General features: G+C 58.3%; 44 protein-coding genes, 12 pseudogenes and 1 riboswitch (1 of these 57 running past the window's edge). Of the genes and pseudogenes, 20 read left to right on the plus strand and 36 right to left on the minus strand.

The genetic code is table 11. The features are described from left to right. Nucleotides 1-552: pseudogene (locus tag EN745_RS00005) on the minus strand (glycine cleavage system aminomethyltransferase T); the annotation flags it as partial. Nucleotides 553-701: 149 nt separating this feature from the next. Then, a riboswitch (glycine riboswitch) is annotated at nt 702-788 on the minus strand. A 189-nt stretch (nt 789-977) separates the two neighbouring features. On the opposite strand from EN745_RS00005, the gene EN745_RS00010 reads away from it, so the two are divergent. Further along, nucleotides 978-1,979, plus strand: a complete 1,002-nt coding sequence (locus EN745_RS00010; protein ID WP_127420211.1) for a hypothetical protein — start codon at nt 978-980, stop codon at nt 1,977-1,979. Nucleotides 1,980-2,171: 192 nt separating this feature from the next. Here the strand turns inward: EN745_RS00010 and EN745_RS00015 are convergent, their stop codons facing one another. From EN745_RS00015 to EN745_RS00090, 16 genes and pseudogenes are all read right to left on the minus strand, one after another. Then, nucleotides 2,172-2,963 (minus strand): molybdopterin-binding protein, encoded by a 792-nt coding sequence (locus EN745_RS00015; protein WP_126054281.1) that lies wholly within the window; start codon nt 2,961-2,963, stop codon nt 2,172-2,174. 1 nt (nt 2,964) lies between these two features. Then, a complete protein-coding gene (locus tag EN745_RS00020; protein WP_245487572.1) occupies nt 2,965-3,786 on the minus strand; it encodes a cytochrome b/b6 domain-containing protein in 822 nt (273 codons plus the stop codon). A 144-nt stretch (nt 3,787-3,930) separates the two neighbouring features. Continuing rightward, on the minus strand, nt 3,931-4,608 hold the full coding sequence (locus tag EN745_RS00025) for a DUF1345 domain-containing protein (RefSeq protein ID WP_126054283.1): 678 nt from the start codon (nt 4,606-4,608) through the stop codon (nt 3,931-3,933). Nucleotides 4,609-4,633: 25 nt separating this feature from the next. Continuing rightward, complete coding sequence (locus tag EN745_RS00030; protein WP_126054284.1) at nt 4,634-5,101, minus strand: YaiI/YqxD family protein; 468 nt, start codon at nt 5,099-5,101, stop codon at nt 4,634-4,636. A 64-nt stretch (nt 5,102-5,165) separates the two neighbouring features. Then, the gene (gfa, locus tag EN745_RS00035; RefSeq protein ID WP_126054285.1) at nt 5,166-5,735 is read right to left on the minus strand and encodes an S-(hydroxymethyl)glutathione synthase; all 570 of its coding nucleotides are present in this window, start codon (nt 5,733-5,735) and stop codon (nt 5,166-5,168) included. Nucleotides 5,736-5,798: 63 nt separating this feature from the next. Further along, complete coding sequence (locus EN745_RS00040; RefSeq protein ID WP_127420213.1) at nt 5,799-6,926, minus strand: S-(hydroxymethyl)glutathione dehydrogenase/class III alcohol dehydrogenase; 1,128 nt, start codon at nt 6,924-6,926, stop codon at nt 5,799-5,801. 70 nt (nt 6,927-6,996) lie between these two features. Beyond that, entirely contained in the window at nt 6,997-8,421 is a 1,425-nt protein-coding gene (locus tag EN745_RS00045) for an aspartate ammonia-lyase (protein ID WP_245487560.1), read from the minus strand. Nucleotides 8,422-8,476: 55 nt separating this feature from the next. After that, nucleotides 8,477-8,857 (minus strand): annotated as a pseudogene (gene glnQ, locus EN745_RS00050) (glutamine ABC transporter ATP-binding protein GlnQ); the annotation flags it as partial. 39 nt (nt 8,858-8,896) lie between these two features. Next, a complete protein-coding gene (locus EN745_RS00055; RefSeq protein ID WP_127420216.1) occupies nt 8,897-10,063 on the minus strand; it encodes an aminotransferase class V-fold PLP-dependent enzyme in 1,167 nt (388 codons plus the stop codon). Nucleotides 10,064-10,636: 573 nt separating this feature from the next. Further along, on the minus strand, nt 10,637-11,239 hold the full coding sequence (locus tag EN745_RS00060) for a HupE/UreJ family protein (RefSeq protein WP_127420217.1): 603 nt from the start codon (nt 11,237-11,239) through the stop codon (nt 10,637-10,639). Nucleotides 11,240-11,371: 132 nt separating this feature from the next. Next, nucleotides 11,372-13,966, minus strand: coding sequence for a CehA/McbA family metallohydrolase (locus EN745_RS00065; RefSeq protein ID WP_127420218.1), 2,595 nt, complete (start codon nt 13,964-13,966; stop codon nt 11,372-11,374). Between the two features lie 837 nt (nt 13,967-14,803). Then, complete coding sequence (locus tag EN745_RS00070; protein ID WP_245487561.1) at nt 14,804-15,862, minus strand: dipeptide ABC transporter ATP-binding protein; 1,059 nt, start codon at nt 15,860-15,862, stop codon at nt 14,804-14,806. Next, the gene (locus tag EN745_RS00075; RefSeq protein WP_127420219.1) at nt 15,859-16,863 is read right to left on the minus strand and encodes an ABC transporter ATP-binding protein; all 1,005 of its coding nucleotides are present in this window, start codon (nt 16,861-16,863) and stop codon (nt 15,859-15,861) included. Before EN745_RS00075 ends, EN745_RS00070 begins: the two co-directional genes overlap by 4 nt. A gap of 1 nt (nt 16,864) precedes the next feature. Continuing rightward, the gene (locus EN745_RS00080; protein WP_127420220.1) at nt 16,865-17,746 is read right to left on the minus strand and encodes an ABC transporter permease; all 882 of its coding nucleotides are present in this window, start codon (nt 17,744-17,746) and stop codon (nt 16,865-16,867) included. Between the two features lies 1 nt (nt 17,747). Further along, nucleotides 17,748-18,689: an ABC transporter permease gene (locus EN745_RS00085; RefSeq protein ID WP_127420221.1), complete on the minus strand. Its 942-nt coding sequence runs from the start codon at nt 18,687-18,689 to the stop codon at nt 17,748-17,750. Then, nucleotides 18,689-20,293, minus strand: coding sequence for an ABC transporter substrate-binding protein (locus EN745_RS00090; RefSeq protein ID WP_127420222.1), 1,605 nt, complete (start codon nt 20,291-20,293; stop codon nt 18,689-18,691). The genes EN745_RS00085 and EN745_RS00090 overlap by 1 nt, the downstream gene beginning before the upstream one ends. An 832-nt stretch (nt 20,294-21,125) precedes the next feature. On the opposite strand from EN745_RS00090, the pseudogene EN745_RS36650 reads away from it, so the two are divergent. Further along, a pseudogene (locus EN745_RS36650) lies at nt 21,126-21,393 on the plus strand (IS21 family transposase); the annotation flags it as partial. Here EN745_RS36650 and EN745_RS35850 read toward each other — a convergent pair. The 6 genes from EN745_RS35850 to EN745_RS00125 all read right to left on the minus strand — a co-directional run bounded on the left by EN745_RS35850 (nt 21,327) and on the right by EN745_RS00125 (nt 27,328). Next, nucleotides 21,327-21,587 carry a hypothetical protein gene (locus tag EN745_RS35850; RefSeq protein WP_189362906.1) on the minus strand — a complete coding sequence of 87 codons (261 nt, stop codon included), beginning with the start codon at nt 21,585-21,587 and terminating at the stop codon, nt 21,327-21,329. The pseudogene EN745_RS36650 and the gene EN745_RS35850 overlap by 67 nt on opposite strands. Nucleotides 21,588-21,605: 18 nt before the next feature. Next, nucleotides 21,606-22,634 carry an extracellular solute-binding protein gene (locus EN745_RS00105; protein ID WP_189362907.1) on the minus strand — a complete coding sequence of 343 codons (1,029 nt, stop codon included), beginning with the start codon at nt 22,632-22,634 and terminating at the stop codon, nt 21,606-21,608. A 42-nt stretch (nt 22,635-22,676) separates the two neighbouring features. After that, nucleotides 22,677-23,489 carry an ABC transporter permease gene (locus tag EN745_RS00110; RefSeq protein ID WP_127420223.1) on the minus strand — a complete coding sequence of 271 codons (813 nt, stop codon included), beginning with the start codon at nt 23,487-23,489 and terminating at the stop codon, nt 22,677-22,679. After that, nucleotides 23,482-24,429 (minus strand): ABC transporter permease, encoded by a 948-nt coding sequence (locus EN745_RS00115; RefSeq protein WP_127420224.1) that lies wholly within the window; start codon nt 24,427-24,429, stop codon nt 23,482-23,484. The genes EN745_RS00110 and EN745_RS00115 overlap by 8 nt, the downstream gene beginning before the upstream one ends. Beyond that, on the minus strand, nt 24,429-25,532 hold the full coding sequence (locus tag EN745_RS00120) for an ABC transporter ATP-binding protein (RefSeq protein WP_127420225.1): 1,104 nt from the start codon (nt 25,530-25,532) through the stop codon (nt 24,429-24,431). The genes EN745_RS00115 and EN745_RS00120 overlap by 1 nt, the downstream gene beginning before the upstream one ends. Nucleotides 25,533-25,660: 128 nt before the next feature. After that, nucleotides 25,661-27,328: an amidohydrolase gene (locus EN745_RS00125; RefSeq protein WP_127420226.1), complete on the minus strand. Its 1,668-nt coding sequence runs from the start codon at nt 27,326-27,328 to the stop codon at nt 25,661-25,663. A gap of 703 nt (nt 27,329-28,031) precedes the next feature. On the opposite strand from EN745_RS00125, the gene ltrA reads away from it, so the two are divergent. Together ltrA and EN745_RS36655 are read left to right on the plus strand one after the other, a co-directional pair. Further along, entirely contained in the window at nt 28,032-29,294 is a 1,263-nt protein-coding gene (gene ltrA, locus EN745_RS00130; RefSeq protein WP_127420266.1) for a group II intron reverse transcriptase/maturase, read from the plus strand. Nucleotides 29,295-29,975: 681 nt separating this feature from the next. Beyond that, nucleotides 29,976-30,335 (plus strand): IS66 family transposase, encoded by a 360-nt coding sequence (locus tag EN745_RS36655; protein WP_245487562.1) that lies wholly within the window; start codon nt 29,976-29,978, stop codon nt 30,333-30,335. A gap of 95 nt (nt 30,336-30,430) precedes the next feature. Here the strand turns inward: EN745_RS36655 and EN745_RS00140 are convergent. The 3 pseudogenes from EN745_RS00140 to EN745_RS00150 form a co-directional block, all read right to left on the minus strand. Beyond that, nucleotides 30,431-31,187 (minus strand): annotated as a pseudogene (locus tag EN745_RS00140) (transposase); the annotation flags it as partial. Between the two features lie 193 nt (nt 31,188-31,380). Next, a pseudogene (locus tag EN745_RS00145) lies at nt 31,381-32,624 on the minus strand (IS66 family transposase). Then, a pseudogene (locus EN745_RS00150) lies at nt 32,593-32,752 on the minus strand (IS630 family transposase); the annotation flags it as partial. The pseudogenes EN745_RS00150 and EN745_RS00145, both read right to left, overlap by 32 nt. Nucleotides 32,753-33,422: 670 nt before the next feature. On the opposite strand from EN745_RS00150, the gene speB reads away from it, so the two are divergent. The 7 genes from speB to EN745_RS00195 all read left to right on the plus strand — a co-directional run bounded on the left by speB (nt 33,423) and on the right by EN745_RS00195 (nt 40,890). Beyond that, nucleotides 33,423-34,484 carry an agmatinase gene (speB, locus tag EN745_RS00160; protein WP_127420227.1) on the plus strand — a complete coding sequence of 354 codons (1,062 nt, stop codon included), beginning with the start codon at nt 33,423-33,425 and terminating at the stop codon, nt 34,482-34,484. Nucleotides 34,485-35,488: 1,004 nt separating this feature from the next. After that, the gene (locus EN745_RS00170) at nt 35,489-35,902 is read left to right on the plus strand and encodes a ParB N-terminal domain-containing protein (RefSeq protein WP_189362908.1); all 414 of its coding nucleotides are present in this window, start codon (nt 35,489-35,491) and stop codon (nt 35,900-35,902) included. Between the two features lie 10 nt (nt 35,903-35,912). Then, nucleotides 35,913-37,283 (plus strand): hypothetical protein, encoded by a 1,371-nt coding sequence (locus EN745_RS00175; RefSeq protein ID WP_127420230.1) that lies wholly within the window; start codon nt 35,913-35,915, stop codon nt 37,281-37,283. Then, a complete protein-coding gene (locus tag EN745_RS00180; RefSeq protein WP_127420231.1) occupies nt 37,270-38,325 on the plus strand; it encodes a cysteine synthase family protein in 1,056 nt (351 codons plus the stop codon). Before EN745_RS00175 ends, EN745_RS00180 begins: the two co-directional genes overlap by 14 nt. 62 nt (nt 38,326-38,387) lie before the next feature. After that, on the plus strand, nt 38,388-39,617 hold the full coding sequence (locus tag EN745_RS00185; protein WP_127420232.1) for an acetyl-CoA carboxylase biotin carboxylase subunit family protein: 1,230 nt from the start codon (nt 38,388-38,390) through the stop codon (nt 39,615-39,617). A gap of 269 nt (nt 39,618-39,886) precedes the next feature. Then, complete coding sequence (locus EN745_RS00190) at nt 39,887-40,537, plus strand: FAD-dependent oxidoreductase (RefSeq protein WP_127420233.1); 651 nt, start codon at nt 39,887-39,889, stop codon at nt 40,535-40,537. After that, nucleotides 40,534-40,890: a (2Fe-2S)-binding protein gene (locus tag EN745_RS00195; RefSeq protein WP_127420234.1), complete on the plus strand. Its 357-nt coding sequence runs from the start codon at nt 40,534-40,536 to the stop codon at nt 40,888-40,890. Before EN745_RS00190 ends, EN745_RS00195 begins: the two co-directional genes overlap by 4 nt. On the opposite strand, the gene glyA is transcribed toward EN745_RS00195, so the two are convergent. From glyA to EN745_RS00215, 4 genes and pseudogenes are all read right to left on the minus strand, one after another. Next, nucleotides 40,887-42,182 (minus strand): serine hydroxymethyltransferase, encoded by a 1,296-nt coding sequence (gene glyA / locus EN745_RS00200; protein ID WP_245487564.1) that lies wholly within the window; start codon nt 42,180-42,182, stop codon nt 40,887-40,889. The genes EN745_RS00195 and glyA overlap by 4 nt on opposite strands. Further along, the gene (locus tag EN745_RS00205; RefSeq protein ID WP_127420235.1) at nt 42,157-43,518 is read right to left on the minus strand and encodes a hypothetical protein; all 1,362 of its coding nucleotides are present in this window, start codon (nt 43,516-43,518) and stop codon (nt 42,157-42,159) included. The genes glyA and EN745_RS00205 overlap by 26 nt, the downstream gene beginning before the upstream one ends. A 6-nt stretch (nt 43,519-43,524) precedes the next feature. Continuing rightward, on the minus strand, nt 43,525-44,319 hold the full coding sequence (locus EN745_RS00210; protein WP_127420236.1) for an amino acid racemase: 795 nt from the start codon (nt 44,317-44,319) through the stop codon (nt 43,525-43,527). Nucleotides 44,320-44,782: 463 nt separating this feature from the next. Beyond that, nucleotides 44,783-45,248, minus strand: a pseudogene (locus tag EN745_RS00215) (IS630 family transposase); the annotation flags it as partial. A gap of 61 nt (nt 45,249-45,309) precedes the next feature. Here EN745_RS00215 and EN745_RS00220 point away from each other — a divergent pair. The 5 genes and pseudogenes from EN745_RS00220 to EN745_RS00235 all read left to right on the plus strand — a co-directional run bounded on the left by EN745_RS00220 (nt 45,310) and on the right by EN745_RS00235 (nt 49,207). Beyond that, nucleotides 45,310-45,967, plus strand: a pseudogene (locus EN745_RS00220) (IS6 family transposase). 520 nt (nt 45,968-46,487) lie between these two features. Continuing rightward, entirely contained in the window at nt 46,488-46,922 is a 435-nt protein-coding gene (locus EN745_RS00225) for a GNAT family N-acetyltransferase (RefSeq protein ID WP_127420237.1), read from the plus strand. 61 nt (nt 46,923-46,983) lie between these two features. Next, a pseudogene (locus tag EN745_RS35855) lies at nt 46,984-47,148 on the plus strand (L-asparaginase 2); the annotation flags it as partial. Between the two features lie 222 nt (nt 47,149-47,370). Further along, on the plus strand, nt 47,371-48,819 hold the full coding sequence (locus EN745_RS00230) for a M20/M25/M40 family metallo-hydrolase (RefSeq protein ID WP_127420238.1): 1,449 nt from the start codon (nt 47,371-47,373) through the stop codon (nt 48,817-48,819). 145 nt (nt 48,820-48,964) lie between these two features. Further along, entirely contained in the window at nt 48,965-49,207 is a 243-nt protein-coding gene (locus EN745_RS00235; RefSeq protein ID WP_245487565.1) for a hypothetical protein, read from the plus strand. Nucleotides 49,208-49,367: 160 nt separating this feature from the next. On the opposite strand, the gene EN745_RS00240 is transcribed toward EN745_RS00235, so the two are convergent. Together EN745_RS00240 and EN745_RS00245 are read right to left on the minus strand one after the other, a co-directional pair. Next, complete coding sequence (locus EN745_RS00240) at nt 49,368-50,165, minus strand: IclR family transcriptional regulator (RefSeq protein WP_127420239.1); 798 nt, start codon at nt 50,163-50,165, stop codon at nt 49,368-49,370. Between the two features lie 168 nt (nt 50,166-50,333). Beyond that, nucleotides 50,334-51,317: an ATP-grasp domain-containing protein gene (locus EN745_RS00245; protein WP_127420240.1), complete on the minus strand. Its 984-nt coding sequence runs from the start codon at nt 51,315-51,317 to the stop codon at nt 50,334-50,336. A 278-nt stretch (nt 51,318-51,595) separates the two neighbouring features. On the opposite strand from EN745_RS00245, the pseudogene EN745_RS00250 reads away from it, so the two are divergent. Beyond that, nucleotides 51,596-52,482 (plus strand): annotated as a pseudogene (locus EN745_RS00250) (ISNCY family transposase); the annotation flags it as partial. Between the two features lie 436 nt (nt 52,483-52,918). Here EN745_RS00250 and EN745_RS00255 read toward each other — a convergent pair. Then, entirely contained in the window at nt 52,919-54,487 is a 1,569-nt protein-coding gene (locus tag EN745_RS00255; protein ID WP_127420241.1) for a carbamoyltransferase C-terminal domain-containing protein, read from the minus strand. A 185-nt stretch (nt 54,488-54,672) separates the two neighbouring features. Next, a complete protein-coding gene (locus EN745_RS00260) occupies nt 54,673-54,960 on the minus strand; it encodes a hypothetical protein (RefSeq protein ID WP_127420242.1) in 288 nt (95 codons plus the stop codon). Between the two features lie 276 nt (nt 54,961-55,236). Here EN745_RS00260 and EN745_RS00265 point away from each other — a divergent pair, with 276 nt between their 5' ends. The 3 genes and pseudogenes from EN745_RS00265 (at nt 55,237) to EN745_RS37570 (ending at nt 56,157) form a co-directional block, all read left to right on the plus strand. After that, on the plus strand, nt 55,237-55,575 hold the full coding sequence (locus tag EN745_RS00265; protein WP_189362909.1) for a nucleotidyl transferase AbiEii/AbiGii toxin family protein: 339 nt from the start codon (nt 55,237-55,239) through the stop codon (nt 55,573-55,575). Nucleotides 55,576-55,732: 157 nt separating this feature from the next. Beyond that, nucleotides 55,733-55,924, plus strand: a pseudogene (locus tag EN745_RS00270) (hypothetical protein); the annotation flags it as partial. A gap of 11 nt (nt 55,925-55,935) precedes the next feature. Then, nucleotides 55,936-56,157: an RES domain-containing protein gene (locus EN745_RS37570; RefSeq protein WP_348630931.1), complete on the plus strand. Its 222-nt coding sequence runs from the start codon at nt 55,936-55,938 to the stop codon at nt 56,155-56,157. 237 nt (nt 56,158-56,394) lie between these two features. On the opposite strand, the pseudogene EN745_RS00285 reads toward EN745_RS37570, so the two are convergent. Together EN745_RS00285 and EN745_RS00290 are read right to left on the minus strand one after the other, a co-directional pair. Next, nucleotides 56,395-57,105, minus strand: a pseudogene (locus EN745_RS00285) (TniB family NTP-binding protein); the annotation flags it as partial. Between the two features lie 20 nt (nt 57,106-57,125). Next, on the minus strand, nt 57,126-57,671 hold the 3' portion of the coding sequence (locus tag EN745_RS00290) for an SMC-Scp complex subunit ScpB (RefSeq protein ID WP_127420246.1). The gene runs 183 nt beyond the window's last position; 546 of the gene's 729 nt are visible here — the last part of the coding sequence; the start codon falls outside the window, past its right edge; its stop codon occupies nt 57,126-57,128.

The following is a 57,671-nucleotide window of genomic DNA, read 5'->3' on the forward strand; positions in this document are numbered from 1 at the left end:
GCTCATGCACCCGTTTTCGCCCGGCTCGATGCCGTGCATGAACAGCAGCGCACCGGTCTCGATGCCGGCGCGGGCAAGGGCGGCCCAGGCCTCGGGACCCTGGACGGCGAGGAAGACGCGGTCGAGCGCATCCACCTTTGCCTCGAAATCCCCGTCCAGCGCCCGCAGGTGCTTCTCGTCGACGGCTGCGTTGCCGGCGTTGGCGACGACCATGAAGCGGTCGTCGCCAAGCCTGGTGATGATGAGGTCGTCGATGATGCCGGCGGCCTCGTTGAGGAAGAAGGTGTATTTCGACTGGGAAATATCGAGCGCGCCGGCATCGAGCGGGCAGGCGCGGTCGAGCAGCGCAATCGCGCCCGGGCCGCTGACCAGGAATAGCTTCATGTGCGAAATGTCGAACAGCCCGGCATGCTCGCGCGTGTGAAGGTGCTCCTTCATCACGCCGGCCGGATAGGTGAGCGGCATCGACCAGCCGGCGAACGCGCCAAAGCGCGCGCCAGCAGCCCTATGCAGATCTTCGAGGGGTAGGTGTTTGGTTTCGTCGCCCGTCATGTCATCTCCAGAGTCGCACGCAATCGGCCGCTGATGGCGACCAGTCCGTGCCCCTCTGTCTGAAGCCTGAGAGACTCGCGCCCCGTAACTCTGTCGGCAGCGCTTACACCTTCGGCGCGGGGCGTGAGCCCCGACTTTCCAGAGTGTCTTTCCCGTCTACGGTTCTTTTGCCTGAGAGATTTCGGGCGATTTCCCCTTCGGCGGCAGCGCTCGCTGCTCTCTCCCGCAAACAGGTAGGACTCAAGTGTGAGCCCTCGACTCGTCATCCATAGCTTGTGAACGACACCTTGTCACCTGCCAGCGACATCTTGCTGACAAGTCTTCGCTAACCACGCGGTTTGCCGGTTTTTCAAGACACTACCGATATGTTGCTCCGAAACGACCTTTTTGGGCCCGGCTACAGCCGGCGGCGGACGGGGACGACAATGGGCGAACTGATCATGAGCGCTCCGGTGGCGGGGCTGACCTCCAAGAACCGCATCACGGCCGAGGACGTGGTGATGCCGCGCCGCGAAGTGTTCGGCGACGGCATGGTGAGCCGTGGCGAGGCCGAGGCGCTGTTCGCGCTCGACCAGACGACGCGCGACAAATGCCAGGAATGGCCGGCGTTCTTCGTCGAGGCGGTCACCGATTACATCGTCCACCAGGAAAAGCCGACGGGTTACATCTCCGAGGACAATGCCGACTGGCTGATCCGGACAATCTCGCGCGACGGCATGGTCGACAGCCTGACAGAGCTCGAGCTCCTGGTGCATGTGCTGGAGAAGGCCAAATCGTCGCCCAGCCGGCTTTCCGCCTATGCGCTGGAGCAGGTCACGCATGCGGTGGTCGACGGCAAGGGACCTTTGATGCTGGGCGGCCAACTGGTTCCGGGACTGGTGGCCAAGGCCGAGGTCGATCTGTTGCGCCGCATTCTCTACGCCTATGGCGGCGACGGCAACATCGCGATCACCCGCGCCGAGGCGGACGTGCTGTTCAGGATCAATGAGAGCACCGCGGCGGCCAGCAACGACCCGTCCTGGAACGAGTTGTTCGTCAAGGCGATCGCCAATTTCGTCATGTGTTCGGCCGGCTACGAGGCGCCGACGCGCGAGGTGGCGCTGCGCCAGGAGAATTTCCTCGATGATGCCGAGCCCGGAATTGGTGGCTTTTTCGGCCGCATGGTATCGGGCGGCCTCGCCGGCATCATGGAAGCCTACCGCTCGCCTGACGACATCGAGGCCGATTGGGAAGCCAGGAACCGGGCAGCCGAAGCAATGGCCCGCCGCGCCGAGACGGTCGATGCCGGCGAGGCGAGGTGGCTGGCTGAGCGAATCGGCCCGAACCGGCCGCTCAGCGAGAACGAGCGCGCGCTGCTGACGCTGATCAAGCATGCGTCGCCGGAAATCCACCCGGCGCTCAAGCCGCTGCTCGACAAGGTTGCTTAGGGCCCATTGATATTCAGGTGATGCCGGCCTGCAAATGGCGGTTTCCCGCGCTTCCGGCCTTCGCCGACCGAAGCGATCGTGAGACGCCGCACAGCCAAGGCTACGGCCGGCGTAGGCGTGCTCGCGTACTTTGAGTACGTTCCGCTCCAGCTTCTCGGAGACCACTATTCTCGGCTCGACCCTGTACGGTCTTCAAATGCCGCCATACCAGTCGTAGCCGTTGTCCTCCCAATAGCCGCCGCGGCCGCCGCCGATCGCGGCGAAACTGTCGATCAGCTCTATTTTGTAGATGTATTTCGGCATCTTGTAGCCGAGCTGGCGCTCGACGCGCACGCGCAGCGGCGCGCCGTTCTCGACCGGCAGCGGCTTGCCGTTGAGGCCGTAGGCGAGGATCGTCTGCGGGTGGCGGGCGTCGATCAGGTCGATGGTGCCGTAATATTTGATGTCGCCGGAGAGAGACCGGTCGATCGTGTCGAGGCAGTGGAACATGACATAGCTGGCCTGGGGTTTCACGACCGCCTGGTCGAGAACCAGAGACAGCGGCGTGCCCGTCCATTTGGCGATGCAGCTCCAGCCCTCGACACAGTCGTGGCGGGTGATCTGGGTGCGGCTCGGCATGTTCTGAAGCTGCTCGCGGGTCAGCGCCAGCGGCTTCTCAACGAGGCCGGAGACTTCAAGGCGCCAGTCGGCGAAGTTGTTGGCAAGCAGCCCCTTGTAGGTGTCGTCGTCCGGCGCGGTGACGCCGTTCGGCCGCTGCGGCTGGCGGATGTCGGCCTCAGTGAATTCCTGGGCGAGCGCGTCACGGCCGGCCAGCAGGCGCTGGGCCCGGTATGTCAGGCCATTGGCGTTTTCGAGGAAGCTGCGCAGGCCACCGCCGACACCGAGACCGCTGTCGAAAGCATCGCAGCCGGACAGCGCGATGCCCGACAGGCCGAGACTGGCGGAAGTCAGGAATTTCCTGCGGTTGATCTGAAACTTCGCCATCTCAGGCGCTCCTCTCGGGCGAGTTGTCATCATGCGCCGGCGGGTCGGTGCGGTACCAGCCGGTGATGATCGAACGCAATTCGTTGACCGGGCCGGCGGCAAGGATCATCAGCATGTGGATGATGAAGAAGCCGACGAGCAGCACCATGACGGTGAAATGGATGGTGCGCGCCGTCTGCCTTCCACCGAGCAGGTCGTTGAGGAACGGCAGCACCGCGTTCATGCTGGGCGACATGGCAAGGCCGGTGATGATCATCAGCGGCAAGAGCACGAACAGCACGCCGCCATAGGCCATCTTCTGCAGCGTGTTGTATTCGCGTGTGTGATGGAACTTCAGCTTCGCGTGGTCGACGATATCCCGCGGCAGGCGCCGGAGATCGTCGAGGCGCGGAGCGAGATCGCGGCGGACATGGCCATTGATCAGGCCGGCGACCAGCCAGACGAGCAGGGTGGCGGAGAGCACCCAGGCGAAGAAGAAATGCACGACGCGGGCCGTGCCGAGATCATAGTAGGAGGGGATCGTGGCCCAGGAGGGGAAGGCGCGGGATGTCTCCTGACCGGGCGGTCCCGACCAGCCGAGCACGCCCGTCGTGTCGAAACGCCTGCCGAAGACCTCGGTGTAGCCGCGCGGACCCTGATCGGTGTTCTCGGCGCCGATGGCGAAGACGGTGTTGTTGTAGCCGAAGCCCGATTCCTTGCCGATGTAGAGCTGGGGGCGGGCATTGAAGATCTGCAGGCCGGAAAGCAGCATGAAGAACAACGCGATCGCCCAGAGCCAGTGGGTCAGCCGCGTCCAGCGCGACTGGCGGTAAATCAGCGTCATGTCGTTCGATGCGGCTGGCGCATCGGCGGCGGGGTCGCTCCTGGCAACGGTTTCCATCGGCTTTCGTTCTCCCGCAGTTCAGATCTTCGTTCTCCTTCCAATACGTCGCCGGCCCAAGCGATGTTTCATCCGATCACGGATTTATTACGGTGCGCCGAGGCTGACCGCCAGGTTGACCGCCGCCGCGACGATCACCGTGTTGAAGAAGAACGACAGGATAGAATGGATCAGTACCACCTGGCGCATGTGCGAAGTCGTGACGGCAGTGTCGGCGGTCTGCGCGGTCATGCCGATGACGGTGGCAAAATAGAGGAAATCCCAGCCCTCGGGCCGCTTGTCGCCGGGGAAGTCGAGACCGCCGACAGGCATCTTCCGCTTGCTGCTGGTGTCGATCTCGTCGCCGTTCATCCAGTAGACATGCGCGTAGTGGAGCGCCGCCATGGCGTGGATGGTGAACCAGCCGAGCGGTATCGACAGTATGGCGAAGCTGAGCTCGAATGGATGCGCGGCCTCCTTCTGGTTGATCAGATGGAACAGTGAAACGGTGGCGACACCGACGATGAAGAGCGTAACTGCAAAGATACCCAGTACAGGGAGGTCGGTAGCGCGCGCGTTCTTGCTGAGATAGTTGCCGGTAAGCCTCGGCATCAAGGCGAGGACCAGAACGATATAGGCGGCAAAGAAGACATTGGCGCCGATCGAGTAGGCAAGCGGCACGCGCAGGAGCAACGCTAGCAGCAAAGCGACGATGCCAATGGCCGCTGACAACGCGAACTGCATGTGCGGATGCATTGGCGTTTTGACGGATGTGTCGGCACCCATGGCCCGGCCTCTAAAGGCGTTCGGATCAGTCCGGTGTGACGGATTTCAACGCCCACCGCAAGATGCGGTCGAGCTCGCCAAGAAAGCGCGAGCGATCCTGCGGCGCGAAGGCGGCATTGTAGCCCTTGCTTTCGCCAGTCTCGCGCAGATGCTGCTTCAGGTCGCGCATCGCCACCGCCATGCCGATGGTCTCGGGCGTGAAGGGACGACCGGTCGGGCCCAGCACATGCGCGCCGAGCGCCACGGTGCGCGCGGCAAGCGGGATATCGGCCGTCACCACGATGTCGTTGGACACGGCATTCTCCACGATCCAGTCATCCGCCGCGTCGGCGCCCTTGGACACCACGACGTTGCGGATCATCGGATCGCGCGAGGGGCGCAGGCCGCCATTGGAGACATAGGTGACCACAATGCCGTGGCGCGCCGCGACCTTCTCGACCTCGGCCTTGACCGGGCAGGCGTCGGCGTCGACATAGATGACGGGTGCGGGCATCGTCCCTCCAAAACGAACATGGGGCCGGCTTTGACCGGCCCCATGGCAGAAATTCTCGAACTTGTCAGGCCGGCAGGGCGCCGGACTTCTTCGCGGTCCAGGTAGCGATGTAGTCCATCAGGCCGGGGTTGAGGCAGTCATAGGGCTCAAGCCCGATCGACTTCAACTGTGCCCGGATGCCATCCATACGGCTTGGATCGACACCGGATTCGATGATCGAGGACACGAAGGCGGTGAAGCCCGGCGGCGACCAGCCGTCTTCCTCGAAACGCTCGGGATGAATGAAGCTCAGGCCCTTGAACGGATGGTCGCGCTCGACCGGTCCATGCATGTGGACGCCGCAGCCGGTGCAGGCATGGCGCTGGATCAGCGCGCTTGGGTCGACCACCTTCAGCTTGTCGCCATTCTCCACGACGGTGACGTCGCCGGTGCCTGCCACGGCCACGACGGAGAATAAAGCGCCCTCAGGCTTCCAGCATTTGGTGCAGCCGCAAGCATGGTTGTGGGCGATCTGGCCCTTGACCTTCACCTTCACCGGCTTGCTGGTGCAGGCGCAGACCAGCGTGCCGCCGGCAAAGCTCGCGCTCTCCTTAGGCAGGCCATTGTCGATTTTCGGATGCAGTTTTTCCGCCATTCCATTCCTCCCATGTTTCACCACAGAGGTCGCCGGCCGGCTGGCCGGCGGCGTGCGGCTTCCTCAGTAAACCACGACACTCCGGATCGACTTGCCCTCGTGCATCAGGTCAAAACCCTTGTTGATGTCCTGAAGCTTCAGCGTATGGGTGATCATCGGGTCGATCTGGATCTTGCCCTCCATGTACCAGTCGACGATCTTCGGCACGTCGGTGCGGCCGCGCGCGCCGCCGAAGGCGGTGCCCATCCAGGTGCGGCCGGTGACCAGCTGGAACGGCCGCGTCGAAATCTCCTGGCCGGCGCCAGCAACGCCGATGATCACCGACTTGCCCCAGCCGCGATGCGAGGCTTCCAGCGCCTGGCGCATCACCTTGGTGTTGCCGGTGCAGTCGAAAGTGTAGTCGGCGCCGCCGATCTGGTCGGCGCCGCGCTTGGTCATGTTGACCAGGTGAGGGACGATATCGCCGTCGATCTCCTTCGGATTGACGAAATGCGTCATGCCGAATTTTTCGCCCCAGGCCTTCTTGTCGTTGTTCAAGTCAACGCCGATGATCATGTCGGCGCCGGCGAGCTTCAGGCCCTGGATGACATTGAGGCCGATGCCGCCGAGGCCGAAGACGACGGCGGTCGCGCCTTGCTCGACCTTGGCCGTGTTGATGACCGCACCGATGCCGGTGGTGACGCCGCAGCCGATGTAGCAGATCTTGTCGAAGGGAGCGTCGGGATTGACCTTGGCCAGCGCGATCTCGGGCAGCACGGTGAAGTTGGAGAAGGTCGAACAGCCCATATAGTGAAAGATCTTGTCCTTGCCGATCGAGAACCGCGACGAGCCGTCGGGCATCAGACCCTGGCCCTGTGTGGCGCGGATCGCTGTGCACAGATTGGTCTTGCGCGACAGGCAGGACGGGCACTGCCGGCATTCCGGCGTGTAGAGCGGGATGACGCGGTCGCCCTTCTTGAGCGAGGTGACGCCCTTGCCGACATCGACGACGATGCCGGCGCCCTCATGGCCGAGAATGGCAGGAAACAGGCCTTCGGGATCCGCGCCCGACAGCGTGAATTCGTCGGTGTGGCAAATGCCGGTCGCCTTGATCTCGACCAGCACCTCGCCCTCGCGCGGTCCCTCGAGTTGCACGGTCATGATTTCGAGAGGCTTGCCGGCCTCCGTAGCCACTGCTGCGCGAACGTCCATCACGTTTTTCCTTGCAATTTGATTGGGCGGATTTGCCGCCTCGCAACAATCTATCGATCTCAGCCTGCTGTTACGATGCCAATCGTGATCGCGTTGGCCGGGTCAAAAGGTGCGGATCGGCGGTTTGCGCGATTAGATCCTCCGAAAGGTCGGGCTGCTCGGCCAGGACTTCGCGAATAGTTTTGCCGGAGGCCAAGACCTCCTTCGCAAGCTCCGCTGCCCGCTCGTAGCCGATCGCTGGCGTCAGTGCTGTTGCAACGGCGGTACTGGCTTCGAGATGTTTGCGGCAAGTCTCTGCATTGGCAGTAATGCCCACGACGCATTTCGTGCGCAGAACGTCGACGGCATTGGTCAGAAGCTCCAGCGAGTGCAGTATGTTGTAGGCGATGACCGGCTCCATCACGTTCAACTGCAGCTGCCCCGCTTCGGAAGCGAGAGTAATTGTGAGATCGTAACCGATGATCTGGAAGGCGACCTGGTTGACCACCTCCGGCACCACAGGATTGACCTTTCCGGGCATGATCGAGGAGCCGGGCTGAAGCGCTGGCAAATTGATTTCGTTCAGGCCGCCACGAGGGCCGCTGGACAGCAGCCGCAGATCGTTGCAGATCTTGGAGAGTTTCGTGGCCGTCCGCTTCAGCATTCCAGAGAAGAGCACGAAGGCGCCGGTATCCCAGCAGGCTTCAATCAGATTTCCGGCCGAGACGACGGGCACGCCGGATATCGCGTACAACTCCGCGACAGCTGCCGCCTGATAGTCGGGGTTCGCATTGATGCCCGTGCCAATCGCCGTGCCACCGAGGTTGATTTCATGGAAGAAGGCGGCAATCTCACCGAGACGGGCCACATCTTCGCGTAGTGTCGTCGCGAAAGCCTGAAACTCCTGGCCCAGCGTCATGGGAACAGCGTCCTGCAACTGCGTCCGGCCAAGCTTGATCACGTCCGAAAAGCTCTCGGCTTTGGCCTCGAACTCGCCCGCGAGCTTCTCCAAAGCTTGCTGCAACGGCCCGCGTGAAAGAAGGATCGCAAGGCGGATCGCCGTTGGATAAACATCGTTTGTCGACTGAGCGAAGTTCACGTCGTTGTTAGGATGCAACTGATCGTATTTTCCCCGTGGCAGCCCCATGATTTCCAAGCCGCGGTTGGCGATGACCTCGTTGATGTTCATGTTGGTCGAGGTCCCGGCACCGCCCTGAAACACATCGAGCGGGAATTCGCCAAGGTGCCTGCCCGCCGCGATTTCTTCGCAAACTTGGCAGATGACATCGGCCTTTCGTTTATCGAGATCGCCGAGCGCGGCGTTGGCGCGTGCCGCTGCCGTTTTCACGTAGGCAAGCGCCTTGATGAAGTTCGGAAAATGGCTGATCCGGATACCCGAGATCGGAAAGTTGGCGATGCCCCGCGCCGTCTGAGGACCGTAGTAAGCATCGACCGGGATGCTTACAGGGCCAAGCGGGTCTTTCTCAATGCGTTCGATTTGTGGAGCGTCCGTCACGGTATACCCTCGCATGATTTGCGGAAACCGGCACTGTTGCAAGCGCTGGGGTTCGGTGGATGATCTGTTTAAGAAATTCGCGGTCGCGGTCGCTCTTCGGGACGGAAAGAAAGGTATCCGGCGGGTCCTGTTCGACAATCGTTCCCATGTCCATGAAGACGCGATCGGCGACCTCTCTGGCAAAGCCCATCTCATGGGTGACGTAGATCATCGTCATGCCTTCGGCGGCGAGACCAACCATCGTGTGGACCTTCACCATTTCCGGATCAAGGGCTGAAGTCAGTTCATCGAAAAGCATGATCTGCGGCTTCATGCAAAGCGCGCACGATTGCCAAAACTGCTGGCCGCCCGAAAGCTGGCTGGGATACTTGTTCCCGCCTGATCGGGGATGCGAAACCTTCGAGAGAAAGCGCATTGCCGCTTCCCTGGCATCCTTCATGCCGACACCACGCGCCCGGACTGGACCGAGAATGCATCAGGCGGCCTTTGAGGAGCGGCCGGCTGTGTTGCCGCGTTCCTTGATGACGTCCAGGACGCGATCGATGTCGGAAGCGGTGTTGAACATGGCAAGTGAGATGCGGATGCCATCGCGCTCGGGCGAGACGCGCACATCCTTAGAGGCGAAGTAGTCAATCCATTCATCGGCTGGCAGCGCGGCGACGTAGATATGCGGTGCACGGTTGGAGCGGTCTCGGGGGCCAACAAGCGTGATGTTGAGCGCATCAAGCCCCGCTATCAGCCTGTCGCCCAAATCGAAACAATGAGCCTGAATCTTCTCGATACCGATGTCGTTGATCAGATCGAGAGCCGCGCCGAGCCCCTGAATTGCCGGCAGGTTGAAGTTGCCGATTTCGAAGCGGCCTGCAGTGCGAGCCAATCCCATGTCGCTAGGGCGGGCGATGAAGTCCGCTGGCGGATTTTCGAGGCTGATTGCCGCAAGATACGCAGGCTCCAATTCCGTGCGGATCCGATCCCAATAGAGCAGGCCCAACCCTTGGGGAACTAGGAGTCCCTTGTGTGTACCGGAGCCGATGAAGGTGGCGCCGACTTTCTTTGCATCGATCGGCACGACGCCAACCGCCTGCATAACATCGATGACGAAGTAGAGGTTCTTTTCCTTGCAGAGCGCACCTACGCTTTCGATATCGAAGCGATGGCCTGCATGGAAAGCCACATACGATATCGAGATTGCTTTGGTATTAGCGTCGAGGTGTGGGCGGAAGCTGTCGGCGTTGACGATTTCCGTCATGGGAATGAAGCGGACCTCGACGCCCTTCTTCGTCAGGTTCAGGAATGCGTAGGTGTTGTTGGGATGGTCGCCATGGATCATCAGAACATTGTCCCCCGCCTTCAGCGGAAGAGCGTTCGCGGCAATGTTCATCGCTTCGGACGTGTTTTTCGTGAATGCAATTTCTTCGGTGGCCGCGTTCAGCAAAGCCGCGACCTTGGCCCGAGTTTCTTCCATGCGGTCAATCCACACGGATTTCGGACCAGCTGTCTCATAACTTTCCTTTATAAAAGCTTCAAAGGCTTGCTTGACCGGCGTTGACATCGGCGTCTGGAAGCCGGAGTCGAGGTAGGTCATTTTCTCGACGACAGGAAATAGCTTCCTCACCGCTTCAACGTCATAATACTGCGTCATTTATCTCTCCGATTCGGCTAGCCTCGGCTGCTCCGCTGCGGGGTGAGCCACGTTTTTCTCGTCCCGACATTTAGGCGAAGCTATTGGCACGCACCCTCTGCGCCGCAATTTTCCACCTGCGAGCAGCAGTGGCTAAAGCATAGGTAAAAACAGCTAGCGGTCCACAAAAATAACTTTTATCGAACTTTCTTATTCCAAAAAATGATAATTTTGCGCTCTCCCTGGAGGGCGGACTCTGGCTCCGCATCTAGCTCGCAGGTTAAACGCCCAGATCGATAGCCGGTGCTTTCAAGGTCGTGTGAGGCATTCACAAATCCGAGGATCGCGGCTACAACCGATCGCGGGGTCGAATAGTGTGAGTCGGCCTGCCTCATGTTGATCTTACAACGGCCTATTTTTGTGTCGATTTTTCTGCTGGCCTGCACTCGAGAGAGAAATGCATGTAAAGGTCGACACTGCGAAATGTTGAGCAAAATTAAGTATCAGGTAACCCAATCCAATGCGAACGTAGCGAAGAAAAGCAGGCTCGATTTCAATGCGAATAATCAGCTCCTGGCCCCTAACGCCTCGCTCCTAGAAAACTCCAGTCAAGAAGCCGAAGCCCGCTAGAGCTGCTATCCCCTCAGCACACTGCATCACGACTCGACTGTAGCGTTCGCTTGCTTTTTCGATTTGAAAACTGACCGCGATGCCGGTTGCGTGCAGTAGCGCAGTTGCAATCATGAATCCCGCGGCATACGCAAAACCGCTCGCATTCTCGGGCATCTCCGCTCCATGTGCGTAACCGTGGAAGATCGCGAAACAGCCGACGACGCCCGTAGCAATTCCGACCGGTGCTTTCACCTTGAGCGCAACGATGCCGCCAAGCACGATTACCGACAAGGCGATACCGAGCTCCGCGTGCGGGAGATAGGCACTTGAGGCGCCGAGCGCTCCGCCGAGAGCCATCATCAAAACAAACATTGTCGGTATGAGCCACAGAGCTCTGCCGCCCAGTTGATAGGCAAATAAACCGACCATTACCATCGCCAGGATATGGTCTACCCCACATATCGGATGGCTAATGCCATGGAGGAACCCACTGGTATCTCCCACCCCAGTATGCGCGGAGGCAATGGCTGGCATGCTTGCGACGAAGGCGAGCACAACTCCAAACTTCGTTCCATTTGAAATCATAATAGTCCCTTCCTAAGATATCAGATGCTGGGCGAGGCTGTAGCAGGTGAACCAATCCCCTGCCCGACCAAATACTTGTCATGCTGAGGGCGATTACGTCGATGCAGCCCGTGCACACTTTAAGTGCCTTTTTTAGTCATGGTGTGTTCCAACAGAATGCGTGTGGTCAAATCCCATCGTATGCATTCGGTTGTGAAGGCGCCGATATGCAGACTCAAGCACAAGGCGCATTTCTTTATGTCGTTTCGCTTCGGCGCGCGTTCCCATCGTGTCGACGTAAGCCATTGCGCCCTCGATCTGCTCCAGGATCGTGAGTGCGTCAGCAGCGGCAAAGAATTCGGAGCCTTCGACATGGATCATTACTGCAGAAGAATGAGCCGCAATTATTTCAGGCTTGTCGTCGTACTTGGCGCGAACCAGCAATGCTAACCAGGAACTTTTCGTGACCCGCACCGACCAAGTTCCGGCATCCTGGTTTGCTTTCAGCGCGCGCGTTTCCCTGATTTCACCATTGACAACAAGCTGTATCGTGGTCATCGGGACTATTACGCTCGCCACTTGCCAGCTGATGTCGATCGTCCCTCCTGACGAAGGCATGCTTATCCGGCTTCCCATGGGCTTTCCCTCAACAGTGAAATCCATGAGGGGACCATAAGTCACGAATGTATGGCCTTTGCGAACAGCATCCATCCATGTCTCGTAAGAAAACTCCTGGTGATCTGGAATTTTCGCGTAGGTCCGAATTGCTCCCACTGCTCGACCAGCATATCGAGCCGCTTGCTTGTCGGTTCCAGCTACCGCCGGGAGCAGATAGCCGTTGTTCAGATAGCGATACCAATCGGAAAGTGAATACGGATCAATGCCCCGGTAAGGGTCCTTTTCCAGGTAGAGTTCAATCGCGTCCGCCTCCTGAAGAACTATCGTCGCAGCGTTCTCCAGCCGGGGGTCCGGAAAGTGGGGCAGGACGACTAGCCCGCCCTGCTTTCGGCATTGCCGTGCCCATTCAGTGAGGAGCACGTCGACTGGGTCGCCAATGGCCGATTCGTCAGGGCCGCCGGAGCACAGCGGCAAAATCATACTGCCTGAATAGCCGAGAAGCGATATGTGACCAAGGACATGCTGGCGGTTCTCGGTGCCGACGCGCACCAGAAATTCGCCGTCACCTCCAGCGGCCTTTGTACCAAAAGTGCTGCGACCATCGAAATCGCCAACGTTGGTCATCAGCTCACCCCATTGGCTGGCAAGAAGATTGATGACGTTTACGCCCTCCGCGGCACCTTCTAGCATGGCTGTTGACGGAGAAAGGAAGTGGACGTGCGTATCGGCAGTGACCCAGCCGTTTTCACGCCAATGGAGAGCCCTTTCTACCTCCAATGTAATCTCTTCGGTTTCCCGTGTAATTTCGAACCTTCTCCGGATCGGCTTAATCTCGAATCCTTTTGTGATTTCCAGGAAGACCTGGCCTAACGGCAAATCGATCGTTGATAGCCCGGAAATATAGGTGGCGAGATGATTGCCGTGAAAAAAGTCGGGGCTGTAATTCTCGAACCATTCTGGATTCGGGTTGCGCATTCGGTCTAACGGAGCGAGGTACTCCCCGATCGAACCATGCACGTGAAGCTTGACCGGGAGAAGCTTTTTGGTTCCTGCCTCGACAACGCGAAGGATAACTCGCTGGTCCGCTGGAGCTATTGGCTCCAAGCTGAATTCACCCTGAGTAGTGCATTCTTCCAGGTCCTGGACAGGGATGCGACTACCGTCCTTCATGTGGAAGGCAGCGTCCTCGTGCGCGGCGTACTCGACGATCACTTCATTGAACGTCGTACCGGGCTCTAGATTTTGGCGTGTTTGTTCCCAGTCGTCCGTAGGGTAGACGAGCCGTGGGGCCATCGAAATAACTTGCCCCAGATCGAGTTGTATATGCTCCAAGAGACTATGCTGCCGAGCGGAATCGTGGCTCAATTTGGATGACATTCTGAGCAGTGCTTTCTTTCGCTTTTCCCAGCGGAGCGGCATTGAACGAGCATTGCCCGCCGCAACTCCAGAGATAAGCAAAGTACCGCAAACTGGTTCGAACCTGATTGCCTTAACCGGCTTCTCGGGATGCGGATTTTGGAAAGCCCACACGAAGTTATGGTATGGTGTAGGGTCCTCAAAGACGAGTTGCGTCTGGCGTTCTCCCCACTGAACGGTCGGATTCTGAAAAGTGGTGTCGTTGATCAGCCTCGTCTGTTCACGGGTATTTAGTGAGAGAGGGCGTGGTTTCGTGGCCGTTACTGATTGGAGACATTTGTCTCCCCATCGGAACTGGAACGAGCCAACCTGATACCTCCGCCGGATTGCTGTCCTTTCCTCGGAACCATCTTCGTAAATTAGAACGTAGTCAGCTGCATGCTCGCCAAGTTGGCCAATTCCTCGCATCGGGGAGATAAATCCGTTCGCATCGGCGGCAAGCGATCGAATATCTGAGGTATGCAAAAATACAAACCACTGAGCAGTCGTCTGAGAAATCGAAACTGTAACTTGGCCATTCCGAAGCAAAACTGGTCGCCCGATCTCGAAAGGAATGCCCCAGGCCACACACGAACCGGAATGCGCAAAGGGAAGGGCCTTCGCCAGATCCGCTGATATGTCTGGATGTTCTGCAAGTTCTTCAAATGAAACATTGCCCTCGAATCTAACAGACCGGAACTTCGAGGAAGCTGGGCCATCACGGTAAGCGGTCATACTAAAGTCCTCCATTTCCCAAGCTTCGGCGGCACCACAATATCAAATACTTGGTTTTGATCCTACCTTCCGGCCGCCTTTCTTGTCATTTGATAGCGCCCTGGTGTGTAGGAACAGCCGGGCGCAGACTCGTTGTGCGTAAAGAACATCGGGCGGAACTCGCCGCCAGATGGCTGTCTCGGCATGCACGGGACTTTGCCATCGCTTCGAGTTATTGCCGTTTATCTCGTAAGCGCGACCGGGATATCACCACAACCGCCCGTGGGTTAACCGCTCCCCCGACACCTCAATAGGGGAGCGGCATGCCAAAAGGTCTATTCCCGCCGCAAACTACGAAGTCATTTGATCGGCAATCCCCCCGGCGCGAATTGGGCTTCTTTTCGGTAAGGCTGATTGCGCAGCGTTCCAAACTCCGGCGTCGGTGCTGGGGCAACGGCTCCCGGTAGGAAACTACCGATCACCCGGTCGGATAGTAGGAGTGGGGCACCGACAGTGAGTTCGAGGCATTGTCCCCTCCGGACGACGTGATGCAATCGGTCCCAGCAACGACATTCGTATCTCGTAGATTTTGCCCGGTTCAAGTGTTGTTTTTTGGGTTCAAACGGCCGTCATGCCGGTTTTGACGTAGACTAAACATCCACATTGCACGATTCTTCTGGCAGGTCGTCCCGTATCAGCGCCCTAAGTTGCTCCATCATCCCTAAGCACTTATCGGTCGGGGAATGTTGCGATGTCCCCTTGCGAATTTGATCGACGTCTCGCGACCATACTGCCGAGACGCATTGATGCGGCTGGCCAGTTATGTCGGCCAGCGGAGATGGCTCGGCGATGAGTGAACTAAGCTGGCCTTTCTACATCCCGGTAGTTGCTGAGATTGGCATATCCAAGTTGGCCGCCGCAGCTGGCTGTCCCCTGGATGCGAATTGCCGGAGCGCGCACGTGACATGCCACAACGCGCCCGTCTGGCATTGGGACCAAAGGCGGCACCTCGATGCGGCAACGCTCGACCGCCAGCGGACACCGCGGATGGAACGCGCACCCACTAGGCGGATTGACAGGACTCGGCACCTCGCCCTCGACGGGCGCCTCCAGCCGAACGCGCGTCGGATCCGGCACTGGCGCTGCCGCGATCAGCGCCTCGGTGTAGGGATGGACTGGTTTCGCGAAGAGCGCCTCGCTCGGGGCAAGCTCCACGATCCGCCCCAGATACATGACGGCAACGCGATGCGCGATATGCTCCACGACGCCGAGGTCATGCGAGATGAAGACGAAGGCGATGCCCATCTGCTGCTGGAGGTCCAGAAGTAGATTCAGAATCTGCGCCTGCACGGAGACGTCAAGGGCTGAAACCGCTTCGTCGGCGATGATGAGAGAGGGGTTGAGCGACAGGGCGCGTGCAATGCCGAGCCGCTGGCGCTGACCGCCCGACAATTCGGATGGGAGCCTGTGCATCATCTCAGGCGACATTCCGACTTTTCGGAGAAGGTCCGCGGCGAGTGCCTGGCGCTGCTTGCGGCTGAGGCGCTCAAAATTCTCGACGGGTTCGGTGATAATTTGCCCGGCCGTGAGGCGCGGATTTAGCGATGAGTAAGGATCCTGAAAGACCATCTGCATCCGACGACGCCACGCGTGGAGCGCGTCCTTCTTGAGGCCCGCAATGTCGGTCCCGTCGATCATTACGCGCCCGCTAGTCGGCTGCACGAGCCGCATCAAGAGCCGCGCGACGGTGGACTTGCCACAGCCGGATTCACCGACGATGCAAAGCGTCTCGCCCGCCTCGACGGAAAAGGACACGTCCTCCACCGCCCGGATCACCGGAATGGTCTTCTTCAGGAATCCCGCACCGAGCGGGTAGTGCTTGGTCAAATTTTCGACTTTCAGCAGAGGACCACTCATGCGCCCATCACCTCTTCTGCGCGCCAGCAGGCTGCGGCGTGGCTCAACCCGACATCACGCAGGGCGGGTGTCTTCTCGCGGCAAATATCTATCGCGAACGGGCAGCGAGGCGCGAAGCTGCAGCCCACAATGGGCTCGCGCAGGTTTGGGACAATGCCGGGAATTTCTGGAAGGCGGCGCTGGCGGCCACGCCGCGGATCCGGCACCGATCGCATCAGGCCCTGGGTGTACGGGTGCGCGGGACGCGCAAAAAGATCTATCACGTTCGCCTGCTCGACGATCCGGCCAGCATACATCACGATCACACGCTGGCAGGTCTCGGCTACAACGCCCAGATCATGCGTGATGAACATGACGGCCGTTCCCGTGCGCTCTTTCAGATCGACGATGAGCCGCAGGATCTGCGCCTGGATAGTAACGTCAAGCGCAGTCGTCGGCTCGTCGGCAATCAACAGTTCCGGTGAGCAGGCAAGAGCCATGGCGATCATGGCGCGCTGGCGCATGCCGCCCGACATTTCGTGGGGATAGTTGTTGATGCGGCGCTCGGGGTCCGCGATGCGGACGAGACGGAGCATCTCTTCAGCCTTTGCCATGGACACGGAGCGGGACGCTTTCGTGTGGATCTGCACCGCCTCTGCGATCTGGTGGCCGACCGTATAGACCGGGTTCAGGCTCGTCATCGGCTCCTGGAAGATCATGGCGATTTGGTCGCCGCGGATATGTCGCATCTCCCGTTCGGACATCTCAAGGATGTCGCGTCCGTGAAAGCGGACCTCGCCACGCACCGTCCTTGCCAGTTTCGGCAGCAGACGAAGGATGGAGAGAGCGGTGACGCTCTTTCCGCATCCGGATTCGCCGACGACGCCGAGCGTTTCGCCTTTCTTCACCTGGAAGCTGATGCCGCCCAGGGCTCGGGTGACGCCTTCTTCGCCGTAAAAGTGTGTCTCCATATCTCGAACGTCGAGAAGCACGTCGTTCCCTGCCGTTTGATGCATCTGCATGTTAGCGCCTCCGCTTGGCGCGGGGATCGAACAGGTCGCGCAGTCCGTCTCCGAGAAGGTTGACAGCAAGCACCGTGACGGCAAGGCAGATACCGGGGGCGAAGATCGTCAATGGGGCAATGGCGAGATACAGGCGCGAACTGGCGATCATGTTGCCCCAGCTCGGAATCTCGGGCGGCACGCCCACGCCGAGAAAGCTCAGCCCGGCCTCCGTCATGATCGCGCTGGCGCAGACCGCAGCCCCCTGGACCATCAGCGCCGGAATGGTGCTCGGCAGGATATGCCGCCACAGCACCTTGGGCAGGCGCGCCCCGCCGCAGAGCGCGGCCTCGACATAGGGACGCTCACGAACACCCAGAACCACCGAACGAACCAGCCGCGCGACGCCTGGTGTCTCGGGAATTGAAATGGCGACGATGAGGATGCCAATACCGGGACCGGTCAGAGAGATGAGCGCAATCGCCAGCAGAATGGTCGGGATCGACATCAGGCCGTCCATGACCCGCATGACGATATTGTCGAAGCTGCGGCTGTAGCCGGCGATGACACCGATCAGCGCCCCGGCGAGTGCCGCGCATGCCGCCGACATCAATCCGACCATGAGGGAGATCCGGGCGCCGAAGACCGTTCGGGAAAACACGTCGCGGCCCAGATTGTCGCTCCCGAACCACATTTCGGCCGAAGGCGGCTGGAGGCGCTTGAACGGATCCATGTTTCCCGGATCGCCGGCGTAAAGCGGGGCCGCGAGCGCCAGAACGATCATCAGCGCCAACAGGCCACCGCCGATCAGGACTAGCGGATGTCGCTTCACGAGACGGACAAAATCGGAACGTCTCAGTGCGGACGCCGGCGTGGTTTCGAGTGTTGCGGAGGGGAGCGTCATATCAGTACCGGATGCGCGGATCGATCAAGGTGTAGGCAAGATCGACCGCGAGATTGATGAGGACGTACAGACCCGATGTCAGGATGAGCACGCTCTGAATGATGGGATAGTCGCGGTTGTTTATCGCATCGACGACCAGACGACCGATTCCAGGTATGTTAAATACCGTTTCCGTGAGGACGACTCCGCCAATGAGCCAGGCAAAGCTTAGGCCGATGACGGTCAGGATCGGGACACCGGCATTCTTCAGGGCATGGTGGAAAAGCATGGCATAGGACGAAGCGCCCTTGGCAGCGGCCGTTCGCATATAGTCTTCCGACAGAACCTCCAGCATGCTGGCGCGCGTGACCCGGGCGATGAATGCAATGTAGCCTAGACTGAGTGCTACGGTGGGCAGGATGAGATGCACAAACCAGGGCCCAAGGCCACTGCCGATCGGCACATACCCCTGAACCGGCAACCAGTGCGTTCGGATGGCGAAAAAGTATATGAAGAAATAGCCGATGACAAAAACAGGGACGGAATAACCAAGTGCCGAAAAGGCTGCGAGAAGGCGGTCTACGAGCCCGCCAGTTCGCCACGCGGCAAGAATCCCGAAAGAGACCCCGACCGACACCGAAAGGATCATTGTCAGGCTCGACAGGGAAAGGGTCGGTTCAAGCCGCTGCGAGATCAGCTCAAGAACCGGTCGTCCGGCAAAGATCGAGGTGCCGAAATCGCCACCGAGCATGTCGCGCACCCAACGCATGAACTGAACCGGCATAGGATCGTTCAGGCCCAGCTTGTCGCGGATGGCGGCGATCATCTCCGCCGTGGCTGACTTACCGGCGATCATGGCCGCCGGATCGCCGGGTGCCAGTCTGAGCAGAAGAAAGACGAATATCCCGACCATCGCCATGACGGCGATGGTCGAGACCATCCTGCGCAGGATGTATAGCGCCATTAGGCGGAAGCCTTCTGCATGTTCCACATCGGGAGGACCTGCGGCATGTGGATGAGGCTCGTGAGGGCCTTTCGGTGCGCGATTGGTGAGACAAATCTGCCCAACCTCAAATCACCGACGAAATCCCACCAGATCCCTTGCATTTTTCGGGCGAGCGCCTTGCGCTCGTCGAGCGTTTCGGCATCTGCCAATTTTGCCCGAAGCGCTTCGTATTCGTCGTTCTTCGGCCAACCGTACCATGCCTTATCGCCACTTGCGACTGGGATGGAATCCGTGAGCGGATTGCCGAGCGAATAGTCAGAATCGTACGTGATAAAGATGTTCCAGCCGCCGCTCTCAACGGGTCCCTTATTCCGCCGGCGCGCGGTTAGCGCAGCCCAAGCCATCGGCGCGAGCTCGGCATTGATCCCAATCTTCCGCAGCGAAGCCGCCAGAAACTGCGCAATATTGTCGCCCTCGGGCCAATCGGTCTGTTCGAGAATTATGATCTTTTCACCGGCATATCCCGCTTCCTGGAATAGCTGCTTAGCTCGCTCCGGATCGCCACCCTTCTTGTACCATCCCGTGTTCTCGTCGTTGGATAGGGGCTGGCCGAATATGGTAGTGACGGGGCTGATGTATTTTGCGTTGCCGAACGCTGCACGCAGCACAGCCTCCTGATCGATCAGATGGAGCATCGCTTGGCGCGCCTTGACATTGTCGAACGGCGGCTGCAGGAAGTTCATGCGCAAGACAAGGTCCTGCCCTCCCTCGTCAAGAACCTCGAGTTGAAGATTGGAATCGTTCTCGATCAATGGGTAAAGATCGACCGGCGGATTGTCGTAATAATCAATCTCACCTGCTTGCAACGCTGCTACAGCCGTCTGCTGGTCAGCGACAGTGTCCCGGATGACACGATCGACTTTCACGATCTTCCCGCCGGCCAACCCGTCGGACGGCTCCTTGCGGGGCACGTACTCTTCGTTCCGATCGTAAGTGTAGCTGGCACCCGGCCGGGCAAGGGCCTCATTGAACTTGAACGGCCCCGATCCGATTTTCGTCGTGACCTGTTCGCTCGCTGGGCGACTGGCGTCCTTCTCTCGCATGATGAATGGAATTGGCAGCGCAACATCCGCCAGGAGATCGATCAGCACTCCCAACGGCTCCTTGAGCGCGATCGTGAAAGTCTTGTCGTCCTTCTTGGAGATGTCGCTGGTGCGCGCCATGATCAGCTGCCCACCGGCATTCACCTCAGCCCAACGCCGAATTGAGGCGACACAGTCCGCCGCGGTGACCGGTGTGCCGTCGTGCCAGCCAAGGCCATCTCGCAGCTCGAATGTATAGGTCTTCTTGTCGGCGGAAACGTCCCATTTTCCGACCATTTGGGGCTGCGGCATGAACTTGGAGTCGAGCGCGAATAACGTGTCGTAAATAGCCATGCCATGATCGGCGACTTGGTTCGCCGTCGAGGAGATCGGATCGAAGCCGGGCAGGTCGGTGAAGCCCCCCATGTGCACCGTGCGTGCGCCGTTTGACGCAGTCTGCGCCCGCACGACCGATGGGATCGATAAAGCCGCTCCGGCGGCAACGGCTGTCTTAATTAGGTTGCGTCTAGAGATTATCATCTTGCATTCCCCTTTCTCTTTTGTTGATTGGTGTTGCGATATACTAGTGAATGAATCCCGCCTTATCCGCCTCCCTCGGACTGCCGTCGATGAGTTCTACCCAGCGAAATTCGCCTAATCTGCAGTTCGCCTGATCATGGTCGATCTAGCTCTATCGACATTCCCGCATTCCAAGGCACGAACAAGATGCTAACCGTGCTGCGCGATACTTCCCGGAAGGCTTAGTGCGGCAAATATGCCATCCGGACTTGACCAACGCGTTTCGCGCGATCTGCTTGCCGAATTATCCCCAGCAGCGGTTCGCGGCCGGTTAGGGGCACCCACGGTTAACCGCCGCGTCAGTTTTCTCCTCCAAAGACGCTTTGTCTTACTTGAATGGGCGCCGCGATGATGCCTAGCCTATCTTGTTGGTTACTTCCAAGCCGATCAACAAGCGCTGCTACCCGTCCGTGACGTCTGTTTCAACTTCACGGGGCGGCTCATTCTTGTCAACAGAAAACTCGTATTATGGCATAATTAATTCCGAATATTGATAATGTGTCGGCACCGCTGTCAGACGGGACCGGTAACTTCTCTGGGTCAAGGACGGCCAGGCGAATGCCACCGGTTGGCGAGATAACCGAACAGACCGAGAAGATTCCGATCAAATCGTCTCCGATCGAACTCATCGACACGCCTGCCTGCCGTTGATCCCAAATCTCAGGCCGCTGAGCTACCGAGTAATAGATGCGATGTCGCTGCTTCATGGCTCACACTCCATCTTTCAGAAAAGACTAGTGTGTTGCGTTCACCGGTTGAGCCCACCAATGATACCGGACAGTGATTCCGAAACTCGGGGCCCGCGCCGTTCGAGCAGTTGCGCGATCTGGTTTGTCGGGTCCAAGCCGACTGCGCTATCGATTTCGACACCAACAGCCACCCGGTGTCCTGACGGCTGATCGGCGAGACAGTAAGGTGCCGAGCTGCGCAGGTCGCATCGTCATCCGCCACGCCGACGAGGTCGTCGCCGACCATGAGGTCTGCCCGGCCGCCGTCAGCGTATCACCGATCGGACCCATCTTGCCGGCGAGGCGGAGTTGAGGAAATCCGCGAGCGGCGTCGGTGCGCCCTTGCTGTCCACCACCGGCAGACTTCCGCACGTTCCAAGCGATGGCGGGCAGTTGCCGCGCCAGACCTCGGCTGTCGGCAGGAGTTCGCGGATATGGGACACCCAGCGGTTCGAACGTCGCCGGTCCCAGTCGAGCTTCGCCGCCACCAGTGGCGGCTGCGGATCGGAGTTGCGGTAGGATGTCATCCATGCTTTCCGACGGAACTATTTGCGTAGGTTGGTCCAGATCTTGTTGTAGATCGACACGACGTTCGGCGGGCACGGCGGCACGAATTCCGGCGCCGGCGAGCCGGCCGGCGGGGTGATTTCCGGCGAGCTGCTGAACTCTGGCGGGAGGAACTTGTGGCTGCCTGCGATGCCATTGTCATAGCCGGCGAACTCCGAGATCAGCGCCGCGTTTTCCGGGGCCATGACGAAATTCTGGAACAGCTTGGCATTGTCGATGTTCTTGGCACCCTTGAGTACTGCTACATTGTCCATCCACCCTTCAATGCCTTCCTTCGGATAGGCATATTTGACCGCTGGGATTTTCTGGCGGATGCGATAGGAATCGCCGTTCCAGCCCTGGGTGACGATCACATCGCCCGAGGTCATCTTGGCGATGACATCGTAGCCGAAGGACTTCCAAAACGGCTTAGCAGCCATCAGCGCGTCGTTGATCTTTTTCAGGTTGGCCTTGTCGGGGCTGCAGCGCGGCACGCCGACATAACGTTCGGCCGCGTGCATGAAAGCGTTGATGTCGACGAACATGTTGATCTGGCCCTTGAGCTCATCCGGCGGGTTGAAGAGGATGGCCAGTGTGTCGATATCGCCCTTGTACTTATCGGTATTGACAGAGAACGCCGTCGTGCCGAACTGCCACGGCACGGTGTAGTGGCGGCCGCTGTCCCAGTAGACGTCGACAAAGCGCGGGTCGAGGTTCTTGCCGTTCGGCATCGCGTTGGGCTCGGTCTTTTCGAGCAGGCCTTCCTCGATCATGATCTTCACGGTGTAGTCGGACGGCACCACGATGTCGTAGCCGGAATTGCCGGCACGCACCTTGGACAGCATCGTTTCATTGGAGTCGTAATCGTCCAGTGTGACGTATACGTTGTACTGCTTCTTGAACTTTTCGATGAGCTTGGGGCTGGTGTAGTCGCCAAAGTTGTAGATGTGCAGTTCACCGTCGGCGAGCGCCGGTACTGCCCACAAGAACACAGCCGTCGAAACGGCCGCCATCAGTTTCCCAGACATTTTATCCTCCTTGCTTTCCCATTGTTGTTGTGGAGCTCTTGGTCATTTGGCGCGTCGGCGCGCGATCAGAAACGATATCGAGACGAACAGGATCGACACCAGCAACAGGATGGTGGAGATGGCGTTGATCTCCGGCGTCATCGGTCGCTTGATCTGGTCCCAGATGTAGAGAGGCAGCGTCGTCTGGCCCGGGCCCGCGACAAGCTGCGTGATGGTGAAATCGTCGAAGGACACGATGAAGGCCAGTGCGCCGCCCGACATGATGCCAGGAACCAGCAAGGGCAGCGTCACGCGCTTGAAGGCGTTCCAGGGCGTCGCATAGAGATCGGCGGCGGCGGATTCGAGCGTTAGGTCCCTGTCCTCCAAGCGCGCCCGGATCGGCATGTAGGCGAAAGGAATGCAAAACACGGTATGGGCAAGAACGAGATTGCCGATACCGAAATTCAGCCCGAAGGCACCGGCGATCAAGGCGAAGAAGGACAAGGTCGCCACCGCGGTGATGATCTCAGGGACCATCAGCGGCAGGTTGATGACCATGAATGCGGCAGGCAGGCCGCGCCACGGCTTCACCCTCGTCATGCCGATCGCCGCCAGCGTCGCGCAGATCGTCGAAATGATGGTCGCGGTCACCGAGATGATCAGCGTGTTTTCGGCGGCGTGGTGGAATTCCTCGTTGAGCAGCGCACTGCCGTACCAGCCGAAGCCGACGCCCTCCCAATGCGTGACGAGCGAACCCGTGTTGAACGAAAAGATCATCAGGATCAGGATCGGTACGTAAAGCAGGGCAACGCAGATGATGGCGATGGTGCGGAACCCGGGCTGGTCCTTGATATCGACGTTGCGGGGATCAGCCATGCTGGATCTTCCCCGACGTGTTGCGAACGTAGAAGTAGAGGGCGACCAGCACCGCTGCCATCAGGATCAGCGCCTGAGCGCAGCCGAGCGGCCAATTGCGCCCGGACCCGAATTGCTGGGCGATGAGATCGCCGATCATCAGATGGATGCCGCCGCCAAGGATCAACGGCGTCACATAGGCGCCGAGCGCCGGAATGAAGACGAGCAGGCAGCCTGCGATGATGCCGGGCAGCGACAGCGGAATGATCACGCGCCAGAGAACCTGCCGGCGCGTCGCGTAGAGGTCGTTGGCGGCCTCGACAAGCCGGAAATCCAGCTTCTCCAGGCTGGCATAGAGCGGCAGGATCATGAACGGCAGGAACGAGTAGAGCAGGCCAACCTGAATGGCGAAATTGGTGTAGAGCATGGTGATCGGCTTATCGATCACGCCAAGCCCGATCAGCAGATTGTTGATGAGACCTTCGTCGCGAATGATGAACATGATGGCCAGCGTGCGCACCAACAGGTTCGACCAGAACGGAATGGTGATCAGCAGCACCCACCAATTGCGCTGCGCCGGTGTCCGTGTCGCCATGAAATAGGCGGTCGGGAAACCAAGCAGCAGACAAATGACCGTCGTCACCACCGCGAACAGGAAGGAGCGCAGATAGATGATCAGGAAGTCCGGCGTGAACTGCAGCGTGTCGTCGAAAATGTCGCGCTGGAACAGGAAGTTCAGATAGGCGTCCGTCGAGAACTGCCATTGCACGCCGCCATAGGGTGCGGCGACGAGCAACGAATAGACGCAGATGATGATGAGCGGCAGCACGCCGAAAATGCCAATGATGATCAGCGCCGGCAGCGACAGCAGCCGGTTGCGCCGCGCGCCAGTCTTCACCGCCTGGGCTTCGAACAACGCGGCCTTGGAGAGTGTTGTTGGGGAGAGCGTGGCTGTCGTCATCAGTCTTTCAGGACGCGCGCGGCGTCCTCCTCGAACAGGATGCCGACCTTGGCGCCGGTTTCGTAGCTGACCGCGCCCGAGCGGCTGTTCTGATGGCGCACGATGAAATCCTCGCCGCGGCCATCGAGCTTGACGTGATAGTGCGTGTCGGTGCCGAAATAGACGATGTTGGACAACGTTCCGGTGATCGTCCCCTTTGCTGGATCGGGCACAAGGTCGGCATGTTCGGGACGCACCACCAGCGTGACCTCGCCAGAGGGATCGAACCCTTTCGGATAGCCGGCGCTGATCGTCGCATTGCTGGCGAATTTGACAGTCGCGACACCTGGCTTCTTCGACACAACCGTGCCCGGCAGGAAGTTCGTCTCACCGATGAAGTCGGCGACGAAACGCTCGGCCGGCCGGTCGTAGAGATCGCGCGGCGTGCCGACCTGCAGGATCTTGCCGGCCGACATCACTGCGATGCGGTCCGACATCGTCAGCGCCTCTTCCTGGTCATGGGTGACGAAGATGAAGGTGATGCCGGTCTCGTGCTGCAGTCGCTTCAACTCGATCTGCATTTCCTTGCGCAGCTTGTAATCGAGCGCCGACAGCGGCTCGTCGAGCAAAAGCACCTTCGGCTGCGGCGCGAGCGCCCGTGCCAACGCCACGCGCTGCTGCTGGCCGCCGGAAATCTGGCTGGTACGGCGCGCCTTCAGCGCCTCCATCTTGACCAGCTTCAGCATCTGGGCCACGCGCGCCTCGATCTCGGCCTTCGGCTTGCCGAGCATTTCCAGCCCGAAGCCGATGTTCTGGGCCACCGTCATGTGCGGGAATAGCGCGTAGCTCTGGAAGACGGTGTTGACCGGCCGCTTGAAGGGCGGCAGCGGTGCGATGTCCTGGCCGTGCAGCAGGATTTCGCCGGCGCTTGGAAAATCGAAGCCGGCAATCAATCTCAGCAGCGTCGTCTTTCCGCATCCGGACGGGCCGAGCAGCGTGAAAAACTCATTTTCGCGGATGGAGACGGAAACGGTATCCAGCGCCGCGACTTGCGCCTCCCCCGTGCCGAACACCTTGCGTACACCGCGAACTTCGATCGCGTTCTTACCCGGTTGTTCCGGCACGATTACCCCATTGAGAGAGCCTGCTCTTGGCGGCAGGTGTGTTCCTGTTTGATTGTCACTAAAAGCTGGTCGGCTTGGCAAATGCCGAGCTGTAACTCGACTTTTGAACGCTATCCCCAAAGCCTCCCTCAGGCCTGGTAGGTGATCTTTCCGCCACAGATGGTGGTGACAGGCAGTACTGTATGCAGCACTTCCGGCGCCGTCGCCTCGATATCGGCCGACAGCACCACGATGTCGGCCAGGTATCCGGTCTTCAGGCTGCCCTTGCGATGTTCCATGAACTCGGCATAGGCGCCCTCGACGGTATAGCCTGCGATCGCTTCCTGCAGCGAGAAGCTCTGGTCCGGCAGGCCTTCTGCCCAAGGTTTGCGTAAGACCGCGGCCTGTATCCCCCGGATGGGTTCGATCGGCGCCACCGGCCAGTCAGAGGCGAAGACGACATGTGCGCCGGTGTTCTTGAGCGTCCGCCAGGCATAGGCGAGCGGCCAGCGCTTGCGGCCGATGCGCGAGATGATCGGTTCGAGGGGCACATTCATCGCGCCCGGTGGATGCGGCGGCTGCATGGAGCAGATGACGCCGAGATCGGCAAAGCGCGGCACGTCCACTTCCGTAGTCACCTCGATGTGTTCGACGCGGTGCCTGCTGTCGCGCTTGCCGTTCGCCTTCCGCGCGGCCTCGTACCCGTCGAGGACCGAGCGGACGGCGCCGTCGCCGATCGCGTGTACGGCGATCTGCAGTCCGCGCCTGTCGGCCTCGATCGCAGCCGCGTTGAACTGCTCTTGCGTGAACAACGGCTCGCCACACCAGCCGAGCCGGTCGGCGTACTCCTCGACCATGACAGCGGTCCAAGACTCCAGCACGCCATCCATGAAGACCTTCACCACGCCCGACGACAGCCATTCGGAATTGTAACGGTCGGCCATCAGCGACGCCTTGGCGAGTGTGTCCGGCGTCATGAAGTTCTTGTAATGGAAGGGGATTTGCGCGCGGCAGAGCAGTTCTCCCTCGGCCTCGATCTCGGACAGCAACTCCAGCTGGTGCAGATTGCCGTCCATGTTCTGGATCGAGGTAATGCCGTGTCTTGCACACCACTCCAGACCCCGCTTCATGATCGCGCGGTCGAGCGCCTGCTCATCGGAGGTCGGTGAAGGGTCGGGCTTGCCGCCAGTAGCCAGGCCAAGCCGTACACGGCCCTCCCCGGCGAAATTGAGCAATGGCCCGAACGCCTCGCCCTCTCGCAGTTCGCCCTCGGCAAGCCCGTCCGCGCCCATGACGATCTCGTTGCCCGGGCCCAGCTTCTTCCCATGCAGCAGACCGGCGAGTTCCAGCGCCTTGGTGTTCGCCCACATTGTGTGATGATCGGGCGCCGACATGGCGAATGGACGGTCGGCGATGATACGGTCCAAATGATGCCGAGTGATACGCTCTTCCTCGGACAAAATCGTGTAATCTGCCCATTGCGCCTGCAGCAGTTTAGCGTGAGGACGCGCCGGCGCGTATGCGCGCACCGCCGCCGCGAGACTGTCGAAGCCGCGGATGCCGGACAGCTGCAGGTGGTCGATCTCGGCCGCTCCCACGAAGAGGTGCATGTGCGCCTCGATGAAGCCCGGCACGACCGAATTGCCGCCTGCATCGATCATCCTGGTACCGGAGTCCTTGAGCCCGGCGACATCCTTGTTGCTGCCGACCGCGACGATCTCGCCGCCCCTGACGGCGATTGCCTGAGCCCGCATCGTATCTGGATCCATCGTCAAAATGCTGGCGTTCTCGACGATCAGATCGGCCGTTTGCGGCATGATTTCCCTTCGGTCAGCCCTAGAAGTTTGCGGACGCGGAACTCATACAGGCAAGAAACGTTCCTCGCGCATATCAAAGTTTTGGTAGGCGCCGTGAAATTGATATGAGCCATGTCGTCGCAACTTTGCTATCGGCAAGTTTCGGTCCATAGTGTGCTGCAGCAAGCAGAAGGAGGTTCGATGGTGAACTGACAACATGCTGAGAAGCTGCGTGAGAGATGAGGGTAGGCCCCTCGGGATCGGCTTTCAGGAGCGGGTCTCAAACCAGCCCAAGCTGCTGTGGTAGAAGAGCCATGGTGGTTAGCGTTGGGTCAAAAGCCGCGGACATGATCCGGGGCAGGTAGGCATCCGGAAGATGAGCGCAAGCAAACCCTTCGATGACGCGTCGTTAGCACTCTTTGATACCACTAAAACCGAGGGCGTATGGATCTCTCGGGACAGGTCCGTCGGGAGCCTGATGACTGGGCGGACAGTGGACGGCGTATAGGGGGCATGAGCCGGATGCAGGCTTTTGCGCGGAACTGCAGGAACCAGCTTTCTGATGCCAAGGGAGAAGCACAAGCGGCACACCACCGTGAGGCGAGAGTACCGATGCAGGAGGTTGGGGCGGATCGACCCGTAATAGTGACGAAGGTCTTGTAATGGGGCTGGAGCGAAGGGGTCGGATCAGGTGGTCGTGTTTTTCGAAGCAACTGGCAACAGGATGACAACGACAGATGCGACAGACAAGCCGTTTATGATCGATAAGCGGCTGGTGTACGAAGCCTACAAAGCGGTCAAATCCAATGGTGGTGCGGCTGGCGTGGACGGGCAGACGATCGAGCAGTTCGAGGCCGACTTGAAGGGGAATCTCTACAAGATCTGGAATCGGATGAGCTCGGGAAGCTATTTTCCGCCACCGGTGCGTGCCGTCCCCATTCCAAAAAAGAGTGGTGGGGGCCAGCGGATTTTGGGTGTGCCCACCGTGAGCGACAGGATCGCGCAGATGGTGGTCAAGCAGCTCATCGAACCGGATCTCGATCAAATCTTCCTGAAAGATTCCTACGGTTACAGGCCGGGAAAATCGGCACTCGATGCCGTAGGGGTCACGCGTCAGCGGTGCTGGAAATATGACTGGGTTCTAGAATTCGACATTAAAGGACTGTTTGACAACATCTCGCACGAGCTTTTGCTCACGGCAGTTCGCAGGCACGTAAAGAGCAAATGGGCATTACTATACATCGAGAGATGGCTGACAGCGCCCATGGAAAAGGATGGACAGAGGATTGAACGGAACTGCGGAACTCCGCAAGGAGGCGTAGTTTCGCCGATTCTTTCAAATCTTTTTCTGCACTATGCGTTTGATCTGTGGATGAAACGGACACATCCCGACCTCCCATGGTGTCGGTATGCGGATGACGGGCTGGTGCACTGCCGGACCGAGCAGGAGGCAGAAGCCGTCAAGGCTGCGCTTCAGGCGAGGTTGGCGGAATGCCAACTGGAACTGCACCCGACGAAGACCAAGATCGTCTACTGCAGAGACTCCAAACGCAGAGGGCAACATCCGAACGTGACGTTCGACTTCCTCGGATATTGTTTCCGACCGCGCGCGGTATGGGGAACGCAAAGCGGGCGACTGTTTTGCGGCTTCACACCAGCGGTCGGTTCCTCGGCGCTGAAAGCGATGCGGGAAAAGATCAGGGACTTGCACATCCGCCGACAGACGCAGCTCTCGTTGAACGACATCGCCTGGCTGATCAATCCGCTCCTCAGGGGGTGGATCAGCTATTATGGACGATACGCGCCAACGGGGCTGCAGCCCATACTTCGCTACGTCAATCAGACGGTGCTTGCGTGGGCAAGGCGGAAGTTCAAACGCTTTGGCAGGGGTAAGGCTCGGGCAAGTCGGTTCTTACAACGGATCGTCAAGCAGCGCACCGATCTCTTCGTGCACTGGCAACTCGGTCTGATCGGCACGTTTGCCTGATGGGAGCCGTGTGAGCTGAGAGGTTCACGCACGGTTCTGAGAGAGCGGAGGCGCGCAAGCGTCTCCGCTACTCGCCAACAGCAAACATTCTGCAGCGGTTACAATTAGTTTTGCTTGAATGTAGCGCTTCCAAGCCGATGCTAGCGACGAGAGAACCCAGAGTCGCATCGCATTCCATTTCTTCGGGTGTAGATAGCAATCTGTTCCTGACAATTTGCAACAGCGACGGGTTCAACATGTTCCTCCCCATCGCCGGCGTAGCGTTGGGATCTAAGCCGAGTGCCGCACAATAGATCAGGCAACTTATGCAGGTCTGCCCAGCATACGTCGGGCATGTGTAGAGAGGACGTTTTTTTGCTCCAGATCCACCAGTCTCTTAGCCTGAAAAATTCATGGTGGTTGGCGGATGTGGCGCAAGCCATTGAAATGACGTAGGATTTGGTTGCTTAGGCCGATCCGAACCATTTCGCGGAGACCACACCCGCCATGAACGATCTTACGCTGCCGCTGAGCGGTTTGTCATCTGGGGCTCGTCTGGCCGATCATCTTCACCTATGACCTTCTAGCCGGCCCAGACGCGCTGCGCCACCCCACTGGAAGGCGTCGTTTGCCAAAGCGTGGTCCGTTGCTAACAACAATCTGACCTGGACGTTCAAGATTTGGCCCGTGCAGGCGGGTCAAATGAAGGCATTGACGCGTCGGTTGCGCGACGGCTTGAACAGGGCTGCTCCGCTGCCAGGAATAGATCGAGCCGGAGGCACTAATTGCTATTGCTGCGGCCTGACCAAGTTCCTGGAGGACGGTCGCCTAGAGCTGGACACCAACCCGGTCGAGAACTCCATCAGGCCGGTGGCGATGCGTGAGTCATTGTGCTCTCCAATGAAAGAACGCAAGTTGTCGAAGGGGGCTGAATCACGGATTTTCTCCAAGGTTTGTTGTATTCGCAGCTGCTTTCCTGGCTGCGGAAATGCTTTCGCGTTCACGGAACTGGTTCTGTTCCGCGGTGTTGAACCATTCTCCAATCCGTGCCTCTGTCGCTGACCCTTCAGCAGTAGTCACATATTGCCTTTCGGCTCCCGGCTTCCCACACTCCTTCTCTAACGCGATCCGGCCTTGCCGGCCCCGCTAATGGACAATCAGGACAGCCGGGATCTCGTGGGCGTTCCTTCCTTTCCGTCCCTGTCGCGGCGCTCGTAAGATCGGCGCTGCCGGAGAACCTGGAACGCGATCGTCAGAAGTCTGCGCGCGAAGGCGACCTTGGCCTTGTTCGCGCCGGCGGGCTTTCAGTCGGTCGTAATGCTGGCGCAGCTCCGCAATCATGGGCGATCGCCGGCACGACGGACAAATGCCCAACGAATGCCCAACGCAAGAACCTTGTTTCCCTGCCCAATGATGCGGCCGTGGAAGGTCTTGCCGCCACTCGAATAGGTCGAGGGTACGAGGCCGGCATAGGAAGCGAGCTTTTTGGCGGACCGGAAACGGCCGATGTCGTCCATCTCCGCCGCGACTGGCCGGGCGAAGAACTCGCCGATGCCCGGAATGGTCTGGAGACGCTTGACGTAGGCGTTGTCCTTACTGAGCGCGCGGATCGCCTTTTCGGCTTCGCGCATCCTGCGCTCGATGTCGTCGATGAAGGCCAGGCTGCGGTCGATCCGGATGCGATCGAGTTCGGAGACCGCACCTCGGCGAGATGCGCTCGCCCAGTCATGCCGAATAGGTCACCTTGCGCAGCCGGGCAATCTCCTCTGGATAGCGGTCGAAGGCGGTGACGACTCGGTTCTTCACCATGGTGCGTAACCGGACGTAGAAGATGCGTTCTCGCAGAGCCAGCCTCAGCTCGCGCGCCGCCCGCGATGGCGCATGGGCTTCGGGAACAAGGTCGGCGCGCAGCAGACGCGCCTGGGGCCGATCGATTCTGGCCGACGGACGCGCAGTTCGCGCGGCACGCCGCGGGTAGATGACCGTCGGAATATCAGCGGCATCATACAAGTCATCAAGAGCGGTGGGCGGTGGGGTCGATCCCCTGTGGCATATGTCCCGAGAAAGGTAATTACCCAGGCGGTGTTTTGGTGGCATCCCGCTATGGTCAGCTGAGTGCCTTGAGGATGGTTTGGAAGGGATTTGCGCCGGCCAGCCTTGCGTTATCGACGGTTGTGCGCACGGCGGCTTCACTTGAGCGGCCCACATGGCGCGATAGCCATTGGAGACTTTGCGCTGGATGATGGCGGGACGCAGGCTGCGCTTACCATTGTTGGTCGCTCGACCTTGCCGGGGAATGAGCAAAAGGTCAGCAATTTTGTGGCGGTCGCGCCTGATCTTGGCTTGCAGGGCTTTGGGCCAGATCGCACCTTGTTGGCGTTGCCAGAATGGCTTCCAGTTCCCGCTACCAGGGCTTTGCGCTTTGCGGCGATAGTTGAAGCGGCAAAGGTGGCGATGCCGGTTTCCAGTGCGAAGACCCGGCCAAACCACAACTTCAGCCGCAATGGCACATTGTCATCGCCATGCTCATTGGCAATGGCTGTATCGCGGGCCAGATGCGCCAGGCATGTCTGATGCTGATTGCCATGCTTTTGCTGGGCGCTGTAGCGACCCGATACCCAGACTGAGATGTCCGTCCATCATGGTGCGCACGACTTCGGCCGAACGGGTGAAATCGGGCGTGTGAACCACAACGTCTGAGCTGCGGAACACCCAGTGATAGGCATTCGTCCCCTCAATGCGCACGTCGGTCTCGTCGGAGGCGACAACATCGGCTTTGCGCAACTGGGCCACCGCCTTGTCGGTCTCGGATTGAAAGACGCCATGACGGCGGGCAAACATGTTCATCAGCCCACCTTGGCTGATCGAGAGACCGAAGACATCGCGCAGCAGTCCCTGCAAGCGCTGATAGGACAGCGCCCGAAACGTCTTGAGATAGTTCGCAAGCGCATGAATTCGCGCGCCAAATGGCGTACCGCATGCCGCCGCCGGCAATGCCGCCTCCACATAAAGGCCGCAGCCCAGGCAGCGACAGCCAAAGCGCCGACGCCGCTCGACAAAGGGCTTCGAAGCCGGAGGCTCGATCGCCTCGTATTCGCCGATCAAGTCCTGTTCGCCACTTTGCAAAACCTCGAGGCAGTCCGGGCAATGGAGCGCCAGATGATCGGTAATCTTGTCCGGATCGGCGCACATTTGACGACTGTGGCCCTTGTGACCCAGCTTGCCTCCACCGGGCTTGGCATGCTCGCGACGCTCTTTGCGATCCAGCGATGGCGGCTGCGACGAGGTCTTCGACGTCTTGTCTGGCCGCTGCAAACTCGGTTTGCCGCATGATCTCGACGATGCCCACACCGTCGCCGCTCAACAGAATGATCTCGGCGCGCCAAACATGCTTCTGCAGCGCATTGCGATCCCTGAACAGCGCACTCAGGCACTGGCGATCAATCGGCGAAACGGTGAGGGAATATTCCTGTGCGCATCCGCCAAACTCGCATGCGCACTCGCAAAAGGGGATCCCAATCCGGACTCTTATGTTAAGCGGAAACCACTAGGTCCGCGGATTTGCCCGTCATCGAGCTGCCGCTGATCCGAGGACCCAGATTCCAGACGGGTTGCTACTCTTTCGCCCGAAGCGGGTACGGCCTTATCGGGCAACCGACACCTACTATCGAGTTCGTCGAGTCCGCGACACCGAGGCCTGTTCGGCCTAAATTAGATCCTGCTGCATTCTCGTTATGTCATTGAATATATACAGGGCACTTTCTTCTGAGGCTCTTTCTGCGGAGTTGGCACGGTTTTTGGAGCTCCCTCGTTGCGAGGCGGGAGAAGCTGACGACCGACCTTCATGTCGTGGTGAGATCGCGATGGCGATTCACCTTAACTTGAACACGTGGGAATCGGTGAGATTGGCCCGACACTGACTGGCGATGAAATCAGGCGTCTCGAGAAGATTCCCGTAGACGATCTCACTCGCCTGCGCGGCCGCATCGCGGACGACCTCGCAGCTCAAAGCATCATATCGGGTACTTATTCGGCGCAGTGAGACGTCCTGCAAACTGTTCAAATCGGCACCAAACGGGTAGCTCGACCCCGATCCGGCCCAAGGCTCCGGAAAAGAGGCCACGCCAACCAGGGAGATTCGTAGTCAAAATGGCATGGAACAACGAACGGCTTAGCGCTCTTCGCAACAAGTATGGACAAGGGGCCAGCGGTGAGCCCTTCGATCCAAAGTTCCGCCGTATGGCCAACAAGATTTTCGCGCCTTCTGGTTCCGGCGGCACGCCCTATGCCGGCATCCCCACCTTCCTTGACGCGCCCTACCGCCCGATCGACCCCTCCAACCCCGATTTCGGCGACATCCAGGTGGCGATCGTCGGCATGCCGATGGATCTGGGCGTCACCAATCGCACTGGCGCCAACTTCGGGCCGCGCGCGCTACGCGCTATCGAGCGTATTGGTCCCTACAATCACATACTCGACTGCGCGCCGGTGATTGATCTGCGCGTCGCAGACATTGGCGACGTCCCCTTTTTCAGCCGCTATCGGCTCGAGCAGTGCCACGCCGACATTGAGGCCTATCTCGACAACATCGTTGCGGCCGGCGTGATGCCACTCACGGTCGGTGGCGACCATTCTATCACCCATCCGATCCTCAAGGCGGTCGGCAGAGAACGTCCCGTCGGGCTTATTCACATCGACGCTCATTGCGACACCGGCGGTGCTTTCGGCCAGACCAGGTTCCATCACGGTGGCCCTTTTCGCAATGCGGTGCTCGACGGCGTGCTAGACCCGACGCGAACTATCCAGATCGGTATCCGTGGTGCGGCGGAATATTTTTGGGAATTTTCCTACGAATCCGGCATGACGGTGATCCATGGCGAGGATATCCCCTCTATTGGCATTCCCGCGATCATCGAAAAGGCGCTGCAGATCGTCGGCGACGCCCCCACTTATCTCTCTTTCGACATTGACAGCTTGGATCCCGCCTTTGCCCCCGGAACGGGGACGCCTGAAGTGGGTGGGCTCTCCACCCGGGAAGTGCTGGAGTTCCTCCGCGGCCTCAAGGGTATCGACCTTGTCGGCGGCGATGTGGTCGAAGTCGCTCCGCAATATGATGCCACGACCAATACCGCTCAGGCCGGCGCTCAGGTGCTGTTCGAGATACTGAGCCTGATGGTTTTCAGCCCCTCCATTGCCCACAAGCCGGGCTAAGGGAGCCATAGGATCAACCAACGATGACAACGGAACGGCCGGGGTGACCGGTTTCAAAAGGGAGAATGACTATCCCGCTTTAGGCATCGGCCTGGAGAATGACGGCTCGGGATGCTCCTGTCGTCGAACGCGTAGTAGACCACCGTTGGTGGCGCACGGCCTTCCCCCGCCGCCGTCTGCCAGGGCACCTGCAACGGCACCCCGGCTTGTCGTCCCCAACTGAACAAGAGGCTATTTGCAATCTCATGCTGCTGCGCCACGTCGTAAACAACAGCACCGGGCTCGAAGCTTTCCTCTGCGATGCGGATCTTGTCCTCATGCCGCCAGTGCCGACGCCGTTCGGCACCCCAAAACCTCAATCTTCATCGACCTTAAGGTCGAAGACTCCGACAAATCCCTTCAATCACGCAAGGCAGCTCCGCCGGATAGATACTTACGAGCAACTGGCCCTCCCATCTGGGGAACACCGCTCGTTCTGGGCTTTTTGTCCGGAAACCGGGATCATCGGGACCCGAGCGCGTCCAGAACGCGCAGCAGCGCTCCTGTATTCACATCGTGGTCGCACGGCAGCAGCATGAACGATCTCGAACCGGGACCAATTTGCGAAGGACTGGCATTAACCCGATCGCACAGGTCCTTGTGCATCGGAAAGGCTGGCTGACGTGAATACCCGCCGATCACGTGACCTCTGGCGCCGTCACGCCGGGCTCAAGAACGCTGCAACCAGACGCTCCTTCCGCTCGCGCGACTATCCAGCGTCTCTCAACTGACGCGAACACTTCCACCCATCATAGGGCTACCCCGGAGTCTCTATCCCTCCATGAAATCAGCGATGGCGACGACCCTCCGCTCAACCCGCTCCACTACTATGGCGACTTTCAAACAGACTTGTTGGATTGGCGGCATGTAGCCTTAAACCGATCGTGTTGTTCAGAAACGATTTTTCCTTTGGCACGGCACATGCAAGGTCATCCGCAAATGCATCACGGACTGAGGAGAAAGCCTTGTCGTCCGCACAACTCATCTCAAACTACACCGTCGTCAAGCTGCCCGTCAGCCAGCTCCGACCATCCGAGGAAATCAACATTGAACGTGCTCGGACGCTAGCAAAGATGATCACCGAAAAGGGGCGGTGGACCCGGCCGATTTTTGTCGAACATCGCCATTCCGTGATCATGGATGGTCATCATCGCCTTTTCTGTGCCCGGGAGCTCGCTCTCTTGTCTGTTCCATGCGTCTTGCTTTCCTATGGTGATCCAAGCTTGCAAGTGACCTACTGGTCCAAGCCCGGGCCCGTTGACGTGGAAAGTATTATCCAGGCCGGCTTATCCGGCGACCTGATGGGCTTCAAGACGACTAACCACAAGTTACAGATTGCTCTGCCATGCTGCTCAATCGATCTTGACGACCTGAGATGAGGAACGATCAATGTTCCAGAAATACATTTCTGACGAACCGGGGCCGCTACTCAGCGATTGGACGCTCGATTTACTCAATAGCCGATCCGAAATGGCAGCTTGGGTCGATGGTTTCGGGTCGCCGCTGCATGTGGTGAATCCTGACCAAGCCACCAAAAACTACCTCCAATGGCTGAACGAGTTGCTGACCGTCTATGGCGATTGTCAGGTCCAGTTCGCGTTGAAGGCCTGTAAGTCTGCTTCGCTCCTGCGCGCATTCGCACTGGTTGGCGCTGGCGCGGACGTTTCTTCTGCCCACGAGATGGCTTCGGCCTTCATGAACCTAGTTCCAGCGGAGCGCATGTCGATGACGGGGCCGGCAAAGTCCGATTACGAAATCAATCTTTGCATACGCCATAAGGTGGCCATCCATATCGACTGCATCGAAGAACTCAAACGCGTTCTCGCGCTGGCGGACGGCGTGGGAGGTATCGGCCGTCTGTTCCTTCGGGCTCGTCCCATAACTGAGCCCGGCTCGCGCTTTGGAATGACCAAGGATCAGCTGGTGGCGTGTCTGACGCTGCTTGAAAAGAGCAAGGTAGAGCGGGTTGGAGTGTCATTTCATATCAACGACTACCAGGTTCAGACGCGCGCAGAACAATTGCGCTTCTGCATCGCCTTCTTGCGGCGCCTCTGCGCTAGATGCCTGACGCCCGGCGGAATCGACATCGGTGGTGGATATCCCATGCGCTACCTTCAGAGGTTCGATCCAGTTGCATATAGTCGTGGCGTCCATTGGGACAGCGTAGCAAAACCCGGCAACTATCCTTACGTTCCAGAGCTTGCTGGAGCCCATCACGCGGCTGCGGTGATCCAGACCGCTCTAGCCGACCCGGAAGACCGCGACTTCCTCCACCGTCACCGGCTGCCGATCCTACTTCAGCCTGGTCGCTCGCTTCTAGACCAGTGTGGGATCAGCGCCTTCAATGTGATCGACGTGAAGGACCTCGGAAACCGTCGATTCGGGGTAGTGCTTGATGGTATGTCGTTTTCACTCTCAGAAACCTGGTTTGGCGCCGATTTCGTGCCGTCTCCGGTGGTCGTGTGGCGAGAAAAACGCGAGGTGCCGCGACACGATGCAAGCTATTTTCTGGTCGGGCGCAGCTGTCTTGAATCCGATGTCATCCGCTGGCGCGGCCTGACAATCGAGGGTGGCATCGCCCCGGGTGATCTTGTCGTTTTCGCCAATACCGCCGGGTACCAAATGGATTCGAATGAGAGTTCGTTCCACCAAATTCCCTTACCCAAAAAGATAGCCGCGGTCCGGCGTCCGTCCGGGTGGAAGATCTTAGCCGACGAAACCCTTAACAAAGAGGGGATTGCCCCCAATGATCGTCAATAGCATTCTTGAAACTATCGGACGCACGCCCATGCTGCACATTCCTTTGCGGTGCGGTGAGGTCGGCCTGTATATTAAATTAGAAATGTTCAATCCTACTGGCTCGATGAAGGACCGTATGGCCTTGAGCATGGTGGACAGCCTGCCTATCACGCTAGATGAAGCCGCTGTCAGAATTGTCGAATCCTCCTCAGGGAATACGGCTAGCGCGTTGGCCATGATCTCCGCTGTCCGCAGACTCGAATTTACCGCCCTCATGGACTCCCATGCAAGTTTAGATAAAATCGTTACTGTCCGTGCATTCGGCAGCAACGTCCGAGTCGTTGGTAGCGGCGATGGCGCCCTAGCCACCGACCAGCGTGACGAGGAGGCCAGGCGGATTGCCATCGAAGATGGCTCTAACTGGACCGAACAGCACAACAACCCCGCCAACGCCGCTGGTTACATGGGACTGGCAGCTGAATTGCTAGATGATCTCGGACCGACAATTACGCATTTCGTGTCTGCCATCGGTACGGGGGGGTCACTCTGCGGGACCGCGCGTGAACTGCGGCTGCATATACCCGAAGTCCAAGTGATTGGCGTGGAACCTGTCGGAAGTATCATCTTTGGCGGTCAGGGCGGGTGCTACCGTCAATCGGGCACTGGTACACCCGAAGGGGCCAATGTGGGCATGGTGATCGATTACGACGCGATAGATTGGGGTCGGAAAGTAAGCGACGACAATGCCTTTTCGATTTGCCACTACCTGGCGCGGCGGCACGGATTGCTTGTCGGGGGCTCGACTGGAGGAGCGATCTACGAGGCGCTCAGCGTGGCCCGTGAAGCGCCGGTTGGATCGCGGATCGTGACCTTGGCCTGCGACAGCGGCACAAAGTACCTGGACACAATCTTCAATCAGGACTGGCTGTCGACTCACGATATTCACTTAATTGACGTTGAGGCGGAATTTGCCGAGCTTTTCGCGAGTGCACCAGCTGTGCCGCAGCCGCCCGCTGAGGACAATTGTCCGCCTACCAAGAGTCTGAGGTCAGGGCACGGCTGAACAAGCTGATGCTGATTTCCTCGAAAACCGCCACATAGAACGCACCGTCGGGGTATTAACCAATGGCAAAAAGAGCACTCATCCTGATTGAAGGCGATTCAACGGGTAATGGTCTGCTGTTCGTCCAGGCGGCCCAGCGTCTTGGCCTTTATCCAATTACCCTGTCGGCTGATCCAACTCAGTACGAGTATCTCGCGGCGGAAAGGACTGAGGCAATCCGTCTCGACACAGACAATCTGGACGCGCTGATCCGCGAATGTTGCCGGCTGCTTGCGACCTATGACATTGCTGGCATTACGAGCCCCTGGGAACCATTCTACGCGACAGCTGGCAAGCTCTGCCGGCATTTCAATCTGCCGGGACCGAACCCCGCATCCACAGAACGATGCTGCGACAAATTCACTCAACGTGAGCTCCTCGCGGGGGCAGGCGTTCCGGTACCTGCTTATCGCGTGGCAGCGAATGCGACGGACGTAGAGAGCTCAGCCGCAGAGATCGGCCTGCCGGTGATTCTCAAGCCAACCGTAGGCAGAGGCAGTAGCGGCGTCCGATTGTGCCGCAACGTCGATGAGCTAGCCGAACACACGGCCTATCTGTTGAGCGGGAAGCACATATGGCGGTCTCTGCCGAGCATACTGGTCGAAGAATTTGCACAGGGCCCTCAATATACCGCCCATACAATGGGAAATGAGGTCATTGGGATTGCCGCCGCTGACTTCGACCCCCTACCGCATTTCGTTTATCGTGGGTTCACCTTTCCAGCCCCGTTAACTGATGACGAGCATGAGCGTATCGTCGATGTTTCACTGAGTTGTTTGCGAGCTCTCGGCCTTGGTTGGGGGCCAACGAACATTGAACTCCGGTGGACAAAGCGTGGCCCGGTCGTCATTGAAGTCAATCCGCGTCTTGCTGGCACGCCCGATCCTCAATTGGTTCATCTGGCCTATGGTGTTGATCTCATCACTGAGCACATCAAGCTTGTCACTGGCAATGAATGGAATTTGCGCAGAAGGCATTCGCACACTGCGGCCGCCCGGTCCCTGGTTCCTGATCGCGATGGCACCCTTGAGTGGATCGACGGCGGCAGTCAAGCAGCTGCTGTACCGGGTGTCGCCGAAGTCAAACTGTATGTTGAACCCAAGACGCCGATCGTCCGGAAAGGCGATGACCGAGACTGGATCGGACATGTTATAGCTGCTTCCCCGAGCCTTGCTCAGACCGAGGCGATACTTCAGCGTGCTGTCGGCTTAATCGATTGGTCAATTACACCATTTCCGACCCGTGACGAATAGAAATAATGCCACCGGCACACCTCCTCATTTCGATTGATGGGTTGGCCAGGAGTGACTTCAAACGCCTTCCTCACCGCCAACAACGAGGCGCCCTATCCTATCGGCCAGTTCTTCGAAGCCTTCCGTCATGCCTCGTAAGCCTTTTTAAGATCCTCGAAAAAAGCGAGCAGTCGGCCTTTGACGCGTTCAAGGCCGCTGAATGAACTTCTATGAACTCACTCAGAAAATTTTGATGTGTTCATTGCCGCTGGCGGTCTGGTGGGGTTTCCATTTCCCTTGGGCTGAGACTGCGTGGCCCTGATGTGCTCGTGCTTGATGGCTGCGATGACGACAATCGTGCAGCACGGGGTGATTTCGGCCTCATTTGGGTCCAGACCAAGGGTCACACCTTCCGACCCTTTGCGCAGCTTTCGCGGAAGGCGGCCAAGATATGGCCGGCCTTTAGTTCGCAGTTGAAAGAATTGAGCGGAATAGACGTCGGCCTGGAGGGCGACGGGGCCTTCTATCTCTGCATGTCGGAGGCGGAATGGAAAGATCGCGCGCAATTGATGAGAAAACAATTCGACGACGATCTTCCCATGGCCGCCGCGTATGAGATGGAGCACGGCGAACTGGACCAGCACATTCCCGGTCTTGGAAATTCGGTGGTCGGTGGCTGTTACGGCCGTCTGGACGGCGCGGTGAACCTTCTGAAGTTCTTCCGGGCGCTACATTCGGCATTTGGTGTAATTGGTGGCGAATACCGCGCATCCAGCGCTGTCACAGGGATCCGGCCAGCCGGGTCCGATTTCCAAGTAACGGCCGGGAACTCGACATATAGCTGCGCCAAATTGGTGCTGCCCGCAGGACTCACGCTGGCCCCCGTGCATGCGCAAGACTTGGAGGCTCGATTTCCGGACTTCTCAAGGAAGAGATCATGAATTTCCGCCCGATATTTGAGGAAGAGGCCGCCAAGCGGACAATCATCCAGGTCAACGGCGTGCCGGTAACCGCCAGGGTTGGCCAAACGCTTGCACTGGCGCTCCTGGAAAACCGCCTCGACCATTTCATCGTCAACCCGATATCGGGAAAACGGCGTCTGCCCTATTGCATGATGGGCGCCTGTTTTGAATGCCGGATCATTGTCAACGGGGTGGCTGACGTTCTGGCCTGCAGAGCTGAAGTTCGTGATGGCATGGTCATCGAAACGCAGGACAATTGCCGTGAAATGACCTGGTCGTCATCGGCGCCGGTCCTGCCGGGTTGGCCGGCGCGTTACTGGCGCACGAACTAGGCCACCCACTTCCGATTGAACAAAGGAAGTCCCTGTGTGTTTTGCCTAACAAACGACCTCAAGTCCGCAACTCTATGAGGATTACTGGCAGACATAACGACCTTTCCGATCTTTCCTCCAAGTTCAAAACACTGCACTTCATCAAGCCCCCGCGTTGTCAGTGCAGCACTACCGATCCTAAGTCCGCCTGCCTTAGATGGGGAAAGCGTGTCAAATGGGATCGGATTCTTATTCGCGACCACCTGAGCTTCTAACAACGAGCTTTCAATTTCACTTCCGGTCGTGCCACACCTCAACACGTTGAGAAGCAGTAGATGCGAGGAAGTGCCGCCAGAAATAAGCGTAACACCTGTATGAACCAAGCCCCGCTCCAAGGCTTTCGCATTTCTCAAAACATCTCTTGCATACTCTCGAAACCGATCAGTCTGTACTTCAGCAAGCAACACCGCACGCGCGGCTATCATGTCCATTTTGGGCGCGCCCTGCAAGCCAGGAAATATTGCCCTGTCGATTTGTTTCGCCAAGCTATTTTTACATAAGATCAAGCCGCCGCCACGTGGTCCCCGCAGGGTTTTGTGTGTGGAAGTCGTAACTATGTCGGCGTGAGGGAAAGGTGAGGGGATCGCGCGTCCCGCTACAAGACCTGCGGTATGTGCTAAATCCACCCAAAGGAGTGCGTCAACCTCTAGTGCGATCTGGTGCATCTTCTCATAATCAATCAATCGCGGATACGATGAACCTCCGCAGATGATTGCTGCAGGTCGATTTTCCAGCGCGATTGATCGCACCTCATCATAATCCAGTTGCTCGTCGGTCTCTGACACTCCGTAGAAACACCATCGAAAATTTTGGCCGCTCGCATGAAAAGGGGCGCCGTGGCTTAAGTGACCGCCGTCCCGAAGCCGCATGGCCATTAGTCCGTCGGGTGGCTGAAAAAGCTCATTCATTATCGCGAAATTGGCAATGGTAGCGCTCATGGCCTGAACATTCGCGTGTTCGCAGCCGAATGCAGATTTTGCTCTCTCGATTGCTAAATTTTCTAGTTGATCAGCATATTCGCAACCTGCGACACACCGCTTACCCGGGTAACCCTCAGCATTTTTGTCTGCAAAGATACTTCCTTCAAAGAACCTGACCGCTGGAGAGGAATAGTTCTCAGAGGCGACCAAGCTTATCTGGGACAGCTGACGATGTTCCTCCAAGCGCACAAGATTGTCGACTTCTATGTCTAACGAAGTGGTAACCGTACCCACTATGGCCTCCTCTTTATAATTCACGATAAACAGTGGCACCTAATATCCCCTCGGCCAATTCGACGAGGGAGCATTCTATACCTTGAACATCACTCAGATCCCTTCCGACGATTACAAAATCAAACGGACCGCTATCTTCATAGCCCTCCACCATCACAACTGCTCCACGTTTGACGGACGAATTGTAGTGCAGTTGTCGTTTTTCAAGCAGATGGACAAGGTCGCGAAATCGAATTCCAATAGGGATGGCGGTTCGAAACAAGACGACGCGCTCACCGTTTTTGACATCAGGTTCTAATCCTAAGGAATTTGATACGGCCCTTATCGAGGAGAAACCTCCGTGTCGCCCGTTTACTTCACACGCGAAGAAGCCGACCTCTTTGGCGTCGACGATATCAACGCTGAAGGGTCCGAAATATCCAGCCTCACGGGCATAGTTACCAAGACTTTGACACCAAGCCAGAACGTCTTTAGGCAGATCATCAACAAGCGTTCTATCCCAATATGCACCTCCGTACCCTGGATTGAACAGGATTGACGCGACGCCTACGAGCTCTACTCTGTCTCTGCCAATGTCGAAATGTACGCCTACCGAAGACTCATTTTCGCTATATGCCTCAACGACTACAGGCTCTTTCTCCGTCGCAATCAATCCTATTTCATGAACCCCTGCACGGATGGAGCTGGCATCACCTTCGCGAATACAAACCGCGCGCGTCGCGCCCTGGAACGATCCTTCGATACTCTTGCAGATGACGAAGTTGCCATCACTTCCTGAATGGCGAGCCACCTTCAGAATTACCTTGTCGGAAACCAACAGGGCTCTGCACACAGCATCCACCACCTCCTGGGCGTTTACGCAGACACTGCCACTTGCAATCGGCACGCCGAGATTAGCCGCAAACTCACGAAATTTTGCCTTGTCGTTAAAACGACGTGTTGCTTCAGGACTTGCCCGAAGGTTCTGACTTGAAAACGTTATGGGAACATTCCCCAAAACTCTTGCAATGCAAATAGATACTTCGTCGGCGATATACGGCTCCAGACACGAAACGCGGTCCGGAGGCAACAAACTCAGGGATTTGGACAAAAGACTGCCAGCCTCGAGGTCTTTTTTCGAAATCGGTAACGGACGCTTGGTGAACGTTGCTGAAGTCGCTAACGACACGATGTTGCTTCCACCCTTGAGGGTATTAACATAGTCTAAAAATGATTGTGATACAGGCGTCGGGGTGATCAGTATGTCGTCGTTCTTGGCAAGCCAAATCATTCTTTTGGCTTCCGATGCATTATTTTGCAAATATTTGTCCGACAACAAGTGTGCTGGTGGAACCATAGTGGCGCAGCCAACATTTCCCAGGATTAAAGCGGTCATCGTGTTCTACCCCATAATCAATCGGCCAACATGTCCGGACGCGTGACTTCCTGCCAACCACCAGTCAATGCAAGCATCAGCAAGGATATTAATTGGGTCGACAATGTCATTGTCGTCTGCAAGATCTCCGCAGATCGCTGACAATTCACTGCAAGCTAGGATGATTTTGTCAGGGTCGAAAGATCTGGCGGCGTGGACAAGTCTCGTTAAATTGTCCTGTGCATCTGTGATGTTCCCGGACTTTACGTCAGCTATGATCTTGATGGCTTCATGCTGAAGTTTCGTGAGGCTGCGAAAAAACTGTTTGCCGAAGGCGTTTTCATTTGGTCTCGCGTAAAGCCCGTTTTGCATAGATGCGATCGTTCCTAGGGAAATTGAGCGAAGGTTGTGTGCTTCGCTGCCATGTGAGTCCTCTATGGCTTGTCTTGTGATCTCTACCATATCGATCAATTTAACTGACAGCGCTTGTTTAATCTCTGTGGCCCAGAGATGTGCAGTATTGCAAGGGATTGCGATTGCTCCGCATCCAGCTTTCTCTAGCCAATACGCGCGTTCCAAAATGTGCAGCAAGGGGGCGTCGCTGCCGCTTGAAATTGCTTGCGAACGATCAGGGATATTGGGAACCGATAGACAAATAAATGGGATGTGATCCTGGTCTCTTTCAACTCGGCTTTTGCGAGCCAGAACCTCCAAGAATTTAGCAGTCGCCAAGCTTCCCATTCCGCCGACCACTCCAAGTGGTTTTCTCTGCCCAAGTAGTCCGGGAGACGGGGAATTACGTCGTGGGATGAGGTCGATCATCGAAATTTCCTATTGTTGAGGTTTTGCGCCACGAATCATCTGTGAGGTCGTTCCGTTTGCGTGTTCTCAATAGCCATATGTTCTCTACCTGCTTCGCCGTCGTGCGGGATGCCCGGCATCGCTGAAGCTATAACGACGCGGATCCGCCTAGAATTGCCGAGCTTGTTGACGCACGACGAGCGTTCCAAAAATCGTGCCAACTGCGCAGAAAGAGCCCTGGATAAAGTTTTGATATTAAGATCAGCTATTTAACGGTTACGAACGTTGGCCACCACTATGTAGCGGGCGCGACAGACTCGACAGGGCATGTCGCTTGTCGATGGCCGGGTAGAGACAGCGCCAGTGCCGGAATTTCAATCGAACCGGCCCGCAGATTGGGGTCGGAACAAGGTGCGCCGGGAGACCGGCAAGGAGTAGATGGTGAAAGTCCATGCAATGAAGGAGTAGCTAGAGCACGTCCTGTTTAATCCGGTTCATATCCTGCGGCTTTGAAGTAGTTGGCACATTCGGCTGGGGTGAAGAGGTCGACGACCGCGCCGACCGTGTCCCACAGCGCCTTGATGGTTCTCTCGGCCTTTGCTCGCAGCAGCGCCTTGAGTTTGGCGAAGGCGTTCTCAATCGGATTGAAGTCGGGACTGTAGGGCGGCAGGTAGAGCAGGCTCGCGCCTGCGGCCTCAATCGCGTCGCGCACGCCGGCGGCCTTGTGGGCGGGAAGGTTGTCCATGACGACGACGTCGCCCTCCGACAATGTCGGAACCAGCACCGACATAGGCCAGGAACACGTTGCCGTTCATGGCGCCGTCGTAGACGAAGGGCGCAGTCATGCCCGTCAGCCGCAGCGCTCCGGTGAAGGTCGTGGTCTTCCAGTGGCCATGCGGCACGCCGGCCCGGCAGCGCTCGCCGCGCGGCGCTCTTCCACGCAGGCGGGCATGAGGTGGCAGCGCGCCCATGACCGTGAGTGCACCGACCTAGAAGAACCACCGCTATCCGATCGAAATCGTGGCCCGTGCTGTCTGGCTCTACTTCCGCTTCAATCTGAGCCTGCGCGATGTCGAGGAAATGCTGCTCTATGCGGGATCGTCGTTTCCTCCGAGACCATCCGCCGATGGCGCCGAAAGCAGGGCCCTGATTATGCGCGCCGCATACGCCGCAAGGCACCAACGAAAGACGATGTCTGGCCCTGGATGAAGTCGTGGTGCGCATCAACGGTCAGAAATGCTGGTTGTGGAGAGCGGTTGATCAGGACGGATATGTGCTCGACGAGATTGTCCAGACGCGCCGCGCACCAAGGCCGCCAGGCGCCTGCTGACGGGACTTCTGAAGAAGCAGGGCCTGCCGCCAAAGCGTATGATCACCGACAAATTGCGCTCCTACGGGTGCCAAACGCCAGGTCATGCCGAACGTGGAACACCGCTCGCATAAAGGCTTGAACAACCGGGCGGAGAATTCTCACCTGCCGTTCCGAAAACGGGAGCGAACGCGACAGGGTTTCCGGTCGGTCGGCTCATTGCAGCATTTCGTGTCGATCTTCTCCGCCGTCCGAAGCCTCTTCGTCCCATCGCAGACCAAACCGCTCCGCAGCACGATTCGAACCCATCGACGCCGGGCCATGGCCGCGTGGGAAGCCATAAGCGCACGGCCTGCCTGAAAAGCGAGGTGTCGACCTCACGCGGCCGCATTTCAAACAACGTGACGATGCCCATCCTGCGCATCGTCCTCGATCGCATTCCGCGGCTCGCGACATAACGATGGGGCGCAGACGCCCCGAAACGAACCCGCCGACCGCAACCTGCAAACCCCACCTGCCATCACGACGGATCACCGCCGGCGCCTGACGAGGCTCGCGGAAAAGCGCCCAACAGCGGCCACATCGCCGCTTCAGGCCGCCAAAACCTCAACGCCGTGCATCGAGGCGGCTAAATGGCACGAGGTTTGCCACGATCGTTCCGAGGCTGCAACCCATCGGACACTTCCTTCCCCTCAACCAAACGCTGCAGTCGCCCGTCGGTATGGTGAGTCTATAGCTGAAAGAGGAATCCTGTAAATGAGAAAAATCGTCGCCGCCAAGTTGCACGGCATCACTGTGACCGGAGCAGATCATTTCTAGCCTCGGGCAGCACCTGACCGATAGGCAAGACGCAAAACCTGTCATAGAAGGAACAAGCACAGTGGGTAAACTGATCAAGATAACAGAACAGCCGGACGACTCAGACCGGAAAGCCATTGTTGACCAATTATTTACCTATAATGAGAGCACGGGCGCTGTTTACGACCTCAAGTCATTTGCAATCCTAATCAAGGATCCCAGGAGCGGCGAAACCGCGGGTGGACTTTGGGCAACGTGCTACTATGACTGGCTGCATATCGAATTGATTTTTGTACCCAAGGAATTGCGGGGTCGGAAAATCGGGGCTCGGTTAGTAAGGTCTGCAGAGCGTTGGGCTCTTCGCAGAGGATGTGTCGGAGTGTGGCTAGACACTTTCGAGTTTCAGGCGCCAGCGTTCTATCAGTCTCTCGGTTACGAGACGTTTGGTCACCTGCCCAATTATCCACGAGGATCCCGGCGATATTTCCTACGGAAAGAATTCTCCGAGAGCACTTAGACTCTTCTCTGATTGGGTTCGCTGAGGTCAAGGTGCTCCTGCACTTTCCCGCGCCTCGCGCGCCAACTGCGGCATTGTCGGGCGAAACGACGAGCTTGATGATGACGCACTTGGCTTCGTCACCGCTGACTCTCTCAATCCACAAAAAGCTCGCATCCCGTTGATGCTGGCGCTCACCCAAACATCCGATCCGGTGAAGATCCAGAAATCTTTTGACACCTACTGAGTCAAGAGGCGTGACACTAAAAACCCCACGAGAATCAGAAAATCGATTCAATAAGTGCAACCAGTTGGCGACTTCGCCGCATCCCACTGCACCTCAAAAGTGGATCCGGAAACCAGTCATGGAGCGTTCCGAGAGCAACAGATTACGGCTCTGCACTTCAAAGTAGCCAGATATAGGGAGCATCGCAACGTTCAGTGCTCCCGCGGATGAGAGGAAGGTAGCATGTCGACCGAGAAAAGATCTTACTTTGGGGCTGGTGTGCCGCAGCAACCAGTTGAGGCGGTCTTACGGCACGCGGACGCCCACGTGAACGCAAGCCTTGATCGGCTTTTCCAACTGCTGCGAATCCCTTCCATCTCATGCGATGCGCTATATGCACCGCAATGCCGCGAGGCAGCGTCCTGGGTAGCAAATGAGTTATCAGGCATTGGCTTCGATGCGTCTGTCAGGCCTACAATTGGAAATCCCATGGTGGTCGGGCACCACAAAAAAGCCGACGGCCCACATGTCTTGTTTTACGGCCACTACGATGTTCAACCAGCAGAGCCCTTCGAGGCATGGCAAGCTAACCCGTTTGAGCCTACGCTCAAAACGCAACCTGACGGCGACACCCATATTGTTGCTCGTGGTGCATCGGACGACAAGGGGCAACTTCTAACCTTTATCGAAGCATGTCGCTCCTGGAAGGCTGTGACAGGCGGTCTGCCGATAAGCGTCTCCATGTTCTTCGAAGGAGAGGAAGAGAGCGAAAGCCCGAGTATGGAGTCGTTTTTGGACCAATTCGGATACGAGCTGGCTGCTGATGTGATGTTGCTTTGCGATACATATCTTTGGAAAGATACGGTGCCCGCAATCACCGCGATGTTTCGGGGGATAGTGGAAGAAGAAATCGAAATACGTTGCGCCTTCCGTGACCTGCATTCCGGGGCTTACGGCAATGCCGCGCGCAATCCTATCCAAACCCTAGCCGAGCTGATTGCCAGCCTAAGAGGCGCAAACGGCGAAGTGACAATTGAAGGGTTCTACGACGATATTGAGGAATTGGACGAAGAGGTCAGAAGCCAACTGCTCAAACTGAATTTTGCTGCGGACGCGTTTCTTAGGGATGCAGGGCTATCGCAATCTGCCGGAGACGCCTCCTATTCGGTATTGGAGCAAATTTGGACGCGACCATCTTGCGAAATTAACGGCATTGCAGGGGGATACTACGGCGATGGCGTGAAAACGATTATTCCCTCCAGAGCTGTCGCTAAGATCTCCTTCCGATTGGTGCCTGGGCAAAATCCCGAAAAGATCCAATCCAAGTTTCGTGCGCATATTCGTGCGAGAACCCCTGTCGACTGCAAAGTGGAGTTTAAAGGGCACGGAGGCAGTCCTGCATGGGTTATTTCGCCAAGAAGCCACTTTCTTGCCAGCGCACGTGCTGCGTTGAAACAGGAATGGGGCTGTGAACCTGTGCTGATCGGGAGTGGCGGGTCAATTCCAATTGTCGGCGTGGTTAAGCATCGGTTGGGGCTCGAATCTCTGCCTATCGGTTTCGCGAGATCCGATAATCGCCACCACAGTCCGAACGAAAAATACGATCTTTCCAGCTTTCAAAAGGGAATTCGCTCATGGATTCGGATCCTCGCCGAGTTCTCCATCCAGAGGCGATTGGGCCAAAAATCTTGACAGGAGATAGCTAGGCCCGGATCGAGCGTGATTGGCCAGCGAGCCATCAATGCAGCCCACGCAAATAAATCCGCGGTGCGAGGCCCTTCTGCATCCCCTCACAGAATGTAGCTGCAACCCTAACAATTCTTCATGGAGTCAACAAATGGACAGCAAGGCAGCAAGAGGGTTGGACCACCTTCCGCTATTTCTATCAAAGCAGCACCCGGAGTTTCTCAAAATTTTCGAAGCTGTTGACGATCATCCTATTGATGATGCGCATTGCCATATAGTGACTGATCGAGATGCGTTCACGACACCGCAGCGGTTCATGGAACGAATGTCGTTGGCCGCGTTTGATCCTATACCTGCATATTTGGCGCGGTTGTCGCAGGGCAAGCGGCTTTAGCCGCTGCCTTCCAGGCTAATGGATCCAATTTATCGATGTGGTGGTACGGCATCTCGGTTAGCAAGCGGTTTTGAGCGAACTGCCACGGGTTCGCGAGCGAGCCCACGATGCGCCTGCAAGGTCAGGAAGCCAATGCGCAGCCCTCACCGGATGGTGCGCTTTAGCCAATGCCTCCTTCGGTAAAGTCGCTGCTAGTCTGCAGTATCGTCTCAGATAGCAACTTTGCTGCCTTTAACAAGGGTTCACGGAAACGCTGAAGCTCGTCAAAGCTGACGCGGGCGACTGGAACGGACACACCAAGACAAGCGATCAAAGTGCCGCCAGGAGCTAGGATTGGAACAGCGCATCCAACCACACCTTTAACTAACTCTTCGTTCGTCCGAGCCCATCCTTCCCGGCGAGTATCCTCTAGAACAACGAGAAGCGCATCAGGATCGGTTATCGTCCTGTCCGTATGCTGCTCCATGTGGAGGGACCGAACCAGCTTTTCACGCGGCTTTATGGGAAGCGTACTCATGTAAATCTTCCCGGTAGACGTACAATAAATGGGCGCGCTATGCCCAGGGTCAAACTGTAGTCCATGGGGAGCTTTAACCCGTACGCTGTCGACATAGACTACTTCATTGTTTCTAACGATTCCAATTTCGCATTGCTCGCCAATTTCTGCTGCGACATTCTGAAGAACTGCGTGGCGTCGTGCCGTTCGAAAGGCTGAGCCAATCGTCTTACCCGCAAGCACGACTAGGTTGTTTCCGACAACGAATCGTTTTGTGCCCGCCGCGCGCTGGAGCAGTCCGCGGGACTCGAGATTACTGATCAATCTGTGAGCTGTTGGCAAGGGCAGGTCGAGATTCTTGGCAATGTCCGCCGCAGCAACTGCTTTTAGTTGCGTAGCCACGAAATCAAGAATTGCAAATGTGCGATCCAATGGACCATCCGAATTGACTGTTGAGCTCATAATATCTCGCGTTGGGGTGAGGGGACAAAAAATGTGAGAAAATAATTCCCGAAATTTGATTATAGCCGCGATCCTCGGATTTGAGAATGCCTCACACGACCTTGAAAGCACCGGCTATCGGGGCGTTTAACGGCCACGAAACTCTCCAAGATCTGCAACGACCTGCGGTTAGGTGGATGCGACACCGAAATACCGCGTATAGGCGACATCGAGGATGCGGTTGACCAAGCTCGAGAAGCTGTGTCCGGCGGTCTTCGCGGCCAGGACATACGGGCTCCGCATACCGAGTCCAGGCACGGTGTTGATCTCCAGGACAAAGGGCTGGCCGGAGCGGTCGATCCGGAGATCGACACGGGCGTAATCCCGGCAGTGGCAGGCACGGAAGGTCGCAACCGAAATATCCCGAAGCCTCGTCGCAAGCTTATCGCCGATGTGCGCCGGGCAAATACTCTTCGTCGCCGCAATCGCATCCCCAACCAGAAGACGCGTTTCGTGGTTGCCGAAATCCTGCTCCACCAGAGGCAACACCTCGAGTTCTCCGTTTCCTAGCAGCGCGATGGTGATTTCTCGCCCCTCGATGTATTCTTCCACAAGCGCCTCCTGCGCATACTGTGTGACGACCACTTCTACGGCCTGCCTCAACTGAGCAGGCTCATGTACGACCTGCACTCCGCAACTATCGGATTCGTGACGCGGCTTCACCACCATTGGGAATCGCAGGTCGCCGGTGCTCTCGGTGCCGCGACGCATTACGCGAAAGTTCGGCGTCGGCACGCCGAGATCACAGATGAGCCTCTTGGCGATAACCTTGTCGAGCGCCAATGCATGCCCGAGCGGGCCAGAGCCGGTGTATGGAACACCAGCCATTTCGAGCATGGCCGGAACGTGGGTGAGACGGCACTCGCCCTGAATTCCGTACGCCATGTTGAAAACGATTCCCGAGGGGCGGGCTTCGGGCTCGGGTGGCATGAATCGCTCGAGCGTCGCGAGCAGTTCTTTATCGCCTTGGCACAGCAGGGTATCGTGGCCGCCCTCTTGCAGTGCCGCCGCTACGCTTTTGACCCTCTCGCGGCTGTATTCAGTCGGACAAGGCTGACCGAACCGGTTGATCACGCCCTTATGATCATCGTTCCACACGACAGCTATTCGCATGAGCTTACTCCCTCATTCTTTCGGAGCTCATATAGACCTCCTCGACCGGACACTGGACGGCCGCTACGGGTCGTAACGGATCCTCCACCGTGTCCCGTGCAATCGGCGTGCCGTTGAAGAGGTCCTGAGAAGAGGAACAAGCCATATATTTCGCGCCGCACCGGCGGTATACCCCCCACCGTGTGTCGGGTTCCGAACAGGGACGTCTTCAACCGGATACGGCTGAACACGGCAAGGCGGACGTCGACTGACGACGGTTGGTTCTTGGCACTTGTATGCTCATGCACGAGCCGAGCGACAGCAGCCTGCTTTGGGATGCAGTGCGGGTCATGGTACTGAAAGCGGGCCGATACCTTGGTCGGCGGCTCCGGTTCATCATGGCGCGATCATTGCCGCGCAGCCAAGAAGCGCGTCCCCGCAAGATCCAGTTCACGCGCGGTCGACCCAATCGGGTCCAACTCTATCGCGACTTGATCGCAATCACCCGCACGACCTTGGCCTATCTGAAGCAGGCGAGCGAGCGATTGGCCATGGCGAGCACTCCGCTCATCGCACTGTGGCAGCTCCAGGTTCGTCACTATCGGCCGATGATCGAACGCATCATCAGACAGAGCGAGCGGCGGGTGTTGGCCGGCGAGCCGGTGCCGGCCGGCGAGAAGTTGGTCAGCCTCTTCGAGCCGCATGCCGATTCATCGTCAAAGGCAGCCGCGACACCAAGTACGGCCACAAACTCAACCTGACCACCGGCAGGAGCGGCCTGTTCCTCGATCTGGTGATCGAAGCAGGCAACTCGGCCGACAGTGACCGCTTGCTGCCGATGCTGGAGCGCCACATCGCCGTCTATGGGCAAGCGCCGCGGCAAGCGGCGGCCGATGGCGGCTTCGCCACGCGCAACAACCTGGCCACGGCGATGGCTTGGGGCGTCTCCAACATGGCCTTCCACAAGAAAACCGGCCTACCGGATCGAGGACATGGTCAGAAGCAAGTGGGTCTATCGCAAGCTACGCAACTTCCGTGCCGGCATCGAAGCTGGCATCTCTTGCCTCAAACGCGCTTACGGCTTGGGACGCTGCACCTGGCGCGGACCTGACCACTTCAGACCTACGTCTGGTCCTCGGTCGTGGCTTACAACCTCGCCCTCTTCACTCGCCTCCAGTCAACCTGATCCCAACCCGGCATTGCTGCTGTCTCCGGCAAACGCCGCCCGCGGTGGCGTGTGCCTGATCGATGACACCATCTTGTCGACAATTAGTGCTCTTGATCCTGTCCATGCCCGTCAAAGGCGCCTTTCAGGTCAGCACAAGATTCTTGTAAACGCCGAGAAATACGCACATTTGTGGACGGAAACGAGACTAGCCTCGTTTGCATTGGGAGGTCACTCCGCTGGCCCCTCGGGGCACGGGAACGGGACGCCGATATCGAAGGGAGCTTGCCGGGCGCGAGAGATGCTCTCGCGTACTTGTATGCGGTGGGCTCTGAGGCCCGAACCATGATCAGTGATGCGCATCCCGAGCCCGACCCGGCCCGCCTCGCGCAGCGGTGTCAGCAGCTTCTCGAAACGATACCACTTCGGCATGCCGGACGAGCGGTCGACCAACGAATTACGCAACGGGCGGCCCCTTAAGGAGATAGAACGCATCGTTGATAACGAATCCGTCCAGACCTGTGGCCCGGGCATAAGCTAGCAAGTCGCTTGCACGATTGATGAAGCCGGCACCGTTGAAGTTTAGCGATGTGTTGCAAAGAACACCGACCCCGCTTTTCGCCTTGAACGCGGTAAGCAGCTGAAAGAGGCGCTTGTTCTGGTCCCGCGAAACTGTTTGGGCCCGCGCTGTGCCGTCAGCATGCGTGACAGCCTCCAACCGGCTATCGAGAACCTTCTGGAAGAAAAGCATGTAGGGCGACGGGCGTGTCAAGTCGAAGTGGAGCGCGACATCTCCCTCCAGGCAAACCGGCGCGATCGGACGGAAACCTTCCCGGTTCTTGATGCGGTTTAAGCGCTCATGGGCTGCCTTTGAAAAAGGCGCCGCGAGAATTGACCGGTTGCCGAGCGCCCGTGGCCCGATTTCGCAATTTCCCTGTACCCAGCCGATCACCTTGTCATCGAGCAACGCCGAAGCTACCTGACCGTAGTCGAGTGGATGGACCTCGAGCCCCGTGTGGTCAATTTCGTCAAGTGTGAAGGGCTGGCCTGAATAGACGTTCCATTTGATCTTAGCATTGCCTGTGAAATGCCGCATCGCGTCGACAGCGGTCCCAATCGCCGAGCCTGTATCGTTTGCGCATGGCGGAATGAAAACGTCGGAAAAAAGATTCGTTTCGAGCCAACGGCGATTCCAGTCGCAGTTCAATCCACACCCGCCTGAAATCAGCAGCGGGTAGCCCTTTGTCAGGTTCTTCTTCGCGAAAGTGTGGAACGAATCGAAGATGGCGTCCGAAAAACGCTTGGCGAGGTTGGTGAACTTCTGGTGTGTTACGCCAATGTTGTAGTAGGGCGAATCCCGCAAATCCTCCTTGCCCAACGAGTACAGAACAATGTCGCGTGGAAGCAAGAAGTCCATCAGCGCCTGCTCGTCCCGGTCGGGCCCGCCGGTCTGGCCGTAGGCGCAAAGCGCCATTAGCTTGCCGGCGTCTTCGTAGCGCAACTGTAATTTGGGCAAGGTGAATTTCGGATCGGCCAGCGCGTAGAGGAAAGCATACTTGCTGCCAGGGCGAGCCATCACTTGTCCCAAATGCACAACCTGCAGACGCTCATCGATTTCATAGAAATCGCCGAGGTCCCCTTCCCAGATTAACGCATAACAGGGCATTCCGACGGGGAACGGCGACATGCCGTAGGAGCCCCAGAGATGGGAGCGCTCGTGCGTCGAGGAATAGAAATGCACCTTGCGGCCGAAAATGGTCCTCTCGCCGACAACAGCCGATCCCTGCGCTATACCGTAGTAGCCTGCCGCGACGGAGCGCCCTGTGTTCTCCCACCCACCGACGGCAATCACATCCGGAAGGGCGTCCAGGCGGCCAGCGGCATCGAGGACCGTTATCGGGGTAATGGTCGAATATCTCGGAAAACTATCCTTCTCAGCCTCGTACGAATAGATGAGCTCGGCTGCTGATGCATCCAGTGCTGCAATCGCGCCATCATGGCCCGGCTTGAACGACATTATCCTCATGTTGCCAAACTCCTAGTAATGAAAGGTAATAACGTGGGATGTAGGGAAATATTATTTCGATCCGACTCTCTACTCAAACAAATCAGCTATATCTCTTAATTCACTTAGTTTCTGTCAGATGAAGAAAGCACGAATTTCTATCGCTCATCTCCGTTGGTTGAGGGCAAGACCGTCACGACGGCTTCTCAAAATTGATGTGCAAATGACGTGCCATCCTGAGGATGTAGCTGTGCGCTGATACTCAGGTTGGGCTGGCGCACCTTCTCGTTGCGCTCGTCCTCTTTTTGCTTGAGGGCCGCTTGCTTGAGGGCTGGGCACGAAATGCAAAACGTTTCGCCTATGGTGCGTCCGTTCGATAGTGGACAGTTTGGGCCAAAAGCGACAATATTATTTTCATGGGGTCGAGACACCATGTGGAGTGGCGCCGGCGCGAGCGCTGCCGCCCGAGCCGCTTTGACGAGCATGCCGCTCAAGCGCGGCTCGGTGATCCCGGCGACACTCGTCACCGGCAGGAGTGCGAAGGTCGCAGCGAAATCGAAGTTGGATCTGTGGAGGTTTGCTCAGACGGGGCCGGTCTGGTCGGTGATGCGGCTTTATGTGGACTCGACCTCCTCGGGCAAGGTGACCCGGATGTGGCGGCCTGGCCGAGCGCCGTCGTCGGGCACATTTGACGTTCGACGTTGCAGGCCTCAGGGTGCCGCCGATCCGAGATGAGGCCCTGCGGCGTGCGCATTCGGACCAGCGCAACGATGGCTGGCGCGCGTGCCGAACAAGTCGACGTCGGCTTCGGAGAAGCCATCACGCCAGAGCCGATCGAAATCCAGTATCGTGCCTTGTTGGACGCGCCCTCGCCTCGCCTGCGCGCCTATCCGCTGGAGACCGTCGTCGCTAAAAAGTTCGAGGCCCTTCTGACGCTCGGCGTCGCCAACAACCGCATGAAGGACTTCTGCGATCTCTGGATGGTCGGGCAGACCTTCGAGTTCGATCGGGTCTCTTCTCGCGGCTACGCTCCGGTACACTCTCGCGCGACGCCACACGCCCTGACCGGCGAAAACGCCGACAGATCTGAGCAAACAGTTCGCGGCTGACAAGGCCGCGCAGCGGCGGGCTTTCCTGGGGCGGGAAGGTCTGGGAGCAGCGTCTGACGCCTTCGTCCGTCTCATCGACGACCTTAGCGCCTTTGCTGACCTTCCACGACTGACCAGCCGACCGGTGGATGCCCGGTCGGCCCATGGCCCCCCTACGATGCGCGAGATGGTAAAAGTGATCTCGGCCGCGACGGAGCTCACCGGCAACGTCGACAAGGCGATCTACTGGTATCGCAACGAACCGATCGCCGACTATGGCCATCGCACGGCTGCCGAGCTCGTCGCCGACGGCCAGGTCGAAGCAGTCCTGGCCTTCATCCGAGATCTCGAGAACGGGGCGCGCGGGTGAAGGTCACCCGCATCGGGCTGGACGAGATCTTCCATCGCTATCTGACACCCAAATGGGCCTTCCTGCCCACCAGCGGTGCAGGCGCGGCGATTGACGGCGATCGTTTCAACCGGCCAGGCGTCGAAGCGATCTATCTGTCCCGTTCGACCCAGATAGCTCTTAACGAATATAAGCAGGGTGCCAGCATCTCCCCGCCAGCCACTCTTGCGGGTTACAAGATCACGCTCGCCTAGGTGGCCGACCTTTCGGGGGGGGGTCGACCCGGACATCTGGGACGGCGCTTGGCGGGTATGGGATTGTGCCTGGCGCCAGATCGCTCGCATCGACAAGAAAATCCCGCCATCGTGGAAGCTCGCGGACCTGATCATCACGGCCGGGCGGTTCGACAGAAACGGGCCACCGATCCTGGGCAACGTCGCCGTATCGCTCGCGCATCTCGATGGCGAACCACGCGCTGGCCGCTTCGCCGTTCACAGCAGATCGTTGCGCAGAGGCGCCCGGCGTCGCTTCGAGACCGGGATGTAGTGGAGCTGCTCGAGCCCTGATTTCGTTATCCGTTCCGCACCAGACCTCGCGGCGGCTACGGCCGCCGCGGAGACGATCGCCACGATCTCGCCGATCAGTCCCTCGGAGAGAGCTGGAAGATCATTCGCGCCTGCGGTTCATCTGAAAGATCGGAAGCACGGGTGAGAGGCAACGCCGCTTCGAGACTGTCGAGGAGCGTGAGGAATTCCTCGCCATATTGCCATCGTGGCACCGCGAGCAGGTCGAACCGGCTCGCCATTTCGTCGGTCGCGTTGATGAAATCGTAGACGGCGACCTCGCCGATCAGAACAGGAGAGATGTCGTATTGGCGGCCGATCCGTCTCAGGAACGCAAGAACCGCCTCGACGTCTCGCGTTTGTGGAATTCGTCGAAGATCAGGATTTTGGGCTTCAGGCTGTCGAGGAGATGATCAAGCTGCTCGGCTTTACGGCCGACGTTCTGGCCGGTGCTGACCGGAGCACGCAATGCCTGCAGGAAGCTTCCATAAAAATGGGCAAGTCCGGCCCCCTCACGCGTCTGGACCACCCAAACCCGCTGCTGCTCGGCGGCTTTCAGATGTTCGACGGCACAAACCGTTCCGCAATCATCGTCTTGCCGTTGGCATAGGGGCCGGCCAGCTTCAGTCTGCGGGTCCGCCGGCCCAGGCACAGGGCCTCTATTCGTCGGCGTCGGCGTTATTTTCGCCGTCGTCTGCAAATCCTGGCAAGATGTCGCCTGCGAGCAGCTTCTCCTTCGAGAGCAATCCGGCATCCTCGAGCGCCTCAAAATCCGGCAGGTCGCGCAGCGTGTCGAGCCCGAACTCCAGCAGGAATTCTTTTGTCGTCACGTAGGTGTAAGGTGCACCCGGCGTTGGGCTACGCGGACCGGAAGCGATCAGGCCGGCACCGCGCAGATGACCGATAAAATCGCGACTGATCTCCTTGCCGAAGAACGACGACAACTCGGCACGGGTGATCGGCTGGAAATAACCGATGCACATCAGCACCAGCACGTCTGACTGCGTCAGGTCCACGGCGCGCCCGTTGCTGCCGGCGGTGCCAAATGCACTGCGGATGGCATCGGCATAGGCCGGCCGGGTCAGGTGCCGAAAACCGCCAGCGACGGCGACCAGGTCATAGGGCCGGCCGCGCAGCTCCTCACGGATGTCGTCGATCAGAAGGTCAATGCTGCAACTCTTGCCGACGATCTTTCCCAGCGTCTC

Source organism: Mesorhizobium sp. M4A.F.Ca.ET.022.05.2.1 (genome assembly GCF_003998845.1).
Lineage (GTDB): Bacteria > Pseudomonadota > Alphaproteobacteria > Rhizobiales > Rhizobiaceae > Mesorhizobium.

Excerpts from the sequence above, each read along its gene's own strand:
- EN745_RS00010 (WP_127420211.1), top strand. The coding sequence starts at position 978 with ATGGGCGAACTGATCATGAGCGCTCCGGTGGCGGGGCTGACCTCCAAG.
- EN745_RS00015 (WP_126054281.1), bottom strand. The coding sequence starts at position 2,963 with ATGGCGAAGTTTCAGATCAACCGCAGGAAATTCCTGACTTCCGCCAGT.
- EN745_RS00020 (WP_245487572.1), bottom strand. The coding sequence starts at position 3,786 with ATGACGCTGATTTACCGCCAGTCGCGCTGGACGCGGCTGACCCACTGG.
- EN745_RS00025 (WP_126054283.1), bottom strand. The coding sequence starts at position 4,608 with ATGGGTGCCGACACATCCGTCAAAACGCCAATGCATCCGCACATGCAG.
- EN745_RS00030 (WP_126054284.1), bottom strand. The coding sequence starts at position 5,101 with ATGCCCGCACCCGTCATCTATGTCGACGCCGACGCCTGCCCGGTCAAG.
- gfa (WP_126054285.1), bottom strand. The coding sequence starts at position 5,735 with ATGGCGGAAAAACTGCATCCGAAAATCGACAATGGCCTGCCTAAGGAG.
- EN745_RS00040 (WP_127420213.1), bottom strand. The coding sequence starts at position 6,926 with ATGGACGTTCGCGCAGCAGTGGCTACGGAGGCCGGCAAGCCTCTCGAA.
- EN745_RS00055 (WP_127420216.1), bottom strand. The coding sequence starts at position 10,063 with ATGACGCAGTATTATGACGTTGAAGCGGTGAGGAAGCTATTTCCTGTC.
- EN745_RS00060 (WP_127420217.1), bottom strand. The coding sequence starts at position 11,239 with ATGATTTCAAATGGAACGAAGTTTGGAGTTGTGCTCGCCTTCGTCGCA.
- EN745_RS00065 (WP_127420218.1), bottom strand. The coding sequence starts at position 13,966 with ATGACCGCTTACCGTGATGGCCCAGCTTCCTCGAAGTTCCGGTCTGTT.
- EN745_RS00070 (WP_245487561.1), bottom strand. The coding sequence starts at position 15,862 with ATGAGTGGTCCTCTGCTGAAAGTCGAAAATTTGACCAAGCACTACCCG.
- EN745_RS00075 (WP_127420219.1), bottom strand. The coding sequence starts at position 16,863 with ATGCAGATGCATCAAACGGCAGGGAACGACGTGCTTCTCGACGTTCGA.
- EN745_RS00080 (WP_127420220.1), bottom strand. The coding sequence starts at position 17,746 with ATGACGCTCCCCTCCGCAACACTCGAAACCACGCCGGCGTCCGCACTG.
- EN745_RS00085 (WP_127420221.1), bottom strand. The coding sequence starts at position 18,689 with ATGGCGCTATACATCCTGCGCAGGATGGTCTCGACCATCGCCGTCATG.
- EN745_RS00090 (WP_127420222.1), bottom strand. The coding sequence starts at position 20,293 with ATGATAATCTCTAGACGCAACCTAATTAAGACAGCCGTTGCCGCCGGA.
- EN745_RS35850 (WP_189362906.1), bottom strand. The coding sequence starts at position 21,587 with ATGACATCCTACCGCAACTCCGATCCGCAGCCGCCACTGGTGGCGGCG.
- EN745_RS00105 (WP_189362907.1), bottom strand. The coding sequence starts at position 22,634 with ATGTCTGGGAAACTGATGGCGGCCGTTTCGACGGCTGTGTTCTTGTGG.
- EN745_RS00110 (WP_127420223.1), bottom strand. The coding sequence starts at position 23,489 with ATGGCTGATCCCCGCAACGTCGATATCAAGGACCAGCCCGGGTTCCGC.
- EN745_RS00115 (WP_127420224.1), bottom strand. The coding sequence starts at position 24,429 with ATGACGACAGCCACGCTCTCCCCAACAACACTCTCCAAGGCCGCGTTG.
- EN745_RS00125 (WP_127420226.1), bottom strand. The coding sequence starts at position 27,328 with ATGCCGCAAACGGCCGATCTGATCGTCGAGAACGCCAGCATTTTGACG.
- ltrA (WP_127420266.1), top strand. The coding sequence starts at position 28,032 with ATGACAACGACAGATGCGACAGACAAGCCGTTTATGATCGATAAGCGG.
- EN745_RS36655 (WP_245487562.1), top strand. The coding sequence starts at position 29,976 with ATGAAGGCATTGACGCGTCGGTTGCGCGACGGCTTGAACAGGGCTGCT.
- speB (WP_127420227.1), top strand. The coding sequence starts at position 33,423 with ATGGCATGGAACAACGAACGGCTTAGCGCTCTTCGCAACAAGTATGGA.
- EN745_RS00175 (WP_127420230.1), top strand. The coding sequence starts at position 35,913 with ATGTTCCAGAAATACATTTCTGACGAACCGGGGCCGCTACTCAGCGAT.
- EN745_RS00180 (WP_127420231.1), top strand. The coding sequence starts at position 37,270 with ATGATCGTCAATAGCATTCTTGAAACTATCGGACGCACGCCCATGCTG.
- EN745_RS00185 (WP_127420232.1), top strand. The coding sequence starts at position 38,388 with ATGGCAAAAAGAGCACTCATCCTGATTGAAGGCGATTCAACGGGTAAT.
- EN745_RS00195 (WP_127420234.1), top strand. The coding sequence starts at position 40,534 with ATGAATTTCCGCCCGATATTTGAGGAAGAGGCCGCCAAGCGGACAATC.
- EN745_RS00205 (WP_127420235.1), bottom strand. The coding sequence starts at position 43,518 with ATGACCGCTTTAATCCTGGGAAATGTTGGCTGCGCCACTATGGTTCCA.
- EN745_RS00210 (WP_127420236.1), bottom strand. The coding sequence starts at position 44,319 with ATGATCGACCTCATCCCACGACGTAATTCCCCGTCTCCCGGACTACTT.
- EN745_RS00230 (WP_127420238.1), top strand. The coding sequence starts at position 47,371 with ATGTCGACCGAGAAAAGATCTTACTTTGGGGCTGGTGTGCCGCAGCAA.
- EN745_RS00235 (WP_245487565.1), top strand. The coding sequence starts at position 48,965 with ATGGACAGCAAGGCAGCAAGAGGGTTGGACCACCTTCCGCTATTTCTA.
- EN745_RS00240 (WP_127420239.1), bottom strand. The coding sequence starts at position 50,165 with ATGAGCTCAACAGTCAATTCGGATGGTCCATTGGATCGCACATTTGCA.
- EN745_RS00245 (WP_127420240.1), bottom strand. The coding sequence starts at position 51,317 with ATGCGAATAGCTGTCGTGTGGAACGATGATCATAAGGGCGTGATCAAC.
- EN745_RS00255 (WP_127420241.1), bottom strand. The coding sequence starts at position 54,487 with ATGAGGATAATGTCGTTCAAGCCGGGCCATGATGGCGCGATTGCAGCA.
- EN745_RS00265 (WP_189362909.1), top strand. The coding sequence starts at position 55,237 with ATGGCTGGCGCGCGTGCCGAACAAGTCGACGTCGGCTTCGGAGAAGCC.